This window comes from Pseudonocardia nigra (assembly GCF_019396355.1).
Lineage (GTDB): Bacteria > Actinomycetota > Actinomycetes > Mycobacteriales > Pseudonocardiaceae > Pseudonocardia > Pseudonocardia nigra.
Genome location: NZ_JAHKRK010000040.1, coordinates 1 through 47234 on the forward strand (window position 1 = coordinate 1; position 47234 = coordinate 47234).

Consider the following 47234-nt stretch of genomic DNA (forward strand, 5'->3'; position numbering starts at 1 on the left):
AAGGGCCACCGCGCGGTCGCCACCCGCTACGACAAGCGCGACTACATGTTCCGCGGAACCATCGACGTCGCCTCGATCAGGATCTGGCTCCGCGACCCCGTCCCATGATCCAAGGGACACGCTCTAGCTCTCCGCAGTGCTGTTCCGGATCCAGCTACTTGCGGTCGACGTCCCGCTGATCGACCTGCCTGGTCTCATACGGGCGCTGATGCCGCACCCCGCCCCCTACCTCGCCCGGGTGCCCGCTCGGTCGGCCATCCCGGAGACCTGCCCGGCCGGCGAGGCCCCGCTTTGGCCCGGGTCACGCCTGCTACCGCTCGACCTCACATTCACGCACCCAGCGCATGAAGACGCTGAACATTACGAGGTATTCGAACGAGTCCTCACGACTCCACTCAGGCCGATATTGATGCGCTGCAATGTTCCTTACACCCGAGAAGCAGGCCACCCCTAATGCCTTCGCACCGGTAGTACGGCTCATCCAGGTCCTTGAATTTCGATCACCCGGGAAGCGCAGACGAGCGTCTCCAGACTGAGGCGCCTTTTCACTGAATGCATGGTTGACGAGATCACTCTCGCTCAGACGGTGCAAGCCCGTTCGCGTCTGCAATGCGGCATTTACCGCTCGGGCCGCGCTTTCCACAGCGGCTACGTAGTTGCCGTGCGGCCAGTGGCTATTTGCGGCATCCCGCACAAGTCGATCCAGCTGATCGAGGTGCAGGAGGAACGCCCGATCGCCAAAAGCGGACGTAGGGGCAGCCGCCCGCTCTCCGGACCTCGAGCCAAAGTCTGGCTGCTCGGAGCTTCTAGTCCCGGCAGGGTCGCTACCACGTCGGCGACTCACGAGCTTTGTAATGGCGTAGCCTATTACGAATGCTGCGCCGCCGAAGAACAGTCCTGCGCCGATACCGTTGGCGACGCGCAAGCCGATGCTGTCGCCATACTGTGGACTGGCAAATATTGCAAGACCGGAGATGAGGCCAATAACAACGGCGGCGACGATCGCGCCGCCATATCTGCGATAAAAGCGGTCTTGCCCGTCGGAATGCGACGACACCCTGCTGGCACCCTTCGTCGAGGTCGCCCGTACATCGCTCTGCGGCGCCCTCCTGTTACTGTTAGCGACGGCGTCTGGGGCGCGCAGCCGCGCGCCGCGCGGGGACCGGCCGGAGGCCGCACGCCCCGCGCGAGCGCTTGCAGCTGCATCGGGCACAGTGCCGCGCGGCGCCGGAGGCGCCGCCTTGAACAAGTAGGGAAAGTCTGAACACGCGCGCCGCGTGACCGTCGGAGTCGGAGCGTGACGTGCGAATTACTGCATGTGGCCAAGACCGCTCGTTCGGGTGTTCCGGTCCCGCGCGCTGGCTCCGTAGCGTCGGCCCGGTCCGCTTGAGCAACACGGGGAGGCTCAGTGTCACTGACAGTTCCGTCAGACCTGCTGGAGAAGGCGCAGCGCGGTCCGGTGTCTGATGAGGAGTTCGTTGGCTGCGTCCGGGAGTCGCTGCCGTACGCGTGGGGGATGGTGGAGCGGCTGGCGAAGGAGCTGGACGCCACCGGCGCGCCCTCGGTGCAGAACCTGGAGGTCCCGCCCGACGATGCCGCCTGGGGTGAGGTGTTCCGGCTCGTGGGCAGCGACGCCATGCGTGGTGCGGTGCAGCGGCATTTCGGTGTTCGTCTGGCGTTCCAGAACTGCTGCAAGGTCGGGCTGTTCCGACCGGAGGCCACCGCGGAGTACGAGGAGTTCGTGACGCCGCGGGCGCAGTTGCTCAACCAGCGGCCAGAGCTGCTGAACTGCTAAAGGCAGGCTGAACGACACGAGGGCGCGGCACCTGAGAGTGGGTGCCGCGCCCTTCGTCGTCCGTACGGCGGGTTACGTGGCCTCGGGCTCGACAGTCAGCGAGTACTCCAGCTTGAACTGGTTGGCCGCGAAGAGGAGGTCGGCCGTCTCGATCGGCAGTTCGCCGGCGTAGCAAGTGCGGACTGCGACGATCACCGGGATGCCGGGCCGCAGGTGGAGCTGCTCGGCCTCGGAAGGTCGCGGCATCCGGGCGTGTAGGCGCTCGGTCACGTTGGTCGGTCGGAGTCCGATCGACGTGAAGCGGTCGACGATCCCGGCGGCCATGAGCGGGCCCTGTTCGGGGTGCTCGATGGGCGTGCCGCGAGTGAGAGCCAGTGGCTCGTAGGACGTGACGCGCTGGATCGGCTCCCCGTTGGCGTACGAGAGGTACGTGGTGCGCATGACCTCGGTACCGACCTCGACGTTGAGTCGACGAGCGACCTCTAGGCCAGCCCGCTCCGGGGCCGTGTCGTAGTCGTAGGTCGGAGTGCGCTCGGTCTTGAGCGCTTCCTCCGCGAACGGCATACCGGGATTGGTGCGGTAATGCAGCGCCGATCGCCTCACAAGCGGGTCATACAGGCGGACCGTCGCACGGCCGCCCTGGACTCGATCGATGAGACCTTCGGACTCCAGCAGGTCGAGTGCACGACGGACCGCGATCCGCGATGCACCGAACGTCTCCCCCAGCTCCTCCTGGGTTGGCAGACGCTCGCCGGGTACGCGCGTGCGGGCGAGGATCTCGTCTCGGAGCGCGCCGGCGATGCGCTCGTACAGGTGCTCAGAGGTCGGTTCGGGTTCAGTCATGGCGCGGGTCGTGCTCCCCTCGTTGGTCCATTCGGACCAAACTCTACTTGGCATGCCAAGCCTCTTGCGTTCTGGGGTCAGGGTGCTAGCCTTGGCATGTCAAGTCAATCTGGTATGCCAAGTGCGGAGGACCGATGCGAGACATCCCGGTAGTGCTGAGCGGCTACAAGCTGACGGTGGTGGAGCCACCCGGCCCGAAGATGCGCGATGACGGCAACGGCGGTCAGGTGGTGGTGACCGACCGGCAGGGCGCGACGCAGTTCGTGGTGTCGCTGTTCGCGAAGCTGCGCCCGGTGCCGGGTCAGCGTGCGCCGAAGGGCGAGGAGATCAAGGTGACGCTGGAGACCGACCCGGGTGAGGGGTTCGAGGAGGACACCCGGGTGGAGCTGGTGAACCCGCGGATCAACGCCTACCAGATCGACGGCCCGGACGGGCGCTCGATCTCGGGGATCTCGTTCAAGGCGGCCGGGCTGACCCCGGTGACCGGGCCGATGCCGCGGGGTGAGAAGTGAACGGCGCGGAGCTGAGCGTGTTCGTGAGCGCGCACGTGGAGGCCCGCACGGAGATCCGCGCGCGCATCCACCCGCGGGAGAACCGGGTGGTGATCCGCCTGCTGGGAGCCGGCCTCTGTGAGGTGGGCCTGTTCACCGACCGGCCGGAGCTGGTGCGGCTGCGGGACGCGCTGACCGACGCCCTGGCCGAGTTGGACGAGCAGCAGGCCGCGTTTGCCGCGCAGACTCCGGAGCGGGACTCGGCCGCGTAGCCCCACCGGCTGCGCCTTCTTCGGGCGACGATTTCGCCCGCAATTCTCAGTGATTCCCGAAATACAAGTGTGGGTGCAGTCATGCCGAAAACAGGGAGGTGAACGGAATGCGGTGTGCGGGGTGTTCAGGGTCGGGGTCGTGCGATCCGTGTGACGGCTACGGGTTCCTGCCGGACTCGTTCCCGAATGCCGGGGACGGCCCGGAATGCGAAGTGTGCACCGGCGACGGGGTGTGCGCGGAGTGCTGCGGCACGGGTGATGAGGACGTGAGCGAAATGGTCGAGGGGGACGCGTGATGAACGCGGTCAAGGTGAAGGAGCAGGGGCGAGTGGTTCCGGCGGGTGTGGGTCGGCTGGTGCGCCGGTTGGAGCGGGAGCGGCGGCTGTGGAACCGCCGCCCGACGGATGCGGTGGCAACTGAGCAGGCGTGGCGGGCCGGTGTCGCCGAGGGGCTGCGGCTGGCACAGGTCGCGATCCGGAAGGGGGTCTGACATGGCGGCGACCTCGACGGTCGGGTCGGCGGCACGGGCCACCCGCGGGTGGGCGCAGCGGCGGGCGAACCGGCGGGCGCTGGCGCGGTTCGGCGAGTTCTGGCGGGCTCTGCAGCAGGTCGGCGACGTGCTTGCGGAGGCGGAGCGGATGGCGAAGGCGGCCGATGACAGCTCGTGGCGCAACCGGAATCAGCGGCACTGGTCGATCGCCACCGCCGACGAGGTCCGCAAGTCTGTGAAGGGCTGCCGGTCCTCGCTGCGGATCGTGTCGTCGCAGGCGAAGCGGTTCGAACCGCAGCTCATCGTCAAGGACTGGAGGCGCTGACCGATGCAGGTCGATCGCATCATCGAGGAACTTGACCGCTCGATGCGGGAACTGCGGGAAGCGATGCGCGGTATCCCGATCCGGCGGGGAAGTTTCAAGAAAACCCACGACAACCTCGCCCGCGACGTCGCCACGGTGACCACGATGCTCGACGCCGCCCGCCCGGTACTCCAGAAGAAATAGCGCAGGACAAGCAGCACGAACTCCCCGCACTCGGGCCGGGGCGCAGTAGCCGAATTTGCGTCCCGGCCTGAGGTGTATCCGTACCCGTTCAAGGAGTAGCGAAATGACGTCGTTCACTATGGGCACGACCCGACGGAAGAACCGACACGGCAACGGCGGCCGGAACGTCACGGTGGCCGGCCGGGCCTCGACTCGCTCGACCGGCGCGGAGATGCGCGCGCTGGTGTGGCTGGCGCGCCACCCACTGGTCGCGATCCTCCCCGCCCTCGTGCTCACGGCCGCGCTGCGGTGGGGCGCCGCGGTCACCGGCGTCCTGCTGGCCGGGCTGGCGCTCGGGCTGCTGGTGTGGTGGCGGGCGCATCCACCGACCTATGACCGGTGGGTGGCGCCGTGGCTGCGTACCGGGTGGCGGCGCTGGACCGCCTACCGAGGCCGCCGCTGGCGGGGGGTGCTGGATGACTGCGACCTCACCCGGGAGAACCGGCGCACCGGGGAGCTGCTGGTGCCGCGGATCGTGCGGGCCCGCTCGGTGACCCCGTCGATCGACACTCTCACCGTCGCTCTGGTTCGCGGGCAGGACGTCACCGCGTGGACCGACCGGGCCCCGGCCCTGGCCGACGCCCTCGGGGCGCACCGGGTCGCGGTCACCCGCGCCCGCCCCGGTCGACTCACCGTGGTCGTGGAGCGCCGGATGCCGTTCGGCCACGTGCTGGACGCCCCGGCGATCCCGGCCACCTCCGCGGAGGTGGACCTGACCGCGCTGGACGTGGGCGACACCGAACGCGCCAACCCGTTCTGCATGCGCATCCGCGGCAAGCAGGTGATCGTGGTCGGCGGCTCCGGCGCGGGCAAGGGGTCGCTGCTGTGGGGCCCGTTGCGGGCGATGGGCCCGATGATCCGCGACGGCCTCGTCCGCCCCTGGGTCATCGACCTCAAGGGCGGCACCGAAACCGAACGCGGGCAGGCGTTGTTCCACCGCTGGGCCACCACCATGGACGACGCGATCGACCTGCTGACCGACTTCCGCGACTCAATGAAGGACCGGCAGGCGTGGATGCGCGCCCACAAGGTGCGCAAGTGCGAGATCACCCCCGAGACGCCGTACGAGCTACTGATCATCGACGAGTTGGCGATGCTCACCGCCTACGGCGAACGGTCCGGCGTCCGGGAAGCCCTGCGACTGCTCGCGGAGATCCTCACCCAGGGCCGCGCCACCGACCACTCCGTGGCCGCCTACGTCCAGGAACCGTCCAAGGACGTCGTCGACGTCCGTGAGCTGTTCACCCTGCGCATCTGCCTCGGCGTCACCGCCGCCTCCCACGTGGACATGGCGCTCGGCGACGGGGCCCGCGACCGTGGCGCGCTGGCCGACGAGATCCCCGGCGACGAGGCCCATGCCGGTATCGGGTTCGTCATCGACCCGGTCACCCGGCTGCCGATCCGGTTCCGCGCCGGCTACGTCACCGACGACGAGATCGACGAACTCGCCCGACTCTGCGCACCCAGCGGCGCGGGTGAGCTCGTGCCCTTCCCACACCCCGACCACGACACCGACGAGGACGGACAGGAGGTCGCGTCATGAACATCGGAACTCGCCGCACCCGGGAGGCCCGCCTGATCACCGGCGCGCTGGCCCTCGTCTGCGCCATCGCCTGCACCGGCGCCGTGATCCCGGCCGTGGAACACGCCGTCAACCTCGGCCTGGTGTGGCTCGCCGTGCTCGCCCTCGTCGCCGCTGGTGTGCGGCTCGTGGCCCGGCGGGTGCGGGAGCGGCGGGAGGAGCGCGCCGACGCCCGCACTGCTGCCATCTGGCGCGCCGAGCACGCTCCGCACCTGACCCGGCAGGAGGTGGCGTGATGTTGGACGTCACCGGGTGGGCCGTGCTGACCTGGCTCAAGCTCACTGCGCTACTCGCGCTCGCTGTCGGCGTCTGCTGGCTCACCCTCGGCACCGACTCCGGCTGGTTCTGGATCGCCGCCGCCGCCGCGGTCGTCCTGGACCTCTACATCGCCCGCCAGCTCGCCCGCGAATGGGGCTATGAGGCCAGCCTCCGCTGGTGGTGGACCCGATGACCGCACAGGTCACCGACGGTGTTCAGGACGGGCTGTGGGGCCAACCGGTTACAGCGGCGGCGGGCGTCAAGCCCACCCGCAGCGAGATCAACGATCCGGAGTTGGTGGCCGACGTGGTCCGCTCGGCGATCTCCCGCGGCTACGTCCTGATCGGCCCCGCGGAACGAGTGTTCGTCCGTGAGGCCGGTGAGACGAAGAAGGGCAGCTCGGTCGAACCGGTCCCCACCTACGAGGCCGACACCGTCCGGCAACTCCTCGACGCCGGACACCTCGCCACCGGCGGCAACCATATTGTCCGTCACGGGGGCCGGGAAGGCCCCGCGACGTCCGTTCTCGTGCCGAAGGCCACCCGCGCGATGGTGACCCGCTGGGCCAACCTCCGCCCGCTCCTGACCCACCCGCCTGCGGCGAAGCCCGGTCAGCCGGCGACCGCCCACGGAAAGCCGCCGGGGTCCGGACTGATCTACGTCGACGTGGTCCGGACCGGGTTCGGGCTGGTCACCTGCGGTAACGGGGACTTCTCCGGCTCGATCATCCGCGAGGGCCGCCGCTACCTCGTCGAGACCGAGCGCGGCCAGGTCATCGGTCACACCGCCTCCTATCGCGCCGGCGCCCGGATGCTCGCCCGCCACCACGGCTTCACCCCCGACGAGATCGAGATCGAGCACGAGAAGGACCTCTACTAGCCCCGGGCCCCCCGGCCGCGGGTGGCCCGCCCCCCTGGACACCGACTCCGGGCGGGCCACCCGCACCCCACCCCCTTGCCCGCGTCACGGAGGACACCCATGTCCGCACCCACCCTCGACGCCATGATCAGTGACCGCATCCGACGCGACGACTACCGCACCTGGCGGGCCGCCGTGGAGGCTACCGGTGGCTGCGCCGCCCCCATCCACCTCCGCGGCTCCTCCACCATCCTCGACCGCGACGGCGCCATCCTCATCGAACGCTCCGGCCAGGTCCTCGCCCCCTGCGGCAACCGCCGCGCCACGGTCTGCCCCGCCTGCTCCGACCGGTACGCCGCGGACGCCTTCCACCTCCTGCGCGCCGGGCTCGCCGGGGACGACACCAAGAACGTCCCGGCCAGCGTCACCGATCGACCGCGGGCGTTCCTGACCCTGACCGCCCCGTCGTTCGGGCCCGTCCACACCCGCAAGGTGACCCGCCGCGGGCATGTCGTCCCGTGCGGCTGCGGGGAGCGGCACCACCCGGACGACCCGCGCATCGGGACCGCGCTCGACCCCGAGCGGTACGACTACGTGGGCGCGGTGCTGTGGCAGGCCCACGCCGGCGCGCTGTGGGCCCGGTTCACCACCACCCTGCGCCGGGCGCTGGCCGCCGCACTGGGACTGCGGGTGCGGGAGTTCCGCGACCACGCCCGCCTGTCGTACGCGAAGGTCGCCGAGTACCAGCGCCGCGGGCTCGTGCACTTCCACGCCGTCATCCGCCTCGACGGCCCCGACGGACCCACCGACCCGCACCCGCCCGGCCTCGACCACCACGCGCTGCGCGCCGCGATCCATCACGCCGCCCGCGCCGCCACCCTCACCGTCACCCGCCCGGACGGGGAGCTGATGACGCTGACGTGGGGTGCGCAGCTCGACCTGCGCCCGGTCACCCCCACCGCCGCCCGGCACCTCGAGGACGAGACCGGGGAGATCACCGACACCGCGTTGGCCGGCTACATCGCCAAATACGCCACCAAAGGCACCGGCGCCACCGACGGCGCCGACCGCCCGATCCACGACATCGACCACGTGCAGTACCTCGACCTCACCGCGCACCACCGGGCGATGATCGAAACCGCGTGGGAGCTCGGCGGCCACGCCGAGTACGAGGCGCTGAACCTGCGCCGCTGGGCCCACATGCTCGGCTTCCGCGGCCACTTCCTCACCAAGAGCCAGCGCTACTCGGCCACTTTCGGCGCCATCCGGGGCGAGCGGCGGACCTGGCGGCTGCGCGCTGACCTCCACGCCCTCGATTGCGACACGGCCGACGACAACGGCATCCCACTCGACCTGTCCACCGTCACCGTGATCAACGACTGGTGGCCCGTCCACTACGGACACCGCGACGACGGCGAACGCGAGCTAGCCGCCGCCATCGCAGAACGCAACCGACAACAACGACGGAGCAAGATCGGGACCAGGAGAGCAGCATGAGCATGCCGAGCAAGCGCGCCGACACGGCCGTGATCGACACGACCCGCCTGACCTACACCGTCAACGAGGTGGCCCACCTGCTCAACCTCTCGCGCGGCATCGCTTACCAGTACGTCCGCGAGGGGGTGATCCCAGCCGAGCGGGTCGGGCGCCGCTGGCTGATCCCACGCAAGCGGCTCCACGCATGGCTCGACGGGCGGGCGGTGGCCTGATGGGCGGCGGTGTCCGCAAGACCCCGGCCGGGAATTGGCGGGCGTACTGGCGTGACCCGACTGGTCGCCAGACGTCCAAGACGTTCCGCACCAAACGCGAGGCGGCGACGTTCCTCGCCCAGGTCACCGCCGCGACCAGCACCGGCGGGTACGTGTCCCCGCACGCCGGCCGGGCGCTGTTCGGCGACCATGCCCGGCAGTGGATGGGCTCGTGGAACAACGAAGCGACCACGCATGCCCGGGACGCCTCGATCATGCGCACCCACGTCCTCCCGCAGTGGGGCACCTGGCCGCTGGCGAAGATCGACCACATGGCCGTGCAAACCTGGATCACCGGACTCGGCGCGCGGCTGTCGCCGGCCACGGTCGCCGAGTGCCGCCGGCTGACCAGCGCCGTCATGCGGTCCGCGGTGCGCAACCGACTGATCCCGTTCAACCCATGCGAGGACGTCAAGGTTCAGAAGCGCCGCCGCCGCGACACCGACGACCAGGTGATCGCACGCGAGACATTCCGGCGCCGGCTGCTCCCAGCGGTCCCGCACCGGCACCGCGCACTGGTCGCCGTCGCCGGTGGGTGTGGGCTGCGCTGGGGTGAGGCGTCCGGTCTGTGCCGTGACGCCCTCGACCTCGACCGCGGGACGCTGCGGGTGATCCGGACCGTGATCGAGGTCTCTGGGCACACCTCGTTCAAGCCCTTCCCGAAGTCCGTGGCCGGTCGGCGTACCGTCCCGCTTCCGGCCTGGCTGGTGACGATCGTGCGGGAGCACCTTGACCGCTACCCCCTCGGCGAAGGAGACCTGATCTTCGCGAACGAGGTCGGCGGGGCCCTGCGCCGCACACTGTTCCGCTCGCGGGTGTGGCGGCCCTCGCTTGTGCGCGCCGGATTACTCGGCTCGGTCGCCTCGGACGGAGACCGGCTTCTCGCGCGCTGGACCGACCTGGACGGACAGCGACACCGTCAGCACTTCGCCAGCGAACCTGCTGCTGTCCGGTACGTCGCCCGCGCCCACGCCGGCGGGCTGCGCTTCCACGACCTGCGTCACTCGTACGCCACCTGGCTCGTGGACGATGGTGTGCCGCCGAACATGGTGCAACGTGTCATGGGCCACGAACGGGCGTCGACAACCCTGGACCTCTACACCCGGCGCACCGACGACGCCTCCCGCATCCTGCGCGCCCTCGATGATGAGGACGACCTCGGCGGCGGGCCCGCAGGTGTCCTCGTGCCCGCCTGATGCCTTTCTGATGCCTGCGCAGGGCGCTGCAACGACGAACGGCCTGGCCGGAAGCTCCTCGCGGAGCCGCTGACCAGGCCGTTCTGCTGTCGGGGTGACAGGATTTGAACCTGCGACCTCTTCGTCCCGAACGAAGCGCGCTACCAAGCTGCGCCACACCCCGATGGCCCGTGGGCCGAGGACAACTCTAGCCCACGTCCGCAGCGGCCGACGCGGGGGTGGTGGTTGTGCCGGCGGTCACGGCCCGGCGAGGCACGAGCGTGAGCAGGCTGGCCTCCGGCGGGCAGGCGAACCGCACCGGCGCGAACGGGGATGTGCCCAGGCCCGCCGACACGTGCAGCCAGGTGTGGGCGCCCCAGCGGGAGGCGCCGCGGGCCCGGGAGCGGTCCAGGCCGCAGTTCGTGACGAGCGCGCCCACGCCCGGTACGCGCAGCTGGCCGCCGTGGGTGTGCCCGGCGAGGACGAGGTCGTAGCCATCGGCGGCGAACCGGTCGAGCACGCGGGGTTCGGGGGAGTGGGTGAGGCCCAACCGCAGTGCCGGACTGCCCGACGGCAGGCCCGCGACGCGATCGTAGCGGTCCAGCCCGAGGTGCGGATCGTCCACTCCCGCCGCGGCGACCTGGACGCCTGCCGCATCGAGCTCGACGCGCGCGTGGGTGGCGTCGTGCCACCCACGCTCCACCAGCGCGGCGCGCAGGTCGCGCCATGGCAGCGGCTCCCCGTGGATCCGGCGCTCGCTCTTCGAGAGGTAGCGGGCGGGATTCTTGGGCGTCGGCCCGAAGTAGTCGTTGCTCCCGAACACGAACAGGCCTGGCCGTTCCAGCAGCGGGCCGAGCGCGGCGACGACCGACGGCACCGCGCGCGGGTGCGCGAGGTTGTCGCCGGTGTTCACCACGAGGTCCGGCTCGAGCGAGGCCAGCTCCGCCACCCAGCGCCGCTTGCCGGCCTGCTTCGGCGTCATGTGCAGGTCGGAGATGTGCAGGATGCGAAGGGAACGGGCGCCGTCGGCCAGCACGGGGAGCGTGACCTCGCGCAACGTCCAGCGGCGGCGCTCGATGCCCGCCGCATAGGCGACGGTGGCCGCCCCCGTCGTCGTCGCCCCGAGCGCGAGCCGAGCCCAGCTGTTCACCCTTGCAGGGTACGTCGGGTCCCGCGAGCGGCGAGCCGTCCGGTCGGGATGCGTTAGCGTGCTCCGCCGTGAGCACCTTGAAGGAGCAGCTGCGGGCCGACCTGACGGCGGCGATGAAGGCCCGTGACGAGGTCGTGAAGGCCACCCTGCGGATGACGCTGACCGCTGTCGGCAATGCGGAGGTCGCCGGCACCGAGGCGCGGCAGCTCGACGACGTCGAGGTGCTCCAGGTGATCGCGAAGGAGGCCAAGAAGCGCGCCGAGGCGGCCGAGGCGTTCGACGCCGCGGGCCGCACCGAGCAGGCCGCCCAGGAGCGGGCCGAGGGCGAGGTGCTGGCGCGCTACCTGCCCACGCAGCTCAGCGACGACGAGCTCGACGGGATCGCGGAGCAGGCCGTCGAGGACACCGCGGCCGAGCTGGGCGAGCGGCCCGGCCCCCGGCAGATGGGCCAGGTCATGAAGAAGGCGACCGCTGCCGCGGCGGGCCGGGCCGACGGGGGTCGCGTCGCCGCTGCGGTGAAGGCCCGGTTGATTCCCGGCTGACCGGTTTCGCCCGGCTCTCCCGGGTCACCCCGTTGCCGTCGATCGGACGCACCGGGAGGTCGCCCCATGGCCGCGAAGAAGCCACCGGAGGTCGCGAGCGCGGCCGCCGACCAGGGCGCGCAGAAGGCGCATCAGCCGTGGGACAAGGTCCTCGTCGGGGCGTTCCTCGGCGGCGCCTACATCGCGTTCGGCGGGCTGGTCGCGATCACCGTGTCCTCCGGGCTCGACCCGGCGACGTGGGGCACGCTGCCGACGCTGTTCACCGGCTCGGTCTTCACGCTCGGGCTGGTCCTCGTCGTCATCGCCGGCTCCGACCTCGCCACCGGCAACATGCTGCTGGTGCCCATCGGGGCGATGCGGGGGAAGATCGACGTCGGTGACGTCGCGAAGAACCTCACGCTGGTGCTGCTCGGCAACCTCGTCGGTGCGCTGTTCGTGGCCTACTTCCTCGCCGTGCAGACCGGCGTCATCGGCGACGCCGGGGGCGACCCGGCCAGCACCGGGACGATGACCTACGAGCGGCTCGCGAGCATCGCCGAGACCAAGGGTCTCGAGGAGAACCTGGCAGATCTTCCTGCGCGCCGTCGGCTGCAACTGGCTCGTCTGCCTGGCCGTGTGGCTCGCCCTGGCCGCCGAGAACGTCTCCGGCAAGATCCTCGCGATCTTCTTCCCCATCATGGCCTTCGTCGCGATGGGCTTCGACCACGTCGTGGCCAACATGTTCTTCCTGCCCGCGGCGATCTTCGCGGGCGTGCCGGGCCTCGGCTGGGACGACACGCTCGTCAACTGGCTCTTCGCCGGCCTGGGCAACCTCGTCGGCGCGGTCGTGTTCGTGGCCACGACCTACTGGTACCTGTACCTGCGCGGCCGCCCGGAAGAGGCGACCGCGCAGTAGGACGGGTCAGCTCTTCGTCGGGGCCTTCTTCGTCGCCGCGGGCTTCTTCGCCGCCGGCTTCTTCTTCGGAGCCGGGCCGCGCGCCCGGCGCTCGGCCAGCAGCTCGCTCGCCCGCTCGTCGGTGAGCTGCTCGACGCTGTCGCCCTTGCGCAGCGACGCGTTGGTCTCGCCGTCGGTGACGTACGGGCCGAACCGCCCGTCCTTGATCACCATCGGCTTGCCGGTGGCCGCGTCCTTGCCCAGCTCGCGCAGCGGCGGCGTGGCGGCAGCCGTGCGCCGCCCGCGCTGCTTGGGCTGCTTGTAGAGCTCCAGGGCCTCCTCGAGCGTCACCGTGAACAGCTGCTCCTCGTCGGCCAGCGACCGCGAGTCGGTGCCCTTCTTCAGGTACGGGCCGTAGCGCCCGTTCTGCGCGGTGATCTCCTCGCCGCTCTCCGGGTCGGTGCCCACCAGCCGCGGCAGCGACAGCAGCCGCAGCGCCTCCTCCAGGGTGACCGACTCGGTGGACATCGACTTGAACAGCGAACCCGTCCGCGGCTTCGGCTTGGCGGCGGCCTTCTTCTTAGCGGTGCCGTTCGTCGACGCCGCCGGTGCCGGGTCCGGCAGGATCTCGGTGACGTACGGGCCGAAGCGGCCCTCCTTCGCGACGATCTCGTGCCCCGTGACGGGGTCGACGCCCAGCGACCGCCCCTCCTGCGGCACGGCGAACAGCTGCTCGGCGACCTCGGGGGTGAGCTCGTCGGGCGGCAGGTCCTCCGGCAGGTTGGCCCGCTGCGACTGCCCGTCCCGCACCCGCTCCAGGTACGGGCCGTAGCGGCCCACCCGCACCACGACGTCGTCGAACACCGGGACCGAGTTGATCTCCCGGGCGTCGATCTCCTCGAGGTTGACGCCCACGAGCTTCTTCAGGCCGCCCGCCCGGGCCACCGAACCCTCGCTGCCCTGCTCCGCCCCGAAGTAGAAGCCCGACAGCCAGTCGGTGCGCTGCTGCGCGCCCTGGGCGATCGAGTCGAGCTCGTCCTCCATCGCCGCGGTGAAGTCGTAGTCGACGAGCCGGCCGAAGTGGTGCTCGAGCAGCCCGACCACGGCGAACGCGATCCAGGACGGGACGAGCGCCTGGCCCTTCTTCCACACGTACCCGCGGTCCTGGATCGTCTTGATGATCGACGCGTAGGTGGACGGACGGCCGATCCCCCGGTCCTCCAGCGCCTTGACCAGGCTCGGCTCCGTGTAGCGGGCGGGCGGGTTGGTGGTGTGCCCCTCCGGAGTCAGCGACGCGGCCGTCAGCGCCTGGCCCTGCGTGAGCTCCGGCAGCCGCGACTCGGCGTCGTCGGCCTGGCCGTCGCTGCCCTCGTCGAGGGTCTCCACGTAGGCCTTGAGGAAGCCGGGGAACGTGATCGTGCGCCCGGACGCCGCGAACGTGACGTCCTCGCCGGTGGCCGCGCTGCCGGTGATCCGGATGCTGACGGTGGTGCCTCGCGCGTCGGCCATCTGCGAGGCGACCGTGCGCTGCCAGATCAGCTCGTAGAGCCGGAAGTCGTCGCCGTCGACCTCGCGGGCGATCTCACCCGGCGTGCGGAACGTCTCGCCCGCGGGCCGGATCGCCTCGTGCGCCTCCTGGGCGTTCTTGACCTTGCGCGTGTACTGCCGCGGCTGCGGCGAGACGTACGCGTCGCCGTACAGCTCGCGGGCCTGGGCGCGCGCGGCCTGGATCGCCGACTCCGACAGCGTGGTGGAGTCGGTGCGCAGGTAGGTGATGTAGCCGTTCTCGTACAGGCGCTGGGCGCTGCGCATCGTGCGGTCGGCGGAGAACCGCAGCTTGCGGCCCGCCTCCTGCTGCAGCGTGGAGGTCATGAACGGCGCGTACGGCTTGCGCGTGTAGGGCTTCGACTCGACCGACTCGACGGCCAGGTCGCGGCCCTGCAGCGCCTCCGCGAGCCGGCGGGCGCTCGCCTCGTCGAGCGCGCGGGCGGGCTCCTTGCCACCGCCCTTGAGCTGCCCGTCGGGCCCGAAGTCGCGGCCCGTGGCGACCCGGGTGCCGTCGACGGCGACCAGTCGCGCCGGGAACTGCCGGGGGGACGCGTCGGCGCCCGCGTCGAGCTGCGCGGCGATGTCCCAGTACGACGCGGAGACGAACGCCATCCGCTCGCGCTCGCGCTGCACGATGATCCGGGTGGCGACCGACTGCACCCGGCCCGCCGACAGCCTCGGCATGACCTTCTTCCAGAGCACGGGGGAGACCTCGTAGCCGTACAGCCGGTCGAGGATGCGGCGGGTCTCCTGGGCGTCGACGAGGTCCTGGTCGACGTCGCGCAGGTTCTCGACGGCGGCGCGGATCGCGGGCTCGCTGATCTCGTGGAACACCATCCGGCGCACCGGCACCTTGGGCTTGAGCGTCTCGAGCAGGTGCCAGGCGATGGCCTCGCCCTCGCGGTCGGGGTCGGTGGCGAGCAGGACCTCGTCGACCGACTTCAGCGCGTCCTTGAGCTCGGCGACCTTGCCCTTCTTCTCCGGCGTGATGATGTACAGCGGCGCGAACTGGTTGTCGACGTCCACGCCGAGCCGCGCCCACGACTCACCCTTGTACTTGGCCGGCACGTCGGCGGCGCCGCGCGGCAGGTCGCGGATGTGGCCGACGGACGCCTCGACCACGTAGTCCTTGCCGAGGTATTGCTGGATCTTCTTGGCTTTGGTGCCGGACTCGACGATCACCAGGCGCCGCGTGGGGCGTCCGCTCGCCGTGGCGGTGGACGTGCCACCGCCCCGGCTGCCGCCCGCCTTCCGGCTGCCCGTGCCTCTCGAGGTCGCGGGCTTCGAGCTCGTCGTTCCGGTTGCCACCTGGTCCTACTCCATCGTCTACGGCCGTCTCGGCACGTGTGTCGGCCGTCCTGAGAGCCCCGCCGCGCAGGATGCGCGATGGTCCCCGTACATCGAGTATGCGTGGCCCTCGTTCCGGCATATACCGGAACGTCACGTTCGCACACCCACCGACCGTGTAGCGCTCGTCACACAACGCTTGCGCCTGTCGCGTGCGACCGGGCTCGTGCCGGCCTGCGCCGCGAGAGCGTAACCAGGCCGTCAAGACGCGCGCCGCCCCCAGTACCGCGGCCAGTCGGCCGTCTCGGCCCGCGGCGGAACCGGCCCGACCAGTTCGACGAGCCGCTGAACCCTCCGCGTACCACTGATCCGCAGCGCCGCGCCGTTGCCCACCCTGGCGGGCGGGATCCCGGCTCTGGTCGCCGCCGCGATCAGCGGCAGGTGCGTGTCGGGGGCGTGCGCGTCGAGGTCGAGCAGGTAGGCGCCCCGCTCGTCCGGACGCCCCGCAGCGAGTGCCCACAGGCGTAACGCCGGGCCGTCCAGTTCCCATCCCACGGGGACCGTCTTGACCGCCCCATGCGTCCACGCGCGCGCCAGTTCCACGAGATCGCAGCGGAACGCGGTGCGCAGGGCTGTGGCGCCGCTCTCGGTGCGGGTGGCGCTCACCGCGATCCCGGTGGCGACGCACGCCGCCGTGACGGCGGGCGCCCGCGCCGGGTCCCGCAGGACGATCGACAGCCGGGCCTGGTCACCGGCGCCGAAGCGGACGATCTGCCCCGGCCCGCACAGCAGGCCTGCGAGGTCGCTCACCCGGGGCGGACGGGCGTCGGCGGAGAACAGCGACAGCTGTGACACGAGACGCACAGTAGAACACGCGTTCGACGCAGGCCATGGGGACGCGCCGGACGTTCAGCGTGGCGGGCTCGCCGACAGCGTCGACAGCCGGCGGCACTGCTCGGCGCGCTCAGCGGCAGGCCCCAGCCGGGGCAGAGCGCTCAGCTCGGCGAGCGGGTCCGGCGGGGCGATCGTCGCGAGCGCCGACTCGACCTGGTCGAGTGCGGCGATGAAGGCGTCCGGATCGGCCGGGTCGACGCCGTCGACCGTCGCCTTCGCGCCCGCGAAGTCCTCCTCGAGGAACTGCATCGCGCTCTCGGCCCTGCCGACGGCCTCGTCGCCACCGGGAACCGGCGACCGCCCGACCGCCTCGAGCTGCGCCCGGCCCTCCTGCACGCCCGTCAGCACCTTGCCCAGGTAGGTGCTGAAGGTGCGCTGCACGCTCACCAGGTCCGGGGCAGTGCCGAAGTCGGGAGGCGCGGTCGTGGGGACGGCGAAGCTCAGAACCGCCGAGCACACCCGGTCGGCCCAGGCGACCGGATCGGAGCCCGGCCCTTCGGTGGGGGCCGGGTCGGGGTCGGCGACCGGGGTGCCGCCCACGGTGCTGGTGCAGCCGCCGAGCACGACGAGCGCGGCGAGGACGGCCGTGATCAGCGCGGGGCGCGCCGTGCGAGTCATGCGCCTGCTCCAGGTCGGGGGCGGGACTCCGCCAGTGTGCCCGAGCCGCCCGTTCCTGCTGCGCGAGTCGCCCGTTTCCGGCGCGCGAGTCGCCCGCGGCGCGCCGCCGGTCAGCTCGGGAGCAGGTTCTCGATCTCCTGGCAGTTGGGTGCCTCCCGGCTCGCCCGGTCGAGCTCGGCGGTGTTCTGCAGGTCCGCAGTCGGGTCGGGCAGCGTGGCGAGCTCCTGCAGCGGCGCGATCGCGGCCGGCAACCCCGTGGCGAGAGCATCCGGATCGGAGGTGTCGATCGCGTCGAGCTGCGTCCTGGCCTCCTGGAACGACGTCCGGAACGTCGTGAGCGCCCCGCTCAGCTCGGTGACGATCTCGTCGCCACCAGCCACCGGGGACGGCCCGACCTGGGCCATGCCCGTGATCGCGGAGTCGGCGGACGCCTCGGCCTCCCCGAGGTACTCGCTCAGGGTGCCGACCAGCTCGGCGGGATCCACGGCCCGGTCCAGCTGTGGCGGATTCGCCCCCGTGCGGATGACGGGCAGCAGCGCGCCGCACACCTGGTCCACCCACGCCACCGGGTCCCCGGCCGCCGGTGCGCCGGCCCCGGCGCCCGCTGAGGAGGGCGTGCCGGCAACGGTGGTGGTGCAGCCCGTGCTCAGCGCCAGCGCGGCGAGGACCGACAGGAGCAGGCCGGAGGGAATGGAGCGGGGCATGCGGCTGCTCCCGGCGGAGTGGGGACGTGGTCGGCGCCAGTTTGCCCCGACCGGGTGATGCGCGGCGAAGGGCCCCTTGCTCTCAACCGGCCGGTGCACCCGCCGTCCGGAGCGCGCGGCAGTTCGGCGCCTGCTCGCCCGCCGTCCGCAGCGCGTCGTCGGCCTGGAGCCCCTCCGTGGGATCGGGCACGTCCCGCAGGTCCTGCAAGGGCGCCACGACGGCGGGGAAGGCGGCGGCGAGCGCGGCCGGGCTCGAGGTGTCGGCGGTGTCGAGCCGCGTCCTGGCGTCCTCGAAGCCGGCCTGCATGCTGCTCAGCGCCTCCCGGAGCCTGGTCACGTACTGGTCGCCACCGTCCACCGGGGAGGCCCCGACCGCGTCGAGCGCCGCGATCGAGCGCTGCAGCTCGGCGGTGGTGGAGCCGAACCAGCCGTCGAGGGTCCGCACGGCGGCGACGGGATCGGCGGGATCGATCTGCGGCTGGGCGGTGACGACCCGGGTGAACCCCGTCAGCGCCCCGCACACCTCGTCGGTCCATGCGACGGGATCGGCGGTTGCGGACCCGCCGCCGCAGCCGGCGACGAGGAGGGCGAGCGACGCGGCGACGGTGCCGCCGAACCTGCGGGTCCGCATGGGGCCTCCGGAAGGTGTGCGGTGCTGGTGCCCTGTCCAACGACGGAGGCCGCCCACCCGTACGGGTGGACGGCCTCCGGTGTGGACGACGCGTCGCCGTCAGCCGACGGTGCGCTCCACGGGGGTGTCGGCGATCGACGCCGAGCGCCGCTTCGACACGACGATCGCCGCCACGATGATCGCGGCCGCGACCAGCGCGATCCCGATCCGCAGCGGGGTCGACGCGGACTCGCCCACCGAGAACGTCACGATCGCCGGGGCGATCAGCACCGAGACCAGGTTCATCACCTTGATCAAGGGGTTGATCGCCGGGCCTGCGGTGTCCTTGAACGGGTCGCCGACGGTGTCGCCGATGACGGTGGCCTCGTGCGCGGGCGAGCCCTTGCCGCCGTGGTTGCCGTCCTCGACGAGCTTCTTGCCGTTGTCCCACGCGCCACCGGAGTTGGCCAGGAAGATGGCCATCAGGGTGCCGGTGGCGATGGCGCCCGCCAGGTACCCGGCGAGCGGGCCGACGCCGAGGCCGAAGCCGACGGCGATCGGGGCGAAGATCGCCAGCAGGCCGGGGGTGGCGAGCTCGCGCAGCGAGTCGCGCGTGCAGATGTCCACCACACGGCCGTACTCGGGGCGGACCGTGCCCTCCATGATCCCGGGGTTCTCCCGGAACTGGCGGCGCACCTCGAACACGATCGCGCCCGCCGCCCGCGTGACGGCGTTGACCGCCAGGCCGGAGAACAGGAACACCACGGCAGCGCCGATGATCACGCCGACGAGCGTGTTCGGGGCGAAGACCTCGTACGCGAACGCCGTGCCGATCTCGCCTGCCGCCTGCCCCGCCTCCGCCAGCGCGCTGTTGATCGCATCGCGGTAGGAGCCGAACAGCGCCGTGGCGGCGAGCACCGCCGTGGCGATCGCGATGCCCTTGGTGATCGCCTTCGTGGTGTTCCCGACCGCGTCGAGCTCGGTTAGGATGTCGACGCCGTCGCCCTCGACGTCGCCGGACATCTCGGCGATGCCCTGCGCGTTGTCCGAGACCGGGCCGAAGGTGTCCATCGCGACGATCACGCCGACCGTGGTGAGCAGGCCGGTGCCGGCCAGAGCCACCGCGAACAGCGCGACCGTGATCGACCCGGTGGCCAGGGTGAACGCCCCGAACACCGCGGCGCCGATGACGAGCGCGGTGTAGACCGCCGACTCGAAACCGATCGAGATGCCCGCGAGGATGACGGTGGCCGCACCGGTCAGCGACGACTGCCCGACGTCCTTGACGGGCTTGTGCTCCGTGCCCGTGAAGTAGCCGGTGAGCCACAGGATGACCGCGGCCAGCACGATGCCGATGATCACGGCGGCCGATGCGAGGAGCCGCGGGTCGGCTCCCGCCATCGCGGGCACGACGTCGGGGTCGGTCGGGCCGTTCAGGGCGCCGAAGCTGCCGGGCAGGTAGAGGAACGCGGCGACCACGCACAGCACGGCGGAGATGACCGCCGAGATGTAGAAGCTGCGGTTGATCGCCCGCAGCCCGCCCTCGCCGGGGCGGGCGCGCGTGATGTAGACGCCGATGACCGCCGTGAGGACCCCGATGGCCGGGACGATCAGCGGGAACATCAGACCGTGCAGGCCGAACGCCGCGGTGCCGAGGATCAGCGCGGCGACCAGCATGACCGCGTAGGACTCGAACAGGTCGGCCGCCATGCCGGCGCAGTCGCCCACGTTGTCGCCCACGTTGTCGGCGATCGTGGCGGCGTTGCGCGGGTCGTCCTCCGGGATGCCCTGTTCGACCTTGCCGACCAGGTCGGCTCCCACGTCGGCGGCCTTGGTGAAGATGCCGCCGCCGACACGCATGAACATGGCGAGCAGTGCGGCACCGAAGCCGAAGCCCTCGAGGACGCGCGGGGCCTGGCCCGCGTAGACCAGCACCACCACGGCCGCGCCGAACAGGCCCAGGCCGACGGTGAACATGCCGACGACGCCGCCCGTGCGGAACGCGACGCGCATGGCCTTCTCCCGGCCGCCCGCCTCGCGGGAGGCCGCTGCCACCCGGATGTTCGCGCGCGTGGCCAGCCACATGCCGAGGTAGCCGATGGTGGCGGAGAAGACCGCGCCGATGACGAAGAAGATGGACCGCCCGATTCGTTCGCCCATGTCCTCCGCTGGGAGCGCGAAGAGCAGGACGAACACGATGACGACGAAGACGCCGAGCGTGCGGAACTGGCGGTTGAGGTACGCCGCGGCGCCTTCCTGGACCGCTCGGCCGATGTCCTGCATCTTCGAGGTGCCCTCGCCTGCGGCGAGGACCTCCCGGAGCAGTACGTAGCCGATGGCCAGGGCGGCGAGCGCGACCACCGCGACCACACCGACGATGGTGTAGTCACTCGCCTCGAGCGTGATGCTCTCGGCGGGGGTGGGCACGGACATCCGTCCTCCTGGTTCAGTGAAATACCGGGCCAGGGCACGCAGACGACAACCCTGGCGTCTCGACAACACCCGTCACCGCAGGTCGGACCGGTGCAGGCGCGTGCAGTGTATGAGGTAGATCGCACAACCGCCCGCAGCGGAGGGGATGCATTGCGTAAAGATTACGATCTCATCACGAAATGCGGCCAGATCTGTGCAGTGCGAACTTTTTCGTGGGATCGCTCGTGATGCCAGTGTGACGCGACGCGCCCACATGCGCAGGTGGCGCCTGCTCAGTGCCGCGTGCGCGCTCGCGCTGCTGCTCGCGGTGCCCATCATCGCCACGTCCGGCGACGGCAGCGGCGCCGTACTCAGCCGGTTCGTCGCCGACCGCGTCCCGGTCGAACCGCTCGCGCCCGCCGCCGCGGCGTCCGGCCCGCGGTTGCTCGAGGCGCCCGGCCCGGCCGTCCCCCCCGCGCCGCCCGAGCCGCTGACCGGGCTGGCCGCCGCCGCCGTGCAGGCCGCCGAGAGCGCCGCCGCCCCGGCCACCGAGCTGGCCGTGGCCGTCCACGACCGCGCCACCGGGGAGACCGCCGTCGGCAGCCGTGGCACAGAGCCGTACTACACCGCGTCGCTGTCCAAGGTCGTCGTGATCGTCGACATGCTGGACCGCAGGCACCTCGAAGGGCTCGCCGTGTCCGACGCCGACCTCGACCTCGTCCGCCGCGCGCTCGGCCCGAGCGACGACAGCGCGATGAACATGCTGTGGACGCGGTTCGACGGGGCGGGCGCAGCCGGGCGGCTGAGCTCGCGGCTGGGTCTCGAGGGCACCTCGGCGCCGCGCGACCCGTCGCAGTGGGGCGAGATGTCCGTGCCGGCCGCCGACACGGTGCGCATCTGGCAGCACATCCTCGACGAGATGCCCGACACCGACCGCGAACTGCTCATCTCGGCGATGGCCGCGGCGCCCACCGTCGCAGGGGACGGCTTCGACCAGGCGTACGGCCTGCTCGCCCCGGCGGTGGCCGGGCCGGAGGGGCCCGGTGCGGTGGCGAAGCAGGGCTGGATGTGCTGTTTCAGCGGGCAGTACTACCTCCACAGCACCGGCGCGGTCGGAGCCGAGCAGCGCTTCGTGGTGGCGCTGCTGACCCGCGTGCCGCGCGGACCGGGCTGGGAGGCCGCCCGCCAGGAGCTGAACGCGATCGCGACCGCGACGGTGCAGGCCCTGGGCTGAGTGTCGGCCCGGTGTGCCAACCTCGGACACCGTGGGTATCGGGAGCGGTCGGACGGTCGGCGCTGCGCCGGCGACCGGCCGCGGCGCACTCCTGCTGCGTCGCGTGCTGGCCGGGTCGGCCGTCGACGAAACCGCCCTCGATCGCCTGGCCGGAGCGCCCGACGAGCTGCACAGCAGCGACGTCGACAGTCCGCTGCGGCACGCCGTGCGGCTGCCCGAGCGCGCGGGGCACGCGGTCGACTGGCCGGAGTGGGTGCCGGCGGACGTCCGCGAGGCGCTCGTCGGCCGCGGCGTGACCGCCCCGTGGAGCCACCAGGCCGAGGTGGCCTCGCTGGCCCACGCCGGCCACGACGTGGTGGTGGCCACCGGCACGGCGTCCGGGAAGTCGCTGGCGTACCAGCTCCCCGTGCTCGCCCGGTTCGCCGAGGAGCCCCGCGCCACGGCCCTCTACCTGTCGCCGACGAAGGCGCTCGCCGCCGACCAGCTCCGCGCGGTCGACGCGCTCGGCCTCCCCGGCGTGCGGACGGCGCCGCTGGACGGCGACACGCCGGCCGAGGCCCGCGACTGGGCGCGCCGGCACGGCCGGTGGCTGTTCAGCAACCCGGACATGCTGCACCGCTCGGTGCTGCCCGCCCACGGCCGGTGGGCCGCGTTCCTGCGGAAGCTGCGGTTCGTGGTGGTGGACGAGTGCCACACCTACCGCGGCGTGTTCGGCTCGCACGTGGCCCTGCTGCTGCGCCGGCTGCTGCGTGTGTGCGCCCGCTACGGGTCGCGGCCCACGATCGTGCTCGCGTCGGCCACCGTGGCCGGTCCCGCGGCCTTCGCCTCCCGCCTCACCGGCCGCGAGGTGGTGGCGGTGACCGAGGACGGTTCGCCCGCCGCGGCCCGCATCGTGGCGCTCTGGGAGCCGCCGCTGCTGCCCGAGCTGTCGGGTGAGAACGGCGCTCCGGTACGCCGGGCCGCGGGCACCGAGGCCGCCCGGATGCTCGCCGACCTCGTGGTGGAGGGGGCCCGGACGCTCGCGTTCGTACGCTCCCGCCGGGGCGCGGAGGTGACCGCACTCGGAGCGCAGCGGCTGCTGGCCGACGTCGACGCCGACCTCGCGGGCCGGGTGGCCGCCTACCGGGGCGGCTACCTGCCCGAGGAGCGCCGCGCGCTGGAGGCGGCCCTGATCAGCGGTGAGCTGCTCGGCGTCGCCACCACCAACGCCCTCGAGCTGGGGGTGGACATCGCCGGGCTCGACGCCGTGGTGGTGGCCGGGTTCCCGGGCACGAGGGCCTCGTTCTGGCAGCAGTCCGGCCGGGCGGGCCGGGCGCGCGACGAGGCCCTGGTGGTGCTCGTGGCTCGGGACGACCCGATGGACACCTACCTCGTGCACCACCCCGAGGCCCTGCTGGGCGCCCCGGTGGAGGGCTGTGTGCTCGACCCGCAGAACCCGTACGTCCTCGGCCCCCAGCTCGTGTGCGCCGCGGCCGAGCTGCCGCTCACCGAACGCGACGTGGCCGAGGTGTTCGGCGGGGCGCCCGCCGAGGCCGTGCTCGACGAGCTCGTGCGCGACGGCGCCCTGCGCCGCAGGCCGACCGGCTGGTTCTGGCCGTCCACGCGGGAGCGCCCGGCGGGCTCCGTGGACATCCGCGGGTCGGGCCTCGGCCAGGTCGCCGTGGTGGAGGCGGACACCGGCCGGATGCTCGGCACGGTGGACGGCCCGTCGGCCCCGGCCACCGCCCACCCCGGAGCCGTGTACCTGCACCGGGGGGAGAGCTACCTCGTGGAGGAGCTCGACCTCGACGCCGGGGTCGCGCTGGTGCGGCCCGCCGACCCGGACTGGCGCACCGATGCGCGCTCCACGGCCGACGTCGAGGTGGCGCGAGTGCTGGCGCATCGCGACCACGGCGTGGTGCGGGTGTCGTTCGGCGAGGTGACGGTGACCTCGCAGGTGGTGGCCTACCAGCGGCGGACCCCCGACGGCACCGTGTTGGAGACGGTGCCGCTCGACCTGCCCGAGCAGACCCTGCGCACCCGCGGAGTCTGGTACGACGTGGACGACGCGGCGCTCGTCGACGCCGGGATCCCGCCCGCGCGGATCCCCGGGGCCCTGCACGCCGCCGAGCACGCCGCCATCGGCCTGCTGCCGCTGTTCGCCATCTGCGACCGCTGGGACATCGGGGGGATGTCCACGGCGCTGCACCCCCACACGGGACGGCCCACGGTGTTCGTCCACGACGGGCACCCCGGTGGCGCGGGCTTCGCCGAACGCGGCCACGCGGTGCTCGCCCGGTGGTTGGCGGCCACCCGGGCCGCGATCCGCGACTGCGAGTGCCGCACCGGCTGCCCGTCCTGCGTGCAGTCGCCGAAGTGCGGCAACGGCAACGCGCCACTGGACAAGGCGGGTGCGGTGGTGGTGCTCGACGTCGTCCTGGCTGCGCTGTCGCGGCCGCCGGCGGGATCCCCGCAGCGGCAGTAGCCGCCGGATCGGGCCGCCGCCGGCCGGCCACGTCGGGGGCCGGGCCGGCCGGCAGCGGCCGGAGCGCGATGGAACCGGGTTCGGGGTGGGCGTCGGGGGAACGCACCGGCCCCACCGCAGTCTGGGGAGCGAGTTCGTGGTTCCGGGGGCCGGAGCCGCCCGGGGCCACGTCCAGTAGGCGCGCACATCCTCTGCGTCGCCAGTGGTGGTCGCCCATCGGTCCGGTCGCCACGACGAGCGTTGCGGTACTGCGCCGAGTCGTCGGGCGGCCGATCCGGCCGGCCTGTGCGCCCGGGCGCGGCGCAGCGGGCCCGCCCGTCCACGCGGATCGACCGCTCGCCGTCGGCGGGGCGCCGGTGCGTCTCGGCCGGCGGCACCAGGGCTTTCCGGCCCTGGTGAGGGCGAGAGGTCTCGCCCTGTCGCCGGGCGGCGCATCGCGATGGCAATGCGTCCCCCGGACGGGGCACGTCCTCCTCCGCCCGGAGTGACCATACGGCGCCGGCCGGCCGGGGCGAGGGCACCGGGAGCGTCCGGCTCGTGTGCGGCGGGCCCTGCGCGGGCGCGGCCGACCGCGGTGCCGCCGCCGACGAAGGCGAGGGGGACGTCCACGTGGACCTCCACGAGCGCGTCCCATCCCGACAGCGCGCATCCGGCGACCACGGACTCCATCGCAGCGGCGATCTCCCCAGCCCGTGCGCACGCGGCCGGGGCGCCCTGCGCCGCGAGGCCCGCTGCGGCGAGCGCGGCCAGGTCGGCGGCGGCCTCGGCGCGGTGCCGGGCCGCGACGGCGGCCCCGAGATGCAGCCCGACCAGGAGCGCGACGGCGATCACCGCAACGCCGGCGGCCGCCCACACCGTGGCGACCCCGTCGTCGGCCGACCACCGCGAGTCGCCCCCGGCCGGGCCCCGAGTCTCGCCTGCACGTTGCTCCGGTGGCCGGCTCATGTCGCCTCCGCCCCGGGTTCGAGCGCGGCGACCGCCCGCCCGCCGATCCGCAGCGGGATCGGACGAAGCACGTCGGCCGACACCACGGCGACCACGACGTCCGCTTCGCGCATCAGCTCCAGACGCGCACCGCTCGGCGCGAGCTCGGCGGCGACGGCGCGTCCCCGCTCGGGCTCGCCCCGGGCGGCCAGGCGTGCGAGCTCGCGAGCCGCGTCGACGCAGCGGATCGATCCGGTGACCGTGACGATCGTCCCTACCGCGAGCGCGAGGAAGACCGCGAGACCGCACAGGGCCAGCGCGGCTTCCACCGAAACGGCACCCCGGTCGCGCCCACCGCGACCGGCCCGGACGCTCCGGAGGGGAGAGCGCCGGACGGGCCGCCGGCTGCCGGCCGGCGCTCTCCCGCCCATCAGAAGGTCGCCGACAGGGCGCGCTCCACGAGCTCGGTGAGCGCACCGACGACGTTCTCGCCGGTGACGACGGCGTAGAGCACGGCGGCGAAGGCGGCGGCCGCCACCGTGCCGATCGCGTACTCGACGGTGCTCATCCCCGAGTCGTCCGCGCGCAGCCTGCGCAACCGGAACGCGAGGGCCTGCAGGACGGGTGCTGTGGAACGGGACATGATGATCTCCTTTTCCTTCTCGTGTCGGGCGCGGTGCTCACCACTGCGCCAGTGCCTCGCTCGCCAGGCCGATGACGACCGGGGCGATCCCGAGGACGAGGAATGCGGGCAGGAAGCACAGTCCGAGCGGGCCGGCGACGAGCACCGCGGCCCGCTGGGCCTTCGACTGGGCGGAGTCGAGGAGCTCGGCCCGGATGCGAGCGGCTTCGGCGCGCGCCACCTGGGCGAGCGCAGCGCCGGTGCCCGCCGACCGCCCGGCCGCCCTGGCGAACGTCGCAAGGGTGGGGACCTCCTCGGCGCCCTGCCAGGCGCCCGCCGGATCGGCGCCGAGCTCGAGCAGCCCGGACACACGTCGCAGGAGCGCGCCCACCGAGCCGTCGAGTGGTTCGGCCGCCGCCGACACCGCCGCGGCGACGGGTAGACCGGACTCGAGGCACACCGCGAGCAGCTCCCAACTGCCTGCCAGCTCGCCTGCCTGCTCCTGGACCGGCCCGGGCCGGGCGCCGCCCCGGTGGGCGACGTAGCCGCCCACCCCGGCGGTGGCAGCGGCCAGCACGATCCCCGGCACCGCCCCTCCGACGACCGCACCGAACACTCCGACCGCCAGCGCGCCCACGGCCACGAACGGAGCGCGCAGCGGGCGGACCGGCGTGGCCTGCGCGGCGTGCGGTGCCGGCGCGTTCAGGACGCGCAGCCGGGCGCGAGCGGGACGTCCGCCGACGACGAGCAGGGCCGCGGCAAGGAGCACCGCGGCGAGCACGGCGTGGGGGACGGCCCGGGGATGGGCGCCGGTGACGGGGAGGAGTGCGGTCGCAGCCACGATCGGCGCGGTACCGGTGATCATCGGGGTACCGCCGCCCGGAGGATCTGCTCGGCCCAGGCCATGCCTGCTGCCGCCAGCGCGACGCCGACGACCAGGAGGACCTGCCCCAGGGCGCCGCCGCGGAGCACACCGATCGGGTCGGCCCCAACCAGCTGCCCGAGGCCGATGCCGAGCAGCGGGAGCGCCGTGAGGATTGTCGCGGTGGCCCGCGGCCCGGCGAGCTGGGCCCGGACCGTGGCCCCGAAGCGCACGCGCCACCGGATGTCCTCGTGCACCCGCCCGAGCAGCTCGGCGAGCGGAATGCCGTGCCGTTCGGCCAAGGTCCAGGCCAGCGCGACCCGTTCGACGTCGCCGCCCACGTGGGCCGGCTCGCCAGCGCCCCGCCGCAGGGCCGCCGCTACACCGTCGCCGAGCCGGGCGGCCGCCGCGGCCGGCGCGAGGATCTCCTGTGCCAACGGACCGTCGGCGCGCACGCCCGCGAGTGCCGCGGCCGGGTGGCTCCCCGCCCGCAGCTCCTCCGCGATGCGGCCCACCGCGTCGGCCAACTCGCTCGATGCCGCCGCCGCCGCGCTCGTCGCCCGTGCCCGGGCCCTGCGGTGCCGCAACGTGACGGCGAGCAGCACGCCGGCCACCGCTCCGCCCGGTCCGGCGAGCACGGCGCCGGCGACCGCACCGAGCACGACCGGTCCGGCCAGCGAACGCGGTCCGGGCCACCGCCGCGCCGGTGTCGGCCAGAGCGCGCGTAACCGCGCCGCCGCGGGCACGGGTGCGCAGCACGCCGCCGCGGCCAGCGCCAGGCAGGCGAGCGCGCTCACCACGGCACCCCCACCCCGCGGTCGGTGAGCAGCGTCGCCAGGTCGTCGCGCTCGCCCGTCCACCCGCCCGTGCGGGTCCACACCGGCCGGACGCCGACGCCCGCCGCGTCGCGGGTCAGCACTCCGACGACGTCGAGGACCCGCGCCCCGGACGCCAGCCTGCGCATGTGCAACAGCACCTGGACGGCCGCGGCGAGCTGGCTGTGCAGGGCCGCCCGTGGCAGACCACCGGTGGCGGCGAGCGCCTCCATCCGGGCGGGCACCTCGCGAGCGGAGTTGGCGTGGAGGGTGCCCGCACCGCCGTCGTGCCCGGTGTTGAGCGCGGCGAGCAGGTCGCAGACCTCCGGCCCGCGCACCTCGCCCACGACGAGGCGGTCCGGGCGCATCCGCAGCGCCTGGCGCACGAGGTCGCGGAGCACCACGCCGCCTGCGCCCTCGATGTTGGCCGGGCGCGCGACGAGCCGCACCACGTGCGGATGCCGGGGCCGGAGCTCCTCGGCGTCCTCCACCGAGACGATCCGCTCGCGGGGGTCGACGGCGCTGAGCAGGGCGGCCAGGATCGTGGTCTTGCCGGTGCCGGTGCCGCCGGACACCAGGAACGCCAGGCGCGCGGCGAGCACGGCCCGCAGCAGTGCCTCGCCGGTGGCGTCAACGGTGCCGAGCGCCCGCAGCGCGGGGAGATCGTGGGCGGCGGGACGCAGGACCCGCAGCGACAGGCAGGTGCCGTCGGCGGCCACCGGTGGCAGCACGGCGTGCAGCCGTACGCCCGCCTCCGCCACCCACCCGTCGACGTACGGGCTCGCGTCGTCGAGCCGCCGCCCGGCCGCGATGGCGAGCCGCTGGGCGAGCCTCCGCACCGCCGCGTCGTCGGCGAACCGCACGCCGGTGGGCTCCAGCCCGGACCCCCGGTCGACCCAGACCGATGTGGGCCCGCACACCAGCACGTCGGTGGTGCGCGGATCGCGCAGGAGGTCGTCGAGGGGCCCCACGCCGACGAACTCCTGGCGCAGCACCCGCAGCGCGGACAGCACGTCGAGGTCGGATGCCACCCCACCGGACTCGGCGCGGACGGCCGAGGCGACGGCAGCCGGGCTGATCTCGCCGCCGGAGGCGGCGAGCCGGGAGCGCACCCGATCGACCAGCGCCGCCGCCGACGGTGATCCTGGAGGATGGTCCGGGCCGGGGAACACCGCGAGCGCCGTCACGACGCGGCCCCCGTGCCCGTGACGACGCGCAGCTCGGTCAGGACGGTGCGAGCGGCAGCGGCGAGCGGCCCTCTGGGCCGGCCCGGGGCGGTGCCCTGCTCCAGCGCGCGGGACAGGCCCGGCTCCGGGCGCATCGCCGCGAGCAGCGGCAGGCCCACCGCTCTGGCCACCTCGGCCGCGTCGATGCCGCCGGGCGCGGGCCCGCGCACCACGAGCCGGACCCGGCCACCGTGCTCGGCGAGGACGGCCGCGACCCTGGCCCCCGCCGCGCACGAGCGCACGTCGGCGGGTACCACGAGCACTGCCAGGTCGGCGGCCGAGAGGGCCGTGACCGCGGCCTCTGTGGGATAGCGGGGCAGGTCGCACACGACGGTGTCGCCGGAGCGGCGGCCCGCCTCGAGCACGGACCGGACGGCGACCGGCGACGGCCCGTGCGGGGATCGATCGCACGACAGGACCGCCAGCTCGCCCTCGCCGCGGCGACCCACGGTGGGTGCCGGCAGCGCCGCGTGCAGCGCCGCGGCAGGCACCCGCCCGTCGCCGACGCCGATCTCGGGCCACCGCAGCCCGCCGAGGTCCTCCGCGCCCAGCACGAGGTCGAGCCCGCCGCCGAGCGGATCGCAGTCGACGAGGAGCACGCGCGCCCCGTCGCGGACCGCGGTGACGGCCAGCGCTGCGGAGAACACGGACGCGCCGGCCCCGCCCCGGCCGCCGACCACGGCGAGCACCGCGCCACCGGGACGCGAACCCTCCGCCGCTTCGGTGAGCGCCGCGACGAGCCACGACTCGGCCTCGGGCAGCGAGATGACGTGTTCGGCCCCGACCGCGACGGCGTGCCGCCAGATGACCGGCGGCGGCTCACCGCGGACCGCGACGACGACCTCGGCGCGCCGGGGCAGGCCGGCGAGCGCGCACTGCTGAGCGGCGTGGGCGTCGAGCAGCACGAGCGGGGCGCGTGGCCAGTGCGCCCTGGCCTGCGTGGCGTCGACCGTGCGGTGCAGCTCGCACCCGGCGGCCGCCGCCAACCGGAGGATCGTGTCGAGCAGCTCGGGATCCGACACCATGACCAGCCCGCGTCGCCCGTCGGCGCTCTCCTGTACGGCCCCGTTTCGTTGCACAGCCGCCTCCCTCGGTACGCCGCTCCGGCTGGAGTGGCGATCTCAGGGTGGGGTGCGGGAGGGCGGTGGGACGGACCGATCGCGAAGCTGTGGACAACCGGTGGACGATGTGGACAACGTGGCGCGGAACGCTTCGACCGGGTCAGCGATGTCGGTGGTGTCGGGCATGCTGGCGTGCTTCGCGCCGCCGCCGATCTCGGGGGAGCGGGCGCCCTCGCGTCGGCGGCCGACCAGACCCGTCGGTGCCACGGGTGTGCTCGCCGGATGCATCGCGTCGGCGGAGCACGCCGACTGCCGGCGCTGGGCCGTCACGACGGGTAGCGAGCCGAAGGCTCGGACGGCCGTATGCAAGCGCGCCTGACCGACCGGTGAGGGTGACGGGAAGTGAGCAACTGCTGACCGGCAGAGGCGGCGGATCCGACGCTCCGTGCTGACCGGAGGGCGGGCATCCAATGGGACGACCCCCGCCAGGGGGGATTGGCGGGGGCCGTCGTCGGTTCAGCTCCGGGGGGTCGAGCTGAACCTGGCCCGGACACGACCGGGCACCTCCAACTGTAGCCCGTGCGGGGCCGCAACGCGCGTCCCTCGAGACACGATCTGTGCACGGACCCGCAGCGGGACGCCGCCGTCCGGGTTTCGAAGCGCTTTCTGGCAAGCTCCTCGGACGTGTCCGGTGCGCTCCCGCCCCGTCCCCCGACCCCGTCGTCGACGCCGTCCGGGGCCGCCGCGTTCTTCGACCTCGACAAGACGATCATCGCTGGATCGAGCGCGCTCGCGTTCAGTCGCCCGTTCCTCCGGAAGGGGTTGATCACCAGGCGCGCCGCTCTCCGCAGTGGTTACGCACAGTTGCTGCTCGTGCTCTCCGGGGCTGACGCGAACACCATGGAGTCGCTGCGCCGCAGCCTGTCGGCCCTGTGCACGGGGTGGGAGGTGGCGCAGATCCGGACGATCGTCGACGAAGCGCTGCACGACATCGTCGCGCCCCTGGTCTACGCCGAGGCAACCGACCTGATCGCGGAGCACCGGGCGGCCGGGGACGAGGTGGTCGTGCTGTCGGCGTCGGGCCTGGAGGTGGTCGAGCCGATTGCAGCACTCGTCGGCGCGCACCGCTGCCTCGCCACCCGGATGACGGTGGCGGACGGCCGGTACACCGGGGAGATCGAGTACTACTGCTACGGCGAGGAGAAGGCGCAGGCAGCGCGGCGGATCGCCGACGAGCGCGGCTACCGGCTGGCGGACTGCCGCGCCTACTCCGACTCCATCACGGACCTGCCCCTGCTGGAGGCCGTGGGGCACCCGACCGCGGTGAACCCCGACCGGGCGCTGCGGCGGGAGGCCGAGCTGCGCGGCTGGCCGATCCTCACGTTCGCCCATCCCGTCCGGCTGCGGTTCCGGCCCGCCGCGCCGCCCGCCCCCGTCGTGGCGGCCGGCATCGTCGTGGCGGCCGCGTTGGTGGGGGCGGGCTGGTTCGGGCACCGGCGGCTGTCGCGTCCAGTCCTCGGTGGGGTGCCCTGACCGCCACCCTCCGTACCTGAACCGGTGCACTGCGGTTCACCCCTTGCTGTGGTCCCGGTCACGGGGCTACAAAGGGGTCACGGGCTCCTGGTCGGCCAGGGGCGATGCGAAGAGAAGCAGCGTCCACCCCGTTCAGCAGCCCGTGCGAGAAGGTCGGGAACTCCACGCACAGCACGCCGCGGGAGGCATGTCGTCGTGGGCCTGCGTCGCGGGACGCCGCACGCCGAGGCCACTACCACGACACGTAGTGCACGCCTGGATCCGATCTTCTCGCTTCGACGGGCGGTGTTCCCTCACGGGGGCACCGCCCGCCTCATGTCCGCGCGCCGGCGATGCTTTGGCCCTCCCGTGCCCCCGCCTCCCACTGCGCGCAGCAGTGCAGGAGCCATGCGGCGAGCCCGTGGGGCGTGCCCTCGGCGAATTCCGCGGCCGTCCTCCGGTACTCCGCCGCATGCCGCAGGTGGCCCACTTCCGGCACAGCGAGCCCCTTCGGGTCCAGGCCCCAGGCGACGGCGGTCAGCCGCGCGGCGGCGCGCGCGACCACGCCGTTCGCCGTCGGGAACGGGGCGAGCGCGAGCAGTTCGCCGTGCACCACGGCGACGAGCACTGGGGCGGGAACGGACGTGCCGCCCGTCACGAGGTCTGCGAGCAGGCCGAGCCGGGCCGACACGCCCTCGCCCCCTCGCGGCCTGCCGAGCTCCGCGTCGTGGCGCTCCTCGGGAACGAGATCCGCCGCGGCAACGACGTGCAGGCGGGCGAGCGCCTGCAGCGGAGACGTCCGCCACACCCCGAGGAGCCTGCCCGACTCCTCGGCGACGCGGACCGCGCCTGCGAGCACCGGGCTGTCCACCGTGGAACCGGCGCCGATTGCCGCACCGTCCAGGGCCGCCGAGGCCCGAGCGGCCCGCAGGCTCGCCTCCGCCGCGCTCGTCGGCCAGCCCCTCCGATTGACCGGGTGGTTGTGCACCGCGACCAGCGCATCGCGCGCGCCGGTGACGGCCTCGGACACGCCGGGCAGGTCGAGCAGGGGCGTCAGCGGATCGGTTGTGCTGCGCGGGGTCACCCGAGCATGCTGCCACCGCGGGCGGCGCTCCCGGCGACGGGTCGACCGCTGGTCGACCGTCCGTCCACCGGCCGCCGACCGGTCCGGCTCGTCGCCTTCGGCTGACCGGAGGTGACGGTGCGTGGGGTGATCCGGGGCACTAGCGTCTGTCCCGATGAATGCGCGGCCCGGGCAGGGGTGCCCGGGTACGCCCGGAAGCAGGAGGGCTAGATGGCCGCAGAGGGATCGACACCAGCGGAACCGACCCTGAGCAACCTGTCCACCGAGAGCCGGAGCTTCCCGCCGAGCGAGGAGTTCGCCGCTCAGGCCAACGCCACGGCCGAGTGGTACGACCGGGCCGACGCCGACCGGGAGGGGTTCTGGGCCGAGCAGGCCGAGCGGCTGCACTGGCACCAGAAGTGGGACCAGGTCGTGCAGTGGGACGCCCCGTTCGCCAAGTGGTTCGTCGGCGGCAAGCTCAACGTCGCGTACAACTGCGTGGACCGGCACGTCGAGGCGGGCCAAGGCGAACAGGTGGCCTTCCACTGGGAGGGCGAGCCCGGCGACACCCGCACCATCACCTACGCCGACCTGCAGCGCGAGGTGTGCAAGGCGGCCAACGCCCTGGCCGAGCTGGGGGTGGGCGCCGGTGACCGGGTGGCGATCCAGCTGCCCATGATCCCCGAGGCCGTGTTCTCCATGCTGGCGTGCGCCCGGCTGGGCGCAATGCACAGCGTCGTGTTCGGTGGGTTCTCCCCGGGCGCGCTGAAGGCCCGGATCGAGGATGCCGAGGCCAAGCTGCTGATCACCTCGGACGGGCAGTTCCGGCGCGGCAAGCCCGCCCCGATGAAGGAGAACACCGACGAGGCGGTGGCCGACACCTCGACCATCGAGCACGTCCTGGTGGTGAAGCGCACCGAGACCGACGTGCCGTGGACCGAGGGCCGTGACCTGTGGTGGCACGACGTCGTCGACCGCCAGTCCGACCAGCACACCTGCGAGGCCTTCGACGCCGAGCAGCCGCTCTACATCCTCTACACCTCCGGCACCACCGGGAAGCCGAAGGGCATCCTGCACACGTCCGGCGGCTACCTCGCCCAGTGCGCCTACACGCACAACGCGGTGTTCGACCACAAGCCCGGCGAGAGCGTCTACTGGTGCACCGCCGACATCGGCTGGGTCACCGGCCACAGCTACATCGTGTACGGGCCGCTCGCCAACCGGGCGACGTCGGTGATGTACGAGGGCACGCCGAACACCCCGCACGAGGGTCGGCACTGGGAGATCATCCAGAAGTACGCCGTCTCGATCTACTACACGGCGCCCACCTTGATCCGCACATTCATGAAGTGGGGCAAGGAGATCCCGGAGAAGTACGACCTGTCGTCACTGCGGGTGCTGGGCAGCGTCGGCGAGCCGATCAACCCCGAGGCCTGGATGTGGTACCGGGAGAACATCGGCCGCGACAACTGCCCGATCGTCGACACCTGGTGGCAGACCGAGACCGGCGCGGTCATGATCTCGCCGCTGCCCGGCGTCACCGCGGCCAAGCCGGGTTCGGCCATGCGGACCCTGCCCGGCATCAGCGCCGAGGTCGTCAACGACGCGGGCGAGCCGGTGGGCCACGGCAACGGTGGCTACCTCGTGCTCGACAAGCCGTGGCCGGCGATGCTGCGCGGGATCTGGGGCGACGAGGAGCGCTACCGGGAGACGTACTGGTCGCGCTTCGCGGAGCAGGGCTACTACTTCGCCGGTGACGGGGCCAAGTACGACGCCGACGGCGCGATCTGGCTGCTCGGCCGCGTCGACGACGTGATGAACGTGTCCGGGCACCGGATCTCCACCACCGAGGTGGAGTCGGCCCTGGTGAGCCACCCGAGCGTGGCGGAGGCGGCGGTCGTCGGCGCCTCCGACGCCACCACCGGCCAGGGGATCGTCGCGTTCGTCATCCTGCGCGGCGGGATCGCCCAGGACGAGGCCAAGGGCGCCGATGCGATCAAGGCGCTGCGTGACCACGTCTCCAAGGAGATCGGGCCGATCGCGAAGCCGCGCCAGATCATGGTCGTGGACGAGCTGCCCAAGACCCGCTCCGGGAAGATCATGCGCCGGCTGCTCCGCGACGTCGCGGAGAACCGCGAGGTGGGCGACGTCACCACGCTGGCCGACTCGTCGGTCATGGACCTCATCTCCGCGGGCCTGCAGAGCGGGAAGTCGGAGGACTGAGGGCGGCGCCGTCGGGCATCCTGCAGGCGTGTCCGACGGCGATCTCCCCGTGCGCGGGCCGCTGGTGCTGCCCGGCCGTGAGCTGCACTGGCGGTTCTCGCGCGCGTCCGGGCCGGGTGGGCAGGGCGTCAACACCACCGACTCGCGAGTCGAGCTGTCGTTCGACCTGGCGCGGTCCCCGTCGGTTCCCGAGCATCTCCGTGAGCGGGCACTGACCCGTCTCGTGGACAGGTTGGTCGACGGGGTGCTCACCGTCGTCGCGTCCGAGCACCGCAGCCAGCTGCGCAACCGGGAGGCGGCCCGGGAACGGCTTGCCTTGGCGCTGCGCGAGGCGACCGCGGCCGACCCGCCGAAGCGGCGGCCCACGCGGCCGTCCGCGGGGGCGAAGCGCCGGCGCCTGGACGCGAAGACGCGGCGGGGGCAGGTCAAGCGGCTCCGCGCCCGGCCCGAGGACTGAGGGCGGGCCGCGCGGCTTCCCCCTCGGCCCTTGCCCCGGCTCGCGGGCGCACGACTCGCGGGTCCGAACCGCCCGACTCGCGGGCCCGTTCGGCCCGACTCACGCGGGTCGGGCGCGTCCCCTCCGCGACTCGGGGTCCGGATGCGGGCGAGTCCGGGTCGCGGCGCCTCGGGGGGAAGTGTGGCGGATCTCGCAAGGCCGGTGGCGGTCCGCGATCTGGGTTAGGGTCTCCGCGAGGTGCGCCGGGAAGTCTGGTCGGCAACGTCGTTGCCGACCCTGCGATCATCGGAGCCGCCCGTGAACGCTCGCCGCCTCACCACCCCCGTCAACGAGTTCGCGCGGTACCTGCGCACCGAGACCGTCGGCGGGATTGTCCTCCTCGTCGCCACGGCGATCGCCCTGATCTGGGCCAACTTGCCGTGGGCTGAGGCCTATCAGGCGATGCGGACGACGGTGGTCGGCCCGGCGGCGCTGCACCTCGACCTCACCCTCGCGGAGTGGGCGACCGACGGTCTGCTCGCCATCTTCTTCTTCGTCGTCGGGCTCGAGCTCAAGCGCGAGCTCGTGATCGGCGAGCTGTCCTCGAAGAGCCAGGCGCTGCTCCCGGTGGCCGCCGCGCTCGGCGGCATGATCGTCCCGGCCGGGCTCGCGCTCGCCGTCAGCTGGGGTTCGCCGGGCTTCGAGCAGGCGTGGGCGATCCCGGTGGCCACCGACATCGCGTTCGCCCTCGGCGTGCTGGCCCTCGCCGGGTCCGCGCTGCCGGTGGGCGCGCGGGTGTTCCTGCTGGGCCTCGCCGTGGCCGACGACCTCGGGGCGATCGTCGTCATCGCGGTGCTGTTCAGCTCCGGCCTCGACCTGCTCGCGCTCGGTGCCGTGGTGCTGGCCGCAGCGCTCTACTGGTGGCTGCAGCGCAAGCGGGTGCGGGCGTGGTGGATCTACGTGCCGCTCGGGGTGGCCACCTGGATCGCGGTGCACGAAGCCGGGATCCACGCGACGATCGCCGGCGTGCTGCTGGGACTCCTGACCCGGGTGCGCGCCGACCGCGGCGAGGAGTACGCGCCCGCACTCCGGCTGGAGCACCGGCTGCAGCCGTGGTCTGCCGGGCTGTGCGTCCCGGTGTTCGCGCTGTTCGCCGCGGGCGTCCCGATCGGTGCCGAGGCCCTGCGCGCCGTGGTGAACGAGCCGGTGGCGCTCGGCGTCGTCGTGGGCCTGCTCTTCGGCAAGATCGTCGGCATCTTCGGCTCGTCGTGGCTGGTGATCCGCCTGACGCCCGCGTCCCGCCCCCGCGGGTTGAGCTGGCGCGACCTCGCGGCCGTGTCGATGTTGGGCGGCGTCGGGTTCACCGTCAGCCTGCTCATCGCCGAGCTGTCGCTGGCCGACCAGGGCCCGCTGCTCGAGACGGCGAAGGCCGCCGTGCTGGTCGCCTCCGCCGCCGCGTCGATCATCGGTGCAGCCCTGCTCGTGCGGCGCGGCCGGGTGCACGCCGCCAATGGCGACGACGACACCCCGGACGACGACAGAAGCACCCCGTCGGGCTGACGCCGCGGCGCGCCCGGTGCTCCTGATCGGGCATCGGGGGGGCCGTCGTGGAAGGATGGCGACCCGATCATCGACACCCGAGCAGCTCGTGCAGGAGGACCGCGGTGGCCAGCCCGACCAGCTCCAGCGGCGCGGACGTTCCGCCCGTGCTGCCCTCGATCCCGCTCTCGCCGGAGCCGGCGAAGTCGGTGGGTGAGCAGTCGATCGGCGGTCTCGTCCGCGAGGCGACCGCCCACGTCTCCACCCTGGTGCGCGCCGAGGTCGAACTCGCGCGCCTCGAGATCACCAAGGAGGTGAAGAAGGGCCTGCAGGGCAGCCTCTTCTTCATCGTCGCGCTGGTGATCCTGCTGTTCAGCCTGTTCTTCGCGTTCTTCGCCCTCGGCGAGCTGCTGGCCATCTGGCTGCCGCGGTCGGCGGCGTTCGCGATCGTCTTCGGTGTGATGCTCCTCGCCGCCGGGCTCTTCGGGCTCCTCGGCTACCGGCGGGTCCGCAAGATCCGCAAGCCGGAGCGCACGATCGAGAGCCTGCGGGAGTCGGCGCAGGTGCTGTCGCACCGCGGCAGGCCCGACTCCGACGGCGTTCCGCCGCACCAGCTGAGTGGCGCACACCGCGGCACCACGCGCTGAGCACGTGCGCCCGGCCGGTCCGGACCCGTCGTCGGTCCGGTTGCCCGGGCCCTGGGTCCACCGCGCGCTCTCCGCGAACGGCATCCGGCTGCACGTCGCGGAGTGCGACGGTGGCGGTCCGCTCGTGGTGCTGCTGCACGGCTTCCCGGAGTTCTGGTGGGCGTGGCGGCACCAGCTCGATGCGCTCGCCGAGCGTGGTTACCGGGCAGTGGCGGTGGACCTGCGCGGTTACGGCGACTCCGACAAGCCCCCACGCGGGTACGACCTCTGGACGCTCGCCGGTGACGTCGCCGGGTTGATCCGGGCACTGGGCGAGCCGCGGGCGCACGTCGTCGGGCACGACTGGGGCGGCCTGGTCGCATGGACCGTCACCGCACTGCACCCGCGGCTGGTGCGCTCGCTCACCGCGATCGGCGCCCCGCACCCGTTGGCGCTGCGCAGCGCCATCGTGCGCGAGCCGCGCGGCCAGGGCCGGGCGACGGCGAGCTACGCGTCGGCGTTCCAGCTGCCCCGGTGGCCCGAGCGGACGCTGCGTGCCGACGACGGGGCGCGCGTCGAGGAGATCCTGCGCGGCTGGTCCGGGCCGGAGTGGACATCCTCCGACGACTTCGCCGACGCCGCGGACCGCTACCGCCGGGCCATCCAGGTGCCCGGCGTGGTGCACTGCGCCATGGAGTACTACCGCTGGGCGCTGCGGTCGCAGTTCCGCGCGGAGGGCCCGCGGTTCGCCGCCGCGGTGGCGCGCCGTCCGGTGGTGCCGGTGCTTCAGGTGCACGGCGCCGACGACCCGTGCGTGCTGGTGAGCACGGCCGCGGCCTCGGCGCGGTGGGCCGGTCCCGCCCACCGGATGCACGTCCTGCCCGCGACCTGCCACTTCCCGCACGAGGAACGCCCCGGGGAGACGACGGACCTGCTCACGGCCTTCCTCCGCCACGCCTGAGACGCCCGCGAGTCGCTCGTTCCGGACACGCGAGTCGCCGTCGTGGGGGCACGAATCGGGCGACTCGCCGGTCGGAATCGGGCGACTCGCGGGTCGGAATCGGGCGACTCGCGGGTTGAAAGCGGGCGACTCGCGGGGGACGGGCTACCGGGACGCGCGGGCGGCGACCGCGGTGTCCGGGTTGTCGCTGAACACGCCGTCGACGCCCGCGGCGAAGAAGGCCTCGTACTCGGCGAAGATGTCGCCGTAGGCCGTGTCATCGGCACCGCTGCGCAGGTCGGCGGGCAGGAACTCGTTCTCGTTGCGGAACGTGTACGGGTGCACGAGCAGGTCCTCGGCGTGCGCGTCGGCGACGAGCGAGGTGGGCTCGCCCAGGCTGCCGTCGGCCTCCCGGCCGATCACCAGGTTCTTGTCGGGCCCGATCCCGTCGGCGTAGGTCGCGATGTCGGCCAGGCCGGCGGGCGTCACGAGGTCGGCGTACGTGCGGGGGTCGCCGATCGCCTCGAGGTCGGCCGGGGCACCCGAGCCGCCCACCAGCTGCACGAGCGGCACGCGCAGCTCGTCGTTCAGCTTGCGCAGGTTGGTCGTCTCGAACGACTGGACGAACACCGGGGCGATCGGGCGGTTCAGGCCGGCGTCGGTGAGCGTGTCGACGAGCGCGGGCTCCAGCGGCTTGTCGATGGACGCGAAGTAGCTGGGGTGCTTCGTCTCCGGGTACACGCCGATCTCGCGGCCGAGCTCCTTCGACAGCCGTTCGCGCAGGTCGAGCACCTCCTCGAACGTCGGGACCTCGAAGCGGCCGTCGTAGATCGTGTTCTCCTGCCGGATGTCCGGGATGCGCTCGACCGCGCGCAGCGTCTTCAGCTCGGCGAGGGTGAAGTCCTCGGTGAACCAGCCGGTGTACTCGACGCCGTCGATCGTCTTGGTGGTGCGCCGATCGGCGAACTCCGGATGCTCGGCCACGTCGGTGGTGCCGCCGATCTCCGGCTCGTGCCGGGCCACCAGCACGCCGTCGGCCGTGGTGACCAGGTCGGGCTCGATGTAGTCGGCGCCCATGCGGGCGGCCAGCTCGTAGGAGGCCAGCGTGTGCTCCGGGCGGTAGCCGGACGCACCGCGGTGCCCGATCACGAGCACGCTCTCGTCGGCCTCGTGCTCCTGGGGGGCGGGGTCGGCGAGCGCCGGTGCGGCGGCCGCCGGTGCGGTGGCGAGGGCGATGGTGGTGAGAGCGGCCACGGCGAGCCCTCGGATGGGGGATGGCATGCGCGCACCTTTCCTCAGTCGAGCGACGGGACGGTCACCGGTGGTGTCGGGACCTGGTCCACATGGTGAACGACGGACGCGGAGTATGGGGTACTTCGGCCGGGATCTACGATCCTCGGTCGTGCGCGTCCTGGTCGTCGGATCCGGTGCTCGTGAGCACTCCATCGTCCTCGCCATGGCGCAGGACCCCGAGGTGACGGCGCTCGCGTGCGCCCCGGGCAACGCGGGCACGGCCGCCGTGGCCGAGCAGCGCGGCCTCGACGTCACCGATCCCGCGGCCGCGGCCGCGCTGGCCATCAGCTGGAAGGCCGACCTCGTCGTCGTCGGCCCCGAGGTGCCGCTCGTCGCGGGCGTCGCCGACGCGGTCCGCGCCGCCGGGGTGGCCTGCTTCGGCCCGAGCGCCGCGGCAGCCCGCATCGAGGGCTCCAAGAGCTTCGCCAAGGACGTGATGACGGCGGCCCGGGTGAACACCGCGACGTCGGAGATCGTGGACAACCCGGCCCACCTGGACGCCGCGCTCGCCCGGTTCACCCCGCCCTACGTCGTGAAGGACGACGGGCTGGCCGCGGGCAAGGGCGTGGTCGTCAGCGCCGACCTCGAGGTCGCCCGCGCGCACGCCCGCACCCTGCTCGACGACGGCCACCCCGTGCTGCTGGAGTCCTACCTCGACGGTCCCGAGGTGTCGTTGTTCTGCCTCGTGGACGGGGCCACCGTGGTGCCGCTGCTGCCCGCGCAGGACTTCAAACGCGTCGGCGACGGGGACAGCGGCCCCAACACCGGCGGGATGGGGGCCTACGCGCCGCTGCCGTGGGCCTCGCCGTCCCTGGCCGACGACCTCGTGCGCACGGTCGTGGCGCCGGTCGCGGAGGAGATGGTGCGCCGCGCCACGCCGTTCAGCGGACTGCTCTACGCCGGGCTGGCGCTGACGTCGGCCGGACCCGCCGTGATCGAGTTCAACTGCCGGTTCGGCGACCCCGAGACCCAGGTCGTGCTGGCGCTGCTGCGCACCCCGCTCGCCCGCCTGCTGCACGCCACGGCCACCGGGCGGCTCGCGGAGGAGCCTGCGCTGCAGTGGGCCGACGCGGCGGCCGTCACCGTGGTGGTGGCCGCCGAGGGCTACCCCGGGACACCGCGGCTCGGTGACGTCATCACGGGCGCGGACGGGGAGGGTGTGCTGCACGCAGGCACCCGGCGGCGCGACGACGGCGCGGTGGTGTCGGCGGGCGGCCGCGTGCTGTCGGTGGTGGGCACCGGGACCGACCTGACGGCGGCGCGCCAGGACGCCTACCGCAGGCTCGAGGGCGTGCACCTGGCCGGCTCGCACCACCGGACCGACATCGCGCTGCGCGCCGAGCGCGGCGAGATCACGGTGCCCGCGCCGTAGCCGGCATCCCACCTGAGAGTCGAGGTTACGATTCACCACCCGATCGGGTGACGCCAGTTTCGCTGGCTTGTGCTGTATGGGCGAAGAACGTCGAGCGTGATGCCTACTTTTGACCCTTTCGGCGCACGACACGCTCGCTCAGAGTGACTTGCCGCCCGCCGGAGGACACGGCAAGGTCACGCTGCCCGGGAGAGATCCACTGTGTCGTCGCTCCCCGTGAGGGCCGCTCTCGTGGGTCCGCCCGGGCGGAACGCATTCCGCTCGCTCCCCAGAGAACAACTTGAGGACACGCATGACGAAGAACGCACGTCCCCGGCACGCGGCTCCCAGCCGCGCCGGGCGCATCGCGGGTCGGGCCGCCGTCGGCGTCCTGGGCGCACCCATGGCCATGTTCGGTGTCGCCGGGCCCGCCGCAGCCGCGGAGATCGACCTGGGCGGCTCGCTGACTGATGACGACGGCACCCGCCAGGCGGGCGTCCACGTCGACACCCAGGAGGGCCTCTTCGGCCTCGGAGGGCTGGACGCGCTCGGTGCCGGTGGGTTGAACCTCGACGGCCTCGGCCTGGACGCCCCCGGCTCCGACGGCACCGAGTTCCAGGGCGTCGGCCTCGACCTGTTCGAGATGGGCGGGGAGGGCGCCGGGCTCGACGCGCTGCCGCTGGTCAGCGCGCTGCCCGGCCTGCCGTCGCTGGACGCGCTGTCCGCGCCGGAGCTTCCGGTCGTGGACTCGATGCCGGCGGTCGAGCAGCTGCCGATCGTGGACTCGCTGCCGGAGCTGTCGGTCGTCGACTCGCTGCCCGTGGTCGAGGAGCTCCCCGTCGTGGACACGCTGGGCGAGCTGCCCGTCCTGTCCGACCTGGGTGCCGGCAACCTCGACGAGGCCGTCGACCTGAACCTCGACGAGCTGCAGGTCCGTGACCTGCTCGGCATCGAGCTGCCCGGGCGCGACGGCGGCATCAGCCTCGACCTGCTGTCCGGCGCCGCGCACGACGAGGACGGCGAGGAGGTCCGCGCCGCGATCCACCTCGACCTGGAGCAGCTCGGTGACCTGGACCGGCTGGGTGACCTCGACCAGCTGGGCGGACTCGATCAGCTTGGTGGCCTGGACCGGCTCGGCGACCTCGACCTGCTCGGCGGCTCGGACGAGAGCGACTCGGACGACAGCGACTCCGACGACAGCGACTCCGACGAGGCCGCGGACGAGGAGGCCGCGAACGGCGAGCGCCGCTCGGGCCCGGACCTGTTCTCCGCCACGGACCTGGTCTCGAGCCTGCTCTGACGGTCCGACAGGAAAGCCACGTTCCTGACGCTGTATGACAGGAACGTGGCTTTCCTGCCACTTCCCGGGTGTACGCGGGCCGGGAGCGCGCTCCTAGGCTCGGGTCCGTGACGACGCATCCCACCACCCCGGGGCTCGCGGTCGCCCGCCGGGCCGCCATCCCCCCGTTCCACGTCATGGACGTCTGGGCCGCGGCGGGAGAGCGCCGGCGCACCCACGGCGACCTGGTCAACCTCTCGGCGGGCCAGCCGTCCACCCCGGCGCCGGCCGCGGTGCGCGCCGCCGCGACGGATGCCCTGGCCGGCGACGTCCTCGGCTACACGGAGGCGCTCGGCATCCCCGAGCTGCGGGCCGCGGTCGCCGGGCACTACGCCCGCACCTACGGCCTCGAGGTGCCCGCCGACCAGGTGGTTCTGACCACCGGCTCGTCGGGCGGGTTCCTGCTCGCGTTCCTGTCCGCGTTCGACGCGGGTGACCGGGTGGCGATGGCCCGTCCCGGCTATCCCTGCTACCGCAACATCCTCTCGGCACTGGGCTGCGAGGTCGTCGACCTGCCGTGCGGCCCGGAGACCCGGTACCAGCCCACCGTGGCGATGCTGGAGGCCCTCGACGAGCCCGTCCAGGGCCTGATCGTCGCGAGCCCGGCCAACCCGACCGGCACCGTGCTCGACCCGGTCGAGCTCGCCGCGCTGGCCGAGCACTGCGAACGCACCGGCGTGCAGCTGATCAGCGACGAGATCTACCACGGCATCTCCTACGACGGCGCACCGGCGACGTCGTCGGCGTGGAGCACCTCGCGCGAGGCGATCGTCGTCAACTCCTTCTCCAAGTACTTCTCGATGACCGGCTGGCGGCTGGGCTGGTTGCTGCTTCCCACCCGGCTGCTGCGGGCCGCGGACTGCCTCACCGGCAACTTCACGATCTGCCCTCCCACCCTCGCGCAGCGGGCGGCGCTCGGTGCGTTCGAGGAGGCCAGCTACACCGAGGCGGACGTCCACGTGGCGCGCTACGCCGTGAACCGCGGGCTCCTGCTCGACGGCCTCACCCGGATGGGCATCACCCGGCTCGCGCCGGCCGACGGCGCGTTCTACGTCTACGCCGACGTGTCGCACCTGACGACGGACTCGATGGACCTGACCTACCGGATGCTCGCCGAGACCGGCGTCGCCGTCGCCCCGGGCATCGACTTCGACCCCGTGGACGGGGGCCGGTGGATCCGGTTCTCCTGCGCGGGTGCCACCGAGGACGTCACCGAGGCGCTGCGGCGGCTGGAGGCCTGGTTGCCCTCGCAGTGACGGACCGGGCCGGCGGTACGGTCGCGACGGGCGGCGCGGGGACGGCGCGCAGGGGGAACCGGGGGAACGCACATGACCGAACCGACCGACCTCCGGCCCGGGCCGCCGAGCAGGGACAGGACACGGTCGCGCAGGCTGCCCATCGCGGTCGGCGGGCTGCTCGCCGTTGCGGCGCTCCTGGTCGGGGGCGTCGCCGTGGCCGCAGAGCTCGCTCCCCCCAGGCTGCAGGAGGAGACGCTCGTCCTCGACGCCCGGGAACCGCGGCTGACCGTCGACATCGGCAACGGCGACCTGTCGCTCGTCCAGGGCGACGGGGCCCGGGTGGAGATCCGGCGGACCGTCCGCGTCCAGGGGTGGGGCGAGCCGACGTTCAGCGAGGACTCCACCGGCGACGGGGTGACGATCGCGGCCGAGTGCTCCCGGTGGTGGGGCCTGAGCTGCGAGATCGACTAAGAGGTCCGCGTCCCGGACGGGTTCGCGCTCGACCTCACCACCAGCTCCGGTGACGTGCAGGCGAGCGGCGTGCGGGCCGGGTCGACCACGATCCGGGTGTCCAGCGGTGACGTCGAGCTGTCCGAGGTCGGCGGGCCGCTCGTCGTGGAGTCCAGCTCCGGGTCGATCACCGGTGCGGGCCTGGACAGTGCGGCGGTCGCCGCGACCGCGTCCTCCGGCGAGGTCACGCTCGACTTCGCCACGGCGCCGGACGAGGTCGACGTCGACGTCAGCAGCGGGGACGTGGAGCTGACTCTGCCGACCGGGGGCGGGCCGTACCGGCTGGACGTCGCGACGAGCTCGGGTGACCAGGAGATCGAGGTGCCGACCGACGCCGCGTCCGCCAGGACCGTCGCGGTCGAGGCCAGCAGTGGTGACGTGGCGGTCCGGGGCCGCTGACCCGCGCCGACGTCCACCCGGGTGGAGGCACAGCTCGCGGCCGTGCCCCCGAGCTGTGGAGGATCAGCGCCCGGCTGGACGCACTGGAGCGCGGCCGGCACGGATCCTGACCCCGCGGCCCGGCGTCGCCGCGGGCGCGGTGGGGCGCGACCCGTCCACCGGGCCGATCCGGTCGAGCGCTGCGGTGATGTCGGCGTCGGTCAGGTCCGCGTGCGTCATGAGCCGGACCTGTCCGGACATCGTGGATGCGCGCACCCCCGCGGCCTCGAAGCTCCGGATCGTGCCCTCGAGGTCGGCCACGGCCACCAGCACGATGTTGGTTTCCGGGACGGCAACCTGCCAGCCGCGCTCACGCAGGCCCGCGGCGAGGGTCCTGGCGCGCTCGTGGTCCTCGGTGAGGCGGTCCACCCGGTCCAGGGCGACGAGTCCCGCCGCGGCGAGCACGCCGCCCTGGCGCACACCGCCGCCGAGCATCTTGCGCAGGCGCCTGGCGTCCTGCGCGAACTCCGCCGAGCCCGCGACCACGGACCCGACCGGCGCGCCGAGCCCCTTGCTCAGGCAGACCTGCACGGTGTCGGAGCCGACGGTGAGCGCCCCGGGCGGCACGCCCAGCGCCACGGCGGCGTGCCAGAGCCGGGCGCCGTCGAGGTGCACCCGCAGCTTCGCGCCCCGGGCGGCGGCGACGACGGCCGCGTGCTCGTCGGGGGCGGTGACGGTGCCACCTGCGGCGTTGTGGGTGTTCTCCAGGCACAACAGGGTGGTGCGCAGGGTGTAGTACGGGCCGGCCGAACCCGCCGCCCGGCGCACGGCCGCCGGTGAGACCTTGCCGGGCCCGGCGTCGTGCTCCAGGGGTCGGGGCATCCCACCCGCGATCCACGCCGCGGTGCCGAGCTCGGCGTCGAGGACGTGCGCACCGGCGGGGGCGAGGAACGCGTCGCCCCGCTCGAGGTGGTGCATCAGCGCGATCAGGTTGCCCATCGAGCCGCTCGGCGTCCACACGGCGTCGGCCGCGCCGAGCAGCGCGGCGACCCGCTCCTCGAGCTCACGCATCGTGGGATCGCGGTCGAGGACGTCGTCGCCCACCTCCGCGGCTGCCATCGCCCCCCGCATCTGCTTGGTCGGACGGGTCACGGTGTCGGAGCGGAGGTCGATCGGGCCGTCGTGGGCCGTCGACCGCCCGACTCGCGATGTGGTGCGCACGGCATCCGATTCAACCATCCGCGACAGCATGGTCGCGCGAGGGTCACGGAAAGATCACGACGCTGGTCCGTTCGGGGGAAGCTCCGACGAGCCGTGCAACCGTGTCCCCGGTACCCGCGTCCTGTACGCGACCGACGCCGGGGAGGAGGGAACCCACCGCGTGCACGAGGCCAGCGAACGGTTCGTCCCGGACACCTTCGAGGAGTACTTCCGGGCGCGCCGCGACGCCGTGCGCCGCACGGCGTTCCTGCTGTGCGGCGACTGGCACCGCGCCGACGACCACGCGCAGGCCGCGTTCGTCGCGTTGCACCGGCACTGGCGCCGGATCCGCGACCGCGCCGCCCTCGACGCGTGGATGCGGCGCACGCTCGTGCGCGGCATCGTCGACGAGTCGCGGCGGCCGTGGCGCCGGGAGCGGGCGACGGCCGAGCTCCCGGAGGACGGCGCCGGCGTTCCGTCCGCGTCCGACTCGGTGGCGACGAGGCACGTGCTCGTGGACGGGCTGCGGTCGGTTCCCCCGCGCCAGCGGGCCGTCCTCGTCCTCCGGTTCCTCGAAGGGCTCGACGTCGCGGCCACGGCGGCGGCGCTGGGGTGCTCGGAGGGCACCGTGAAGAGCCAGACCTCGCACGGGCTGGCGGCACTGCGCGCCGTGCTCGGCGACGCGCTCGAGGACCTGCGACCGACGGGCTAGGAGGTGACACCGATGACGGACGTCGACGACGAGAAGCTGCGCGCGGTGTTCCGCGCCGCCGCCGCGGACGCGCCGCCGCCGGGGTTCGACCACGACGCGGTCGTGACGGCGTCCCGGCGCGTGACCGTGCGCCGCCGCTCCGCGGTCACGGCGGGCGCGGTCGCCCTGCTCGTGCTGGCCGGGGTCGGCACCGCGGTCTCCCTGCCCGGTGGAGGCGGTGGCGACGCCGCCTCGACGGTCGCAGCGCCGATGCGTGCCCCGGAGGCGGCATCGGAGCCTGCACCGGAGGTGGCCCCGGACGCACTGCGCGAAGCACAGCCCCCGCCGGCGGCCGCCGAACCGGCGCCCCAGGCGGCCGAGGCCCCTCCCGGCGCCGCGGAGGACCGCGCGGCCCCGCCGGAGGAGGGACCCGGTGAGGACCTCGGGAGCATCGAGCAGCCCGCGCCGCCGCCCGCGGTGCAGCCCTACGGCCAGGTGCCGCTCGGCCCGGGCACCGGGGAGTGCGCCGATCGGCACGACCCGGCGCTGCGGGCGCTCGTGGAGGAGGTGCTGCCCGAGGTGCGGGGGGCGCCGGAGGGGGCCACCACGATGGAGTGCCGGCCCGGTGGCGAGCGCGGCGTGAACGTCGAGATCCACGACGGGGAGTCGGTCGGACTGCTGAGCGTTCGGTACCTGCCGCCGGGCACGGCCGTGGAGATCCCGCCCGACGCCGCTGCCGCGCCCACGGCGTCGGAGGGCACCGTGATCGTCAGCTCGCACGCGACGGAGCCGGGCGAGCCCGCCCCGTTCGAGGACAGGCTGGACGACGCCGCCGCCTACCTGGCCCCCCGCCTGTGACCCTGCTAGTGGCTCGACACGCAGTGTCGACCAGGTAATTGATCTCGCAGGTCAAGCCCGGGAGGCTGCCCGCACGTCGAGTGCGGGAGGTGGTTGTGGCTCGCAGACCGAGCGTGTTCGTGCGGCCGTTG

The 47234-nt window shown here is 73.3% G+C and carries 46 protein-coding genes, 1 tRNA gene and 4 pseudogenes; 31 read left to right on the top strand and 20 right to left on the bottom strand.

The genetic code is table 11. From position 1 onward, the window contains the following. Positions 1-310 precede the first annotated feature (310 nt). A complete protein-coding gene (locus KME75_RS12880) occupies positions 311-1057 on the bottom strand; it encodes a TIGR02391 family protein (protein ID WP_219414858.1) in 747 nt (248 codons plus the stop codon). Positions 1058-1408: 351 nt separating this feature from the next. Here KME75_RS12880 and KME75_RS12885 point away from each other — a divergent pair, with 351 nt between their 5' ends. Further along, a complete protein-coding gene (locus KME75_RS12885) occupies positions 1409-1795 on the top strand; it encodes an SCO5389 family protein (protein WP_219414859.1) in 387 nt (128 codons plus the stop codon). A gap of 72 nt (positions 1796-1867) precedes the next feature. On the opposite strand, the gene KME75_RS12890 is transcribed toward KME75_RS12885, so the two are convergent. Continuing rightward, on the bottom strand, positions 1868-2638 hold the full coding sequence (locus KME75_RS12890; protein ID WP_219414860.1) for a GntR family transcriptional regulator: 771 nt from the start codon (positions 2636-2638) through the stop codon (positions 1868-1870). Positions 2639-2772: 134 nt separating this feature from the next. On the opposite strand from KME75_RS12890, the gene KME75_RS12895 reads away from it, so the two are divergent. The 12 genes from KME75_RS12895 to KME75_RS12950 all read left to right on the top strand — a co-directional run bounded on the left by KME75_RS12895 (position 2773) and on the right by KME75_RS12950 (position 10080). Then, positions 2773-3150, top strand: coding sequence for a hypothetical protein (locus tag KME75_RS12895; RefSeq protein WP_219414861.1), 378 nt, complete (start codon positions 2773-2775; stop codon positions 3148-3150). Continuing rightward, complete coding sequence (locus KME75_RS12900; protein WP_219414862.1) at positions 3147-3401, top strand: hypothetical protein; 255 nt, start codon at positions 3147-3149, stop codon at positions 3399-3401. Before KME75_RS12895 ends, KME75_RS12900 begins: the two co-directional genes overlap by 4 nt. 295 nt (positions 3402-3696) lie before the next feature. Further along, complete coding sequence (locus tag KME75_RS12905) at positions 3697-3891, top strand: hypothetical protein (RefSeq protein WP_219414905.1); 195 nt, start codon at positions 3697-3699, stop codon at positions 3889-3891. A 1-nt stretch (position 3892) separates the two neighbouring features. Next, entirely contained in the window at positions 3893-4216 is a 324-nt protein-coding gene (locus KME75_RS12910; RefSeq protein ID WP_219414863.1) for a hypothetical protein, read from the top strand. Positions 4217-4219: 3 nt separating this feature from the next. After that, positions 4220-4399, top strand: a complete 180-nt coding sequence (locus KME75_RS12915) for a hypothetical protein (protein WP_219414864.1) — start codon at positions 4220-4222, stop codon at positions 4397-4399. Between the two features lie 103 nt (positions 4400-4502). Further along, on the top strand, positions 4503-5981 hold the full coding sequence (locus KME75_RS12920) for a cell division protein FtsK (RefSeq protein ID WP_219414865.1): 1479 nt from the start codon (positions 4503-4505) through the stop codon (positions 5979-5981). Then, on the top strand, positions 5978-6256 hold the full coding sequence (locus tag KME75_RS12925) for a hypothetical protein (RefSeq protein ID WP_219414866.1): 279 nt from the start codon (positions 5978-5980) through the stop codon (positions 6254-6256). The genes KME75_RS12920 and KME75_RS12925 overlap by 4 nt, the downstream gene beginning before the upstream one ends. Next, complete coding sequence (locus KME75_RS12930) at positions 6256-6471, top strand: hypothetical protein (RefSeq protein ID WP_219414867.1); 216 nt, start codon at positions 6256-6258, stop codon at positions 6469-6471. Before KME75_RS12925 ends, KME75_RS12930 begins: the two co-directional genes overlap by 1 nt. Continuing rightward, positions 6468-7157, top strand: a complete 690-nt coding sequence (locus KME75_RS12935) for a hypothetical protein (protein ID WP_219414868.1) — start codon at positions 6468-6470, stop codon at positions 7155-7157. The genes KME75_RS12930 and KME75_RS12935 overlap by 4 nt, the downstream gene beginning before the upstream one ends. 99 nt (positions 7158-7256) lie before the next feature. Next, positions 7257-8633: a replication initiator gene (locus tag KME75_RS12940; RefSeq protein ID WP_219414869.1), complete on the top strand. Its 1377-nt coding sequence runs from the start codon at positions 7257-7259 to the stop codon at positions 8631-8633. Next, positions 8630-8845, top strand: coding sequence for a helix-turn-helix domain-containing protein (locus KME75_RS12945; protein WP_246631996.1), 216 nt, complete (start codon positions 8630-8632; stop codon positions 8843-8845). Before KME75_RS12940 ends, KME75_RS12945 begins: the two co-directional genes overlap by 4 nt. After that, on the top strand, positions 8845-10080 hold the full coding sequence (locus KME75_RS12950) for a tyrosine-type recombinase/integrase (protein ID WP_219414870.1): 1236 nt from the start codon (positions 8845-8847) through the stop codon (positions 10078-10080). The genes KME75_RS12945 and KME75_RS12950 overlap by 1 nt, the downstream gene beginning before the upstream one ends. 89 nt (positions 10081-10169) lie before the next feature. On the opposite strand, the gene KME75_RS12955 is transcribed toward KME75_RS12950, so the two are convergent. Together KME75_RS12955 and KME75_RS12960 are read right to left on the bottom strand one after the other, a co-directional pair. Next, positions 10170-10243: transfer RNA gene (locus KME75_RS12955), tRNA-Pro, on the bottom strand. 24 nt (positions 10244-10267) lie between these two features. Beyond that, complete coding sequence (locus KME75_RS12960; protein ID WP_219414871.1) at positions 10268-11209, bottom strand: metallophosphoesterase; 942 nt, start codon at positions 11207-11209, stop codon at positions 10268-10270. A gap of 68 nt (positions 11210-11277) precedes the next feature. Between KME75_RS12960 and KME75_RS12965 the strand changes: the two genes are divergently transcribed. The 3 genes and pseudogenes from KME75_RS12965 to KME75_RS44895 all read left to right on the top strand — a co-directional run. Continuing rightward, on the top strand, positions 11278-11751 hold the full coding sequence (locus KME75_RS12965; RefSeq protein ID WP_219414872.1) for a GatB/YqeY domain-containing protein: 474 nt from the start codon (positions 11278-11280) through the stop codon (positions 11749-11751). A gap of 66 nt (positions 11752-11817) precedes the next feature. Beyond that, a pseudogene (locus KME75_RS46715) lies at positions 11818-12237 on the top strand (formate/nitrite transporter family protein); the annotation flags it as partial. A gap of 73 nt (positions 12238-12310) precedes the next feature. Then, positions 12311-12646 (top strand): annotated as a pseudogene (locus KME75_RS44895) (formate/nitrite transporter family protein); the annotation flags it as partial. 6 nt (positions 12647-12652) lie between these two features. Here the strand turns inward: KME75_RS44895 and topA are convergent. From topA to KME75_RS13005, 6 genes are all read right to left on the bottom strand, one after another. Further along, positions 12653-15355 carry a type I DNA topoisomerase gene (gene topA, locus KME75_RS12980; RefSeq protein ID WP_308282730.1) on the bottom strand — a complete coding sequence of 901 codons (2703 nt, stop codon included), beginning with the start codon at positions 15353-15355 and terminating at the stop codon, positions 12653-12655. 366 nt (positions 15356-15721) lie between these two features. Next, entirely contained in the window at positions 15722-16315 is a 594-nt protein-coding gene (locus KME75_RS12985; RefSeq protein WP_219414874.1) for a hypothetical protein, read from the bottom strand. 54 nt (positions 16316-16369) lie between these two features. After that, positions 16370-16972 carry a hypothetical protein gene (locus KME75_RS12990; protein ID WP_219414875.1) on the bottom strand — a complete coding sequence of 201 codons (603 nt, stop codon included), beginning with the start codon at positions 16970-16972 and terminating at the stop codon, positions 16370-16372. 110 nt (positions 16973-17082) lie between these two features. Next, complete coding sequence (locus KME75_RS12995; protein ID WP_219414876.1) at positions 17083-17676, bottom strand: hypothetical protein; 594 nt, start codon at positions 17674-17676, stop codon at positions 17083-17085. A gap of 82 nt (positions 17677-17758) precedes the next feature. Further along, positions 17759-18307 carry a hypothetical protein gene (locus KME75_RS13000; protein ID WP_219414877.1) on the bottom strand — a complete coding sequence of 183 codons (549 nt, stop codon included), beginning with the start codon at positions 18305-18307 and terminating at the stop codon, positions 17759-17761. 99 nt (positions 18308-18406) lie between these two features. Continuing rightward, positions 18407-20719: a sodium-translocating pyrophosphatase gene (locus KME75_RS13005; RefSeq protein WP_219414878.1), complete on the bottom strand. Its 2313-nt coding sequence runs from the start codon at positions 20717-20719 to the stop codon at positions 18407-18409. Between the two features lie 253 nt (positions 20720-20972). On the opposite strand from KME75_RS13005, the gene KME75_RS13010 reads away from it, so the two are divergent. Further along, positions 20973-21932 (top strand): serine hydrolase, encoded by a 960-nt coding sequence (locus tag KME75_RS13010; RefSeq protein ID WP_219414879.1) that lies wholly within the window; start codon positions 20973-20975, stop codon positions 21930-21932. A gap of 94 nt (positions 21933-22026) precedes the next feature. Then, positions 22027-24396, top strand: a complete 2370-nt coding sequence (sftH, locus tag KME75_RS13015) for a DEAD/DEAH box helicase (protein ID WP_372452592.1) — start codon at positions 22027-22029, stop codon at positions 24394-24396. Between the two features lie 606 nt (positions 24397-25002). Here sftH and KME75_RS13020 read toward each other — a convergent pair. The 7 genes and pseudogenes from KME75_RS13020 to ssd all read right to left on the bottom strand — a co-directional run. Next, positions 25003-25341: pseudogene (locus KME75_RS13020) on the bottom strand (Rv3654c family TadE-like protein); the annotation flags it as partial. Beyond that, the gene (locus tag KME75_RS13025) at positions 25338-25649 is read right to left on the bottom strand and encodes a TadE family type IV pilus minor pilin (RefSeq protein WP_219414880.1); all 312 of its coding nucleotides are present in this window, start codon (positions 25647-25649) and stop codon (positions 25338-25340) included. The gene KME75_RS13025 and the pseudogene KME75_RS13020, both read right to left, overlap by 4 nt. Positions 25650-25750: 101 nt before the next feature. Beyond that, positions 25751-25963, bottom strand: coding sequence for a DUF4244 domain-containing protein (locus tag KME75_RS13030; protein ID WP_219414881.1), 213 nt, complete (start codon positions 25961-25963; stop codon positions 25751-25753). A 37-nt stretch (positions 25964-26000) separates the two neighbouring features. Further along, positions 26001-26783 (bottom strand): type II secretion system F family protein, encoded by a 783-nt coding sequence (locus KME75_RS13035; protein ID WP_308282732.1) that lies wholly within the window; start codon positions 26781-26783, stop codon positions 26001-26003. A 20-nt stretch (positions 26784-26803) separates the two neighbouring features. Next, a complete protein-coding gene (locus KME75_RS13040) occupies positions 26804-27601 on the bottom strand; it encodes a type II secretion system F family protein (protein ID WP_219414883.1) in 798 nt (265 codons plus the stop codon). After that, positions 27598-28791, bottom strand: a complete 1194-nt coding sequence (locus KME75_RS13045; protein WP_219414900.1) for a TadA family conjugal transfer-associated ATPase — start codon at positions 28789-28791, stop codon at positions 27598-27600. Before KME75_RS13045 ends, KME75_RS13040 begins: the two co-directional genes overlap by 4 nt. A gap of 11 nt (positions 28792-28802) precedes the next feature. After that, positions 28803-29924 (bottom strand): septum site-determining protein Ssd, encoded by a 1122-nt coding sequence (gene ssd, locus KME75_RS13050; protein ID WP_308282733.1) that lies wholly within the window; start codon positions 29922-29924, stop codon positions 28803-28805. Positions 29925-30590: 666 nt separating this feature from the next. Here ssd and KME75_RS13055 point away from each other — a divergent pair. Further along, on the top strand, positions 30591-31439 hold the full coding sequence (locus KME75_RS13055) for an HAD family hydrolase (protein WP_308282734.1): 849 nt from the start codon (positions 30591-30593) through the stop codon (positions 31437-31439). A gap of 313 nt (positions 31440-31752) precedes the next feature. Here the strand turns inward: KME75_RS13055 and KME75_RS13060 are convergent, their stop codons facing one another. Further along, the gene (locus KME75_RS13060) at positions 31753-32502 is read right to left on the bottom strand and encodes an oxidoreductase (RefSeq protein WP_219414884.1); all 750 of its coding nucleotides are present in this window, start codon (positions 32500-32502) and stop codon (positions 31753-31755) included. 210 nt (positions 32503-32712) lie between these two features. Between KME75_RS13060 and acs the strand changes: the two genes are divergently transcribed. The 5 genes from acs (at position 32713) to KME75_RS13085 (ending at position 38266) form a co-directional block, all read left to right on the top strand. After that, a complete protein-coding gene (gene acs, locus KME75_RS13065; protein ID WP_219414885.1) occupies positions 32713-34704 on the top strand; it encodes an acetate--CoA ligase in 1992 nt (663 codons plus the stop codon). Positions 34705-34732: 28 nt separating this feature from the next. Continuing rightward, positions 34733-35161 (top strand): alternative ribosome rescue aminoacyl-tRNA hydrolase ArfB, encoded by a 429-nt coding sequence (arfB, locus tag KME75_RS13070; RefSeq protein ID WP_219414886.1) that lies wholly within the window; start codon positions 34733-34735, stop codon positions 35159-35161. Between the two features lie 297 nt (positions 35162-35458). After that, complete coding sequence (nhaA, locus tag KME75_RS13075; protein ID WP_308282735.1) at positions 35459-36700, top strand: Na+/H+ antiporter NhaA; 1242 nt, start codon at positions 35459-35461, stop codon at positions 36698-36700. A gap of 104 nt (positions 36701-36804) precedes the next feature. Next, positions 36805-37326, top strand: coding sequence for a phage holin family protein (locus tag KME75_RS13080; protein WP_219414887.1), 522 nt, complete (start codon positions 36805-36807; stop codon positions 37324-37326). A gap of 4 nt (positions 37327-37330) precedes the next feature. After that, the gene (locus KME75_RS13085) at positions 37331-38266 is read left to right on the top strand and encodes an alpha/beta fold hydrolase (RefSeq protein ID WP_219414888.1); all 936 of its coding nucleotides are present in this window, start codon (positions 37331-37333) and stop codon (positions 38264-38266) included. Between the two features lie 144 nt (positions 38267-38410). Here the strand turns inward: KME75_RS13085 and KME75_RS13090 are convergent, their stop codons facing one another. Then, positions 38411-39526 carry a glycerophosphodiester phosphodiesterase gene (locus KME75_RS13090; RefSeq protein ID WP_219414889.1) on the bottom strand — a complete coding sequence of 372 codons (1116 nt, stop codon included), beginning with the start codon at positions 39524-39526 and terminating at the stop codon, positions 38411-38413. Between the two features lie 121 nt (positions 39527-39647). Here KME75_RS13090 and purD point away from each other — a divergent pair, with 121 nt between their 5' ends. From purD to KME75_RS13115, 5 genes and pseudogenes are all read left to right on the top strand, one after another. After that, on the top strand, positions 39648-40910 hold the full coding sequence (gene purD, locus KME75_RS13095) for a phosphoribosylamine--glycine ligase (RefSeq protein ID WP_219414890.1): 1263 nt from the start codon (positions 39648-39650) through the stop codon (positions 40908-40910). A 292-nt stretch (positions 40911-41202) separates the two neighbouring features. After that, entirely contained in the window at positions 41203-42189 is a 987-nt protein-coding gene (locus KME75_RS13100) for a hypothetical protein (protein ID WP_219414891.1), read from the top strand. Positions 42190-42365: 176 nt separating this feature from the next. Continuing rightward, complete coding sequence (locus KME75_RS13105) at positions 42366-43484, top strand: pyridoxal phosphate-dependent aminotransferase (RefSeq protein ID WP_219414904.1); 1119 nt, start codon at positions 42366-42368, stop codon at positions 43482-43484. 72 nt (positions 43485-43556) lie between these two features. Further along, on the top strand, positions 43557-43937 hold the full coding sequence (locus KME75_RS13110; RefSeq protein ID WP_219414892.1) for a hypothetical protein: 381 nt from the start codon (positions 43557-43559) through the stop codon (positions 43935-43937). 42 nt (positions 43938-43979) lie between these two features. Next, a pseudogene (locus KME75_RS13115) lies at positions 43980-44375 on the top strand (DUF4097 family beta strand repeat-containing protein); the annotation flags it as partial. 63 nt (positions 44376-44438) lie between these two features. Here the strand turns inward: KME75_RS13115 and KME75_RS13120 are convergent. Continuing rightward, a complete protein-coding gene (locus tag KME75_RS13120; protein ID WP_219414894.1) occupies positions 44439-45593 on the bottom strand; it encodes a threonine aldolase family protein in 1155 nt (384 codons plus the stop codon). A 142-nt stretch (positions 45594-45735) separates the two neighbouring features. On the opposite strand from KME75_RS13120, the gene KME75_RS13125 reads away from it, so the two are divergent. Together KME75_RS13125 and KME75_RS13130 are read left to right on the top strand one after the other, a co-directional pair. Then, on the top strand, positions 45736-46266 hold the full coding sequence (locus tag KME75_RS13125; RefSeq protein ID WP_308282736.1) for a SigE family RNA polymerase sigma factor: 531 nt from the start codon (positions 45736-45738) through the stop codon (positions 46264-46266). A gap of 12 nt (positions 46267-46278) precedes the next feature. Beyond that, entirely contained in the window at positions 46279-47103 is an 825-nt protein-coding gene (locus KME75_RS13130) for a hypothetical protein (RefSeq protein WP_219414896.1), read from the top strand. Positions 47104-47234 lie beyond the last annotated feature (131 nt).

What these genes read in the sequence shown, in the direction of transcription:
- KME75_RS12905 (WP_219414905.1), top strand. Translation starts at nt 3,697, where the DNA reads ATGAACGCGGTCAAGGTGAAGGAGCAGGGGCGAGTGGTTCCGGCGGGT.
- KME75_RS12995 (WP_219414876.1), bottom strand. Translation starts at nt 17,676, where the DNA reads ATGCCCCGCTCCATTCCCTCCGGCCTGCTCCTGTCGGTCCTCGCCGCG.
- KME75_RS12925 (WP_219414866.1), top strand. Translation starts at nt 5,978, where the DNA reads ATGAACATCGGAACTCGCCGCACCCGGGAGGCCCGCCTGATCACCGGC.
- KME75_RS12930 (WP_219414867.1), top strand. Translation starts at nt 6,256, where the DNA reads ATGTTGGACGTCACCGGGTGGGCCGTGCTGACCTGGCTCAAGCTCACT.
- KME75_RS12990 (WP_219414875.1), bottom strand. Translation starts at nt 16,972, where the DNA reads ATGACTCGCACGGCGCGCCCCGCGCTGATCACGGCCGTCCTCGCCGCG.
- KME75_RS13120 (WP_219414894.1), bottom strand. Translation starts at nt 45,593, where the DNA reads ATGGTTGAATCGGATGCCGTGCGCACCACATCGCGAGTCGGGCGGTCG.
- KME75_RS12910 (WP_219414863.1), top strand. Translation starts at nt 3,893, where the DNA reads ATGGCGGCGACCTCGACGGTCGGGTCGGCGGCACGGGCCACCCGCGGG.
- KME75_RS12915 (WP_219414864.1), top strand. Translation starts at nt 4,220, where the DNA reads ATGCAGGTCGATCGCATCATCGAGGAACTTGACCGCTCGATGCGGGAA.
- KME75_RS13090 (WP_219414889.1), bottom strand. Translation starts at nt 39,526, where the DNA reads ATGCCATCCCCCATCCGAGGGCTCGCCGTGGCCGCTCTCACCACCATC.
- KME75_RS12950 (WP_219414870.1), top strand. Translation starts at nt 8,845, where the DNA reads ATGGGCGGCGGTGTCCGCAAGACCCCGGCCGGGAATTGGCGGGCGTAC.
- KME75_RS12920 (WP_219414865.1), top strand. Translation starts at nt 4,503, where the DNA reads ATGACGTCGTTCACTATGGGCACGACCCGACGGAAGAACCGACACGGC.
- KME75_RS12945 (WP_246631996.1), top strand. Translation starts at nt 8,630, where the DNA reads ATGAGCATGCCGAGCAAGCGCGCCGACACGGCCGTGATCGACACGACC.
- KME75_RS13000 (WP_219414877.1), bottom strand. Translation starts at nt 18,307, where the DNA reads ATGCGGACCCGCAGGTTCGGCGGCACCGTCGCCGCGTCGCTCGCCCTC.
- KME75_RS13100 (WP_219414891.1), top strand. Translation starts at nt 41,203, where the DNA reads ATGACGAAGAACGCACGTCCCCGGCACGCGGCTCCCAGCCGCGCCGGG.
- KME75_RS12895 (WP_219414861.1), top strand. Translation starts at nt 2,773, where the DNA reads ATGCGAGACATCCCGGTAGTGCTGAGCGGCTACAAGCTGACGGTGGTG.
- KME75_RS12935 (WP_219414868.1), top strand. Translation starts at nt 6,468, where the DNA reads ATGACCGCACAGGTCACCGACGGTGTTCAGGACGGGCTGTGGGGCCAA.
- KME75_RS12940 (WP_219414869.1), top strand. Translation starts at nt 7,257, where the DNA reads ATGTCCGCACCCACCCTCGACGCCATGATCAGTGACCGCATCCGACGC.
- KME75_RS13110 (WP_219414892.1), top strand. Translation starts at nt 43,557, where the DNA reads ATGACCGAACCGACCGACCTCCGGCCCGGGCCGCCGAGCAGGGACAGG.
- acs (WP_219414885.1), top strand. Translation starts at nt 32,713, where the DNA reads ATGGCCGCAGAGGGATCGACACCAGCGGAACCGACCCTGAGCAACCTG.
- KME75_RS12890 (WP_219414860.1), bottom strand. Translation starts at nt 2,638, where the DNA reads ATGACTGAACCCGAACCGACCTCTGAGCACCTGTACGAGCGCATCGCC.
- KME75_RS13105 (WP_219414904.1), top strand. Translation starts at nt 42,366, where the DNA reads ATGGACGTCTGGGCCGCGGCGGGAGAGCGCCGGCGCACCCACGGCGAC.
- KME75_RS13030 (WP_219414881.1), bottom strand. Translation starts at nt 25,963, where the DNA reads ATGTCCCGTTCCACAGCACCCGTCCTGCAGGCCCTCGCGTTCCGGTTG.
- KME75_RS13130 (WP_219414896.1), top strand. Translation starts at nt 46,279, where the DNA reads ATGACGGACGTCGACGACGAGAAGCTGCGCGCGGTGTTCCGCGCCGCC.
- KME75_RS13005 (WP_219414878.1), bottom strand. Translation starts at nt 20,719, where the DNA reads ATGTCCGTGCCCACCCCCGCCGAGAGCATCACGCTCGAGGCGAGTGAC.
- KME75_RS13010 (WP_219414879.1), top strand. Translation starts at nt 20,973, where the DNA reads ATGCGCAGGTGGCGCCTGCTCAGTGCCGCGTGCGCGCTCGCGCTGCTG.